The organism is Flavobacterium sp. KMS, assembly GCF_000813005.1.
GTDB lineage: Bacteria > Bacteroidota > Bacteroidia > Flavobacteriales > Flavobacteriaceae > Flavobacterium.
This window is the reverse complement of record NZ_JSYP01000018.1, coordinates 1-57,671: the sequence shown is the minus strand read 5'-3', so window position 1 is coordinate 57,671 and position 57,671 is coordinate 1. Positions and strand designations below refer to the sequence as shown.

The 57,671-nt window shown below is 32.9% G+C and carries 54 protein-coding genes and 2 tRNA genes (1 of these 56 running past the window's edge); 31 read left to right on the top strand and 25 right to left on the bottom strand.

Annotation, left to right across the window (positions count from 1 at the left end):
- Nucleotides 1-1,802, top strand: partial view of a TonB-dependent receptor gene (locus OA93_RS17320; protein ID WP_240474751.1) — the 3' portion only. It extends 394 nt beyond the left edge of the window; only the last 1,802 of its 2,196 coding nucleotides appear in the window; its start codon lies off the left edge, out of view; its stop codon occupies nucleotides 1,800-1,802.
- Between the two features lie 3 nt (nucleotides 1,803-1,805).
- On the top strand, nucleotides 1,806-2,660 hold the full coding sequence (locus OA93_RS17315; RefSeq protein ID WP_039114819.1) for a DUF4249 domain-containing protein: 855 nt from the start codon (nucleotides 1,806-1,808) through the stop codon (nucleotides 2,658-2,660).
- A 54-nt stretch (nucleotides 2,661-2,714) separates the two neighbouring features.
- On the opposite strand, the gene OA93_RS17310 is transcribed toward OA93_RS17315, so the two are convergent.
- On the bottom strand, nucleotides 2,715-4,130 hold the full coding sequence (locus OA93_RS17310; RefSeq protein ID WP_039114818.1) for a hypothetical protein: 1,416 nt from the start codon (nucleotides 4,128-4,130) through the stop codon (nucleotides 2,715-2,717).
- 219 nt (nucleotides 4,131-4,349) lie between these two features.
- Between OA93_RS17310 and OA93_RS17305 the strand changes: the two genes are divergently transcribed.
- The 5 genes from OA93_RS17305 to clpX all read left to right on the top strand — a co-directional run bounded on the left by OA93_RS17305 (nucleotide 4,350) and on the right by clpX (nucleotide 9,198).
- On the top strand, nucleotides 4,350-5,114 hold the full coding sequence (locus OA93_RS17305; protein ID WP_039114817.1) for an alpha/beta fold hydrolase: 765 nt from the start codon (nucleotides 4,350-4,352) through the stop codon (nucleotides 5,112-5,114).
- Nucleotides 5,115-5,169: 55 nt separating this feature from the next.
- Nucleotides 5,170-5,514, top strand: a complete 345-nt coding sequence (locus OA93_RS17300) for a phage holin family protein (RefSeq protein WP_039114816.1) — start codon at nucleotides 5,170-5,172, stop codon at nucleotides 5,512-5,514.
- A gap of 119 nt (nucleotides 5,515-5,633) precedes the next feature.
- Nucleotides 5,634-6,959: a trigger factor gene (locus tag OA93_RS17295; RefSeq protein WP_039114815.1), complete on the top strand. Its 1,326-nt coding sequence runs from the start codon at nucleotides 5,634-5,636 to the stop codon at nucleotides 6,957-6,959.
- A 172-nt stretch (nucleotides 6,960-7,131) separates the two neighbouring features.
- Complete coding sequence (gene clpP / locus OA93_RS17290) at nucleotides 7,132-7,806, top strand: ATP-dependent Clp endopeptidase proteolytic subunit ClpP (protein ID WP_039114814.1); 675 nt, start codon at nucleotides 7,132-7,134, stop codon at nucleotides 7,804-7,806.
- Nucleotides 7,807-7,965: 159 nt separating this feature from the next.
- The gene (gene clpX / locus OA93_RS17285) at nucleotides 7,966-9,198 is read left to right on the top strand and encodes an ATP-dependent Clp protease ATP-binding subunit ClpX (RefSeq protein WP_039114812.1); all 1,233 of its coding nucleotides are present in this window, start codon (nucleotides 7,966-7,968) and stop codon (nucleotides 9,196-9,198) included.
- An 80-nt stretch (nucleotides 9,199-9,278) separates the two neighbouring features.
- Here clpX and OA93_RS17280 read toward each other — a convergent pair whose 3' ends face one another.
- Entirely contained in the window at nucleotides 9,279-10,244 is a 966-nt protein-coding gene (locus tag OA93_RS17280) for a helix-turn-helix domain-containing protein (RefSeq protein ID WP_039114810.1), read from the bottom strand.
- A gap of 141 nt (nucleotides 10,245-10,385) precedes the next feature.
- Here OA93_RS17280 and OA93_RS17275 point away from each other — a divergent pair, with 141 nt between their 5' ends.
- The 6 genes from OA93_RS17275 (at nucleotide 10,386) to serB (ending at nucleotide 14,163) form a co-directional block, all read left to right on the top strand.
- Entirely contained in the window at nucleotides 10,386-10,793 is a 408-nt protein-coding gene (locus tag OA93_RS17275; RefSeq protein ID WP_039114809.1) for a VOC family protein, read from the top strand.
- A gap of 37 nt (nucleotides 10,794-10,830) precedes the next feature.
- Nucleotides 10,831-11,235 carry an SRPBCC family protein gene (locus OA93_RS17270; protein WP_039114899.1) on the top strand — a complete coding sequence of 135 codons (405 nt, stop codon included), beginning with the start codon at nucleotides 10,831-10,833 and terminating at the stop codon, nucleotides 11,233-11,235.
- A gap of 93 nt (nucleotides 11,236-11,328) precedes the next feature.
- Nucleotides 11,329-11,739 carry a VOC family protein gene (locus OA93_RS17265; RefSeq protein WP_039114807.1) on the top strand — a complete coding sequence of 137 codons (411 nt, stop codon included), beginning with the start codon at nucleotides 11,329-11,331 and terminating at the stop codon, nucleotides 11,737-11,739.
- A 6-nt stretch (nucleotides 11,740-11,745) separates the two neighbouring features.
- Nucleotides 11,746-12,186, top strand: coding sequence for an ATPase (locus tag OA93_RS17260; RefSeq protein ID WP_039114805.1), 441 nt, complete (start codon nucleotides 11,746-11,748; stop codon nucleotides 12,184-12,186).
- Between the two features lie 30 nt (nucleotides 12,187-12,216).
- On the top strand, nucleotides 12,217-12,660 hold the full coding sequence (locus OA93_RS17255) for a VOC family protein (protein WP_039114804.1): 444 nt from the start codon (nucleotides 12,217-12,219) through the stop codon (nucleotides 12,658-12,660).
- A 270-nt stretch (nucleotides 12,661-12,930) separates the two neighbouring features.
- Entirely contained in the window at nucleotides 12,931-14,163 is a 1,233-nt protein-coding gene (gene serB / locus OA93_RS17250; protein WP_039114802.1) for a phosphoserine phosphatase SerB, read from the top strand.
- A 204-nt stretch (nucleotides 14,164-14,367) separates the two neighbouring features.
- Here serB and OA93_RS17245 read toward each other — a convergent pair whose 3' ends face one another.
- Genes OA93_RS17245 through OA93_RS17235 form a run of 3 tightly spaced genes read right to left on the bottom strand, consistent with a single transcriptional unit; the run spans nucleotide 14,368 to nucleotide 16,860 of the window.
- Nucleotides 14,368-14,583 carry a hypothetical protein gene (locus tag OA93_RS17245; protein ID WP_131474500.1) on the bottom strand — a complete coding sequence of 72 codons (216 nt, stop codon included), beginning with the start codon at nucleotides 14,581-14,583 and terminating at the stop codon, nucleotides 14,368-14,370.
- Nucleotides 14,584-14,626: 43 nt separating this feature from the next.
- The gene (locus OA93_RS25275; protein WP_205625788.1) at nucleotides 14,627-15,352 is read right to left on the bottom strand and encodes a hypothetical protein; all 726 of its coding nucleotides are present in this window, start codon (nucleotides 15,350-15,352) and stop codon (nucleotides 14,627-14,629) included.
- Nucleotides 15,352-16,860: a GH3 auxin-responsive promoter family protein gene (locus OA93_RS17235; protein WP_039114800.1), complete on the bottom strand. Its 1,509-nt coding sequence runs from the start codon at nucleotides 16,858-16,860 to the stop codon at nucleotides 15,352-15,354. The genes OA93_RS25275 and OA93_RS17235 overlap by 1 nt, the downstream gene beginning before the upstream one ends.
- Nucleotides 16,861-17,159: 299 nt before the next feature.
- Here OA93_RS17235 and OA93_RS17230 point away from each other — a divergent pair, with 299 nt between their 5' ends.
- A complete protein-coding gene (locus OA93_RS17230) occupies nucleotides 17,160-17,954 on the top strand; it encodes a DUF2797 domain-containing protein (RefSeq protein ID WP_039114799.1) in 795 nt (264 codons plus the stop codon).
- Between the two features lie 178 nt (nucleotides 17,955-18,132).
- On the opposite strand, the gene OA93_RS17225 is transcribed toward OA93_RS17230, so the two are convergent.
- Nucleotides 18,133-19,161: a LacI family DNA-binding transcriptional regulator gene (locus OA93_RS17225; protein WP_039114797.1), complete on the bottom strand. Its 1,029-nt coding sequence runs from the start codon at nucleotides 19,159-19,161 to the stop codon at nucleotides 18,133-18,135.
- A 157-nt stretch (nucleotides 19,162-19,318) separates the two neighbouring features.
- Between OA93_RS17225 and OA93_RS17220 the strand changes: the two genes are divergently transcribed.
- The 3 genes from OA93_RS17220 (at nucleotide 19,319) to OA93_RS17210 (ending at nucleotide 25,127) form a co-directional block, all read left to right on the top strand.
- Nucleotides 19,319-21,964, top strand: a complete 2,646-nt coding sequence (locus OA93_RS17220; RefSeq protein ID WP_052259506.1) for a TonB-dependent receptor — start codon at nucleotides 19,319-19,321, stop codon at nucleotides 21,962-21,964.
- Between the two features lie 87 nt (nucleotides 21,965-22,051).
- Nucleotides 22,052-23,272 carry an MFS transporter gene (locus OA93_RS17215; protein ID WP_039114794.1) on the top strand — a complete coding sequence of 407 codons (1,221 nt, stop codon included), beginning with the start codon at nucleotides 22,052-22,054 and terminating at the stop codon, nucleotides 23,270-23,272.
- The gene (locus tag OA93_RS17210) at nucleotides 23,262-25,127 is read left to right on the top strand and encodes an alpha,alpha-trehalase (protein WP_039114793.1); all 1,866 of its coding nucleotides are present in this window, start codon (nucleotides 23,262-23,264) and stop codon (nucleotides 25,125-25,127) included. Before OA93_RS17215 ends, OA93_RS17210 begins: the two co-directional genes overlap by 11 nt.
- A 300-nt stretch (nucleotides 25,128-25,427) precedes the next feature.
- Here OA93_RS17210 and OA93_RS17205 read toward each other — a convergent pair whose 3' ends face one another.
- Nucleotides 25,428-28,067 carry an AsmA-like C-terminal region-containing protein gene (locus tag OA93_RS17205; protein ID WP_039114791.1) on the bottom strand — a complete coding sequence of 880 codons (2,640 nt, stop codon included), beginning with the start codon at nucleotides 28,065-28,067 and terminating at the stop codon, nucleotides 25,428-25,430.
- 419 nt (nucleotides 28,068-28,486) lie between these two features.
- A complete protein-coding gene (gene sppA / locus OA93_RS17200; protein WP_039114790.1) occupies nucleotides 28,487-30,250 on the bottom strand; it encodes a signal peptide peptidase SppA in 1,764 nt (587 codons plus the stop codon).
- Between the two features lie 136 nt (nucleotides 30,251-30,386).
- Between sppA and folK the strand changes: the two genes are divergently transcribed.
- On the top strand, nucleotides 30,387-31,520 hold the full coding sequence (folK, locus tag OA93_RS17195) for a 2-amino-4-hydroxy-6-hydroxymethyldihydropteridine diphosphokinase (RefSeq protein ID WP_039114789.1): 1,134 nt from the start codon (nucleotides 30,387-30,389) through the stop codon (nucleotides 31,518-31,520).
- Here folK and OA93_RS17190 read toward each other — a convergent pair whose 3' ends face one another.
- From OA93_RS17190 to OA93_RS17180, 3 genes are all read right to left on the bottom strand, one after another.
- Complete coding sequence (locus tag OA93_RS17190; RefSeq protein ID WP_039114788.1) at nucleotides 31,521-32,114, bottom strand: CHAP domain-containing protein; 594 nt, start codon at nucleotides 32,112-32,114, stop codon at nucleotides 31,521-31,523.
- Between the two features lie 22 nt (nucleotides 32,115-32,136).
- A complete protein-coding gene (locus OA93_RS17185) occupies nucleotides 32,137-32,673 on the bottom strand; it encodes an RNA methyltransferase (RefSeq protein WP_039114787.1) in 537 nt (178 codons plus the stop codon).
- Nucleotides 32,674-32,752: 79 nt separating this feature from the next.
- Nucleotides 32,753-33,172, bottom strand: a complete 420-nt coding sequence (locus OA93_RS17180; protein WP_039114786.1) for a DUF1573 domain-containing protein — start codon at nucleotides 33,170-33,172, stop codon at nucleotides 32,753-32,755.
- A 158-nt stretch (nucleotides 33,173-33,330) separates the two neighbouring features.
- Between OA93_RS17180 and mutS the strand changes: the two genes are divergently transcribed.
- From mutS to OA93_RS17160, 4 genes are all read left to right on the top strand, one after another.
- Nucleotides 33,331-35,940: a DNA mismatch repair protein MutS gene (gene mutS, locus OA93_RS17175; RefSeq protein WP_039114785.1), complete on the top strand. Its 2,610-nt coding sequence runs from the start codon at nucleotides 33,331-33,333 to the stop codon at nucleotides 35,938-35,940.
- A 150-nt stretch (nucleotides 35,941-36,090) separates the two neighbouring features.
- Nucleotides 36,091-36,163, top strand: a tRNA-Gly gene (locus tag OA93_RS17170).
- Between the two features lie 14 nt (nucleotides 36,164-36,177).
- Nucleotides 36,178-36,263: transfer RNA gene (locus OA93_RS17165), tRNA-Leu, on the top strand.
- Between the two features lie 173 nt (nucleotides 36,264-36,436).
- Nucleotides 36,437-36,811 carry a hypothetical protein gene (locus OA93_RS17160; RefSeq protein ID WP_039114784.1) on the top strand — a complete coding sequence of 125 codons (375 nt, stop codon included), beginning with the start codon at nucleotides 36,437-36,439 and terminating at the stop codon, nucleotides 36,809-36,811.
- A gap of 222 nt (nucleotides 36,812-37,033) precedes the next feature.
- Here OA93_RS17160 and OA93_RS17155 read toward each other — a convergent pair whose 3' ends face one another.
- Together OA93_RS17155 and OA93_RS17150 are read right to left on the bottom strand one after the other, a co-directional pair.
- Nucleotides 37,034-37,261, bottom strand: a complete 228-nt coding sequence (locus tag OA93_RS17155) for a hypothetical protein (RefSeq protein WP_035617948.1) — start codon at nucleotides 37,259-37,261, stop codon at nucleotides 37,034-37,036.
- Nucleotides 37,262-37,631: 370 nt separating this feature from the next.
- Nucleotides 37,632-38,858, bottom strand: a complete 1,227-nt coding sequence (locus OA93_RS17150; protein WP_039114783.1) for a glycosyltransferase N-terminal domain-containing protein — start codon at nucleotides 38,856-38,858, stop codon at nucleotides 37,632-37,634.
- A gap of 165 nt (nucleotides 38,859-39,023) precedes the next feature.
- Between OA93_RS17150 and OA93_RS17145 the strand changes: the two genes are divergently transcribed.
- The 6 genes from OA93_RS17145 to OA93_RS17120 all read left to right on the top strand — a co-directional run bounded on the left by OA93_RS17145 (nucleotide 39,024) and on the right by OA93_RS17120 (nucleotide 44,109).
- Entirely contained in the window at nucleotides 39,024-40,154 is a 1,131-nt protein-coding gene (locus tag OA93_RS17145; protein ID WP_039114782.1) for a DegT/DnrJ/EryC1/StrS family aminotransferase, read from the top strand.
- A gap of 36 nt (nucleotides 40,155-40,190) precedes the next feature.
- Nucleotides 40,191-41,213, top strand: coding sequence for a UDP-glucose 4-epimerase GalE (gene galE / locus OA93_RS17140; protein ID WP_039114781.1), 1,023 nt, complete (start codon nucleotides 40,191-40,193; stop codon nucleotides 41,211-41,213).
- Nucleotides 41,214-41,296: 83 nt separating this feature from the next.
- Nucleotides 41,297-42,202, top strand: coding sequence for an EamA family transporter (locus tag OA93_RS17135; protein ID WP_039114780.1), 906 nt, complete (start codon nucleotides 41,297-41,299; stop codon nucleotides 42,200-42,202).
- Between the two features lie 107 nt (nucleotides 42,203-42,309).
- Nucleotides 42,310-42,504, top strand: a complete 195-nt coding sequence (locus OA93_RS17130) for a hypothetical protein (protein ID WP_039114779.1) — start codon at nucleotides 42,310-42,312, stop codon at nucleotides 42,502-42,504.
- Complete coding sequence (locus tag OA93_RS17125; protein WP_131474499.1) at nucleotides 42,489-42,815, top strand: hypothetical protein; 327 nt, start codon at nucleotides 42,489-42,491, stop codon at nucleotides 42,813-42,815. Before OA93_RS17130 ends, OA93_RS17125 begins: the two co-directional genes overlap by 16 nt.
- A 94-nt stretch (nucleotides 42,816-42,909) precedes the next feature.
- Nucleotides 42,910-44,109, top strand: a complete 1,200-nt coding sequence (locus OA93_RS17120) for a glycerophosphodiester phosphodiesterase (RefSeq protein WP_039114776.1) — start codon at nucleotides 42,910-42,912, stop codon at nucleotides 44,107-44,109.
- 120 nt (nucleotides 44,110-44,229) lie between these two features.
- On the opposite strand, the gene OA93_RS17115 is transcribed toward OA93_RS17120, so the two are convergent.
- From OA93_RS17115 to OA93_RS17100, 4 genes are all read right to left on the bottom strand, one after another.
- Nucleotides 44,230-44,751: a hypothetical protein gene (locus OA93_RS17115; RefSeq protein WP_240474750.1), complete on the bottom strand. Its 522-nt coding sequence runs from the start codon at nucleotides 44,749-44,751 to the stop codon at nucleotides 44,230-44,232.
- Nucleotides 44,752-44,864: 113 nt separating this feature from the next.
- The gene (locus tag OA93_RS17110) at nucleotides 44,865-45,191 is read right to left on the bottom strand and encodes a LytTR family DNA-binding domain-containing protein (protein ID WP_039114775.1); all 327 of its coding nucleotides are present in this window, start codon (nucleotides 45,189-45,191) and stop codon (nucleotides 44,865-44,867) included.
- A 160-nt stretch (nucleotides 45,192-45,351) separates the two neighbouring features.
- Entirely contained in the window at nucleotides 45,352-46,227 is an 876-nt protein-coding gene (gene fabD / locus OA93_RS17105) for an ACP S-malonyltransferase (RefSeq protein ID WP_039114774.1), read from the bottom strand.
- Between the two features lie 75 nt (nucleotides 46,228-46,302).
- A complete protein-coding gene (locus OA93_RS17100) occupies nucleotides 46,303-46,665 on the bottom strand; it encodes a DUF983 domain-containing protein (protein WP_039114773.1) in 363 nt (120 codons plus the stop codon).
- 98 nt (nucleotides 46,666-46,763) lie between these two features.
- Here OA93_RS17100 and OA93_RS17095 point away from each other — a divergent pair, with 98 nt between their 5' ends.
- The gene (locus tag OA93_RS17095; RefSeq protein WP_039114772.1) at nucleotides 46,764-47,627 is read left to right on the top strand and encodes an AraC family transcriptional regulator; all 864 of its coding nucleotides are present in this window, start codon (nucleotides 46,764-46,766) and stop codon (nucleotides 47,625-47,627) included.
- Nucleotides 47,628-47,840: 213 nt separating this feature from the next.
- Here the strand turns inward: OA93_RS17095 and OA93_RS17090 are convergent, their stop codons facing one another.
- The 3 genes from OA93_RS17090 to OA93_RS17080 form a co-directional block, all read right to left on the bottom strand.
- On the bottom strand, nucleotides 47,841-48,371 hold the full coding sequence (locus OA93_RS17090; protein ID WP_039114771.1) for a YceI family protein: 531 nt from the start codon (nucleotides 48,369-48,371) through the stop codon (nucleotides 47,841-47,843).
- Between the two features lie 47 nt (nucleotides 48,372-48,418).
- Nucleotides 48,419-49,141: a pirin family protein gene (locus OA93_RS17085; protein WP_039114769.1), complete on the bottom strand. Its 723-nt coding sequence runs from the start codon at nucleotides 49,139-49,141 to the stop codon at nucleotides 48,419-48,421.
- A gap of 491 nt (nucleotides 49,142-49,632) precedes the next feature.
- Nucleotides 49,633-51,114, bottom strand: coding sequence for an XRE family transcriptional regulator (locus OA93_RS17080; RefSeq protein WP_039114767.1), 1,482 nt, complete (start codon nucleotides 51,112-51,114; stop codon nucleotides 49,633-49,635).
- 118 nt (nucleotides 51,115-51,232) lie between these two features.
- Between OA93_RS17080 and aceB the strand changes: the two genes are divergently transcribed.
- Nucleotides 51,233-52,834 (top strand): malate synthase A, encoded by a 1,602-nt coding sequence (gene aceB, locus OA93_RS17075; RefSeq protein ID WP_039114765.1) that lies wholly within the window; start codon nucleotides 51,233-51,235, stop codon nucleotides 52,832-52,834.
- A gap of 198 nt (nucleotides 52,835-53,032) precedes the next feature.
- Entirely contained in the window at nucleotides 53,033-54,313 is a 1,281-nt protein-coding gene (gene aceA, locus OA93_RS17070) for an isocitrate lyase (protein WP_039114763.1), read from the top strand.
- Nucleotides 54,314-54,431: 118 nt separating this feature from the next.
- On the opposite strand, the gene OA93_RS17065 is transcribed toward aceA, so the two are convergent.
- From OA93_RS17065 to OA93_RS17045, 5 genes are read right to left on the bottom strand one after another with little or no spacing between them, the layout of a single operon-like run.
- Nucleotides 54,432-55,007 (bottom strand): Crp/Fnr family transcriptional regulator, encoded by a 576-nt coding sequence (locus OA93_RS17065; RefSeq protein WP_039114761.1) that lies wholly within the window; start codon nucleotides 55,005-55,007, stop codon nucleotides 54,432-54,434.
- A complete protein-coding gene (locus OA93_RS17060) occupies nucleotides 55,007-55,324 on the bottom strand; it encodes a DUF6370 family protein (RefSeq protein ID WP_039114760.1) in 318 nt (105 codons plus the stop codon). Before OA93_RS17060 ends, OA93_RS17065 begins: the two co-directional genes overlap by 1 nt.
- Before the next feature lie 3 nt (nucleotides 55,325-55,327).
- Nucleotides 55,328-56,515 (bottom strand): formate-dependent phosphoribosylglycinamide formyltransferase, encoded by a 1,188-nt coding sequence (gene purT, locus OA93_RS17055; protein ID WP_276203409.1) that lies wholly within the window; start codon nucleotides 56,513-56,515, stop codon nucleotides 55,328-55,330.
- A gap of 50 nt (nucleotides 56,516-56,565) precedes the next feature.
- Nucleotides 56,566-57,069 carry a hypothetical protein gene (locus OA93_RS17050; RefSeq protein WP_131474498.1) on the bottom strand — a complete coding sequence of 168 codons (504 nt, stop codon included), beginning with the start codon at nucleotides 57,067-57,069 and terminating at the stop codon, nucleotides 56,566-56,568.
- Nucleotide 57,070: 1 nt separating this feature from the next.
- Nucleotides 57,071-57,541: a hypothetical protein gene (locus tag OA93_RS17045; RefSeq protein ID WP_039114755.1), complete on the bottom strand. Its 471-nt coding sequence runs from the start codon at nucleotides 57,539-57,541 to the stop codon at nucleotides 57,071-57,073.
- Nucleotides 57,542-57,671: the final 130 nt, after the last annotated feature.

The following is a 57,671-nucleotide window of genomic DNA, read 5'->3' as shown; positions in this document are numbered from 1 at the left end:
ATGCAAATGGATATTTGTATGTAAGAGGAGGAGATCCTGGGCATAACTCTATGTTGTATGATGGAACGCCGATTTATGGAATGTCACATTTATTAGGTGTTTTTCCGTTTTATAATACAGATCATATACAAGAAGTTGAATTTGATAAATCAAGTTCAAACTCAAAATATGGAGGACGTTTAAGTTCAACAACTTTATTAATTCCTAATAAAAAAATTCCTTCAGAGTTTACAGTTCAAGGAAATGTTGGTTTGCTGGCATCACAAATTACATTAGGTATTCCGATTAGCGAAAAAACCGGAATTACAATCTCAGGAAGAAAAACATATATCGACGAAATAATTGCTCCGCTGGTTAGTTCAAATTCTAAGGATGAAGATGTTCAGGATATGAAATACGGATTTTCGGATGCTAACTTAACTTTTGTTACCGAGATTTCTAAAAACAACTTATTAACTGTCTCAGCTTTTACAAGTGCTGACAAATTACGAATAAATGACTCTAATCTGGCTTTGGATGCGAGTTTAAAATGGAGTAATTTTAATATATCGCCTACTTTAGTTTCTAAGTTATCTTCTGATGTAACAATGTCTAATGCTATTTATTATACGCGATATACAAACGAGTTAGATATGGAGCAATCGACGATACAAATGGGGATTTCATCATTTGTAGAAGATTTTGGATTTACCAATTCGGTTGATTATTCGATAAAAGGAATTCCTTTTGAATCAGGTTTACAATATGTTCATCATAATTTGCAGCCACAAAAAATTGAGATAGAAAATTTAAGCACTGCGAATAATGCCAATCAAAACAATCTAATTAAAGCTAATGAACTGGCGGTTTTTACGACAGCAAAACCAAAGTTATTAGATAATTTAATTGCAGAATTAGGTTTAAGAATTAACTATTATAATTCGGGATCAAAATCGTATTTGCATTTTCAACCACGTGCTGTCCTTAATTATTATATGAATAAGAATCTCTCGTTTTATGCTTCTTATAATAGACAAAATCAATATTTAAATTTAATAACAACTTCGAGTGTAGGGATTCCTACTGATTTTTGGGTTGCGAGTACCGATGGAATTCCTGCACAATCTTCAAACGAATTTGCTTTAGGTTCAAATCAAACAATTTCGAAAAGTTTTAGTTCTTCGTTTGGGGCATTTTATCGCTCGATGAAGCATTTGCTTGAATATCCTTATGGAGTTACACAGTTCAATCAAATTTCGACACTAAAAAATGATTTGTTAGAAGGGAATGGAAAAGCATACGGATTAGAGTTTATGCTCAAAAAAAGTAGTGGTAGGTTTAAAGGATGGATAAGTTATACCTTGAGTTGGTCTGATAGAAATTTTGATAAGCTTAATAATGGGAATACTTATTATGCAAAATATGACAGACGCCATAATTTGGCATTGGTAGGAACGTATGATTTAAGCACAAAATGGAATTTTGGAGTTACTCAAATTTTTAGTTCAGGTAATCGTTTTACTATGCCAACATCTTGGTACTTTATAAATAATAATCCGGTAAAGGAATATTCTGAGTATAATAATGCACAAATGCCAAATTATATTCGAACAGATTTTTCGGTTAATTATTATTTTACAAAAACTGCTAGAAAGGAAAGTGCTCTTAATTTTTCTGTATATAATACATTTAGTGTTGAGAATCCTGTTTATGTGGTGTTAAGTGTGATTATGAATGAAGATAAAAATAGTGTAATTGTTAAGCCAGAGAAAAAGGTTTTGTATCGAATACTTCCTTCTATAAGTTGGAGATTTAAATTTTAAACGATGAAAAAATGCATTTTATTTCTTTTGATGATTATAGCGTGTAGCTGTAATAATGATACTTTTAGTGATGGAATTAAATTAGAATCGAAACTGGCTGTTGAAGGATGGATTGAAGAAGGAGATGGGCCACAGGTAATATTATCGAGAACGATACCAATAAATGATGTTATTGATTCTACCAATGTTTTAGATCATGTAATACGTTCGGCTAAGATAACAGTATCGGATGGAGAAACCACAGAGGTTTTAAGAGTTAAGAATGATGATGACAGAGTTCCACCATTTGTATATTTTGGTAGCGATATAATTGGGAAAGCAGGGAAGACCTATACATTAAAAGTGGAGTATTTAAATAGAGTATTAGAAGCTACTACAAGTATTCCTAAAACAGTACCAATTATAAGTGCAACATACGAAAAGAAGAATGTGAGTGATACTACAGGATATGCTTTTATAAAGTTTGATGATCCTGTAAACGAAAAGAATTATTATCAAATTGCTACAAAAATAGATAAGAAAGAACCAATTTTTGTTCCTGCTTTTTATGGGAATCTGGATGATGAAAAATTTGAAACTCATTCTGTTTCTATGCAAATAAACAGAGGGATTTTACTTTTTCCTAAAACTAAATTCACGCCGTATTTTACCGATGGAGATTTAATTTTTGTAAAACTAAGAACGATGAACAAAGAGGCATTTGATTTCTGGAACAGTTGGCAAAACGAAATAGTAAACAGTAAAAATCCAATTTATCCTTCTAATACAAGTTTAAAATCGAATATAAAAGGTGGAGTAGGTATTTGGGCTGGTTACGGACAAAGTACCGTTCAGGTTAAAACGGTTTCAAAAAAATAAAGCCGATTTGAATTGTTTTCAAATCGGCTTTAGATTAATTATTTTAAAGGTAAATTATCTTTTAAAACTTCCTAAAAATTTATCGAAATCAGCTTTTATTTTTTCAAATCCTTCTGAGAAATAAACGCTCATTGCTACTTGAGTATTGTCATTGAATTTTAAATAAGATACTTCTTCGTATTCTTGATTAGTAAATATCTCTGGATTGTTTTCCCAGAATGACCAATATCCACCTTCAGGATAAGAATTGCCTGTACGAGCTACCCAAACAGGTAATTCTGAGGTGTAGCTATACCCTTTTTCAGAACGTTGAATAATGTCTGCAATCTTAGTTCCGTCTTTTTTAGATACTAAAATTAGTTTGGTGTTTTTATTTGAATTATTTACATTGCCTTCAGATAGCTTTTGACGGTATGTATTTCTTGCTGTATAATATGCTTTGTAATCACTATTACGTTTATAGCTGTCATTAGGATAGTCAGGATAAACTAAGCTTTTCTCTAAAGCTTCATCATCTTTTGCTTCTCCTTCATTGTCTGTATTAGCAACAATAAGAAAGTTATCCATTATTTTTGCTAATCCATTCGCTTTACCTCTGTATTGCGCAAGTGGTTCTTCTTTTAATAAACCATCAATATCTGCAGTACTTCCTGCAGTAAATTCTACTAAATTCTTTCCGTTATATGTAAATGAACCTTTACCAGTGTTGTCAGTAGCTTTTTTGTTACCAGTTACTTCAAGAGTATATCCATCGTTTAATACCATTTTGTAGCTAGCTTGGTCTGGAGCTACGATTCCGTTAGTGTATTTTGCATTAGTTACAAAAGTTGCAGCTTGAGCGCCACCAATTGTTAAAATTGCATCTGCAGATGTAGGTAAAAAGAAGTAATCATTTATTGTTGGAGTTTGAATCATTTCTTCTTTTATTGGGTCATATGACCAGCTTCCGTAAGTGTCTGTAAACGCTACTTTTATGTCAGAAGAAACACTTTTAGCAGAAAATATTGCGTTGTTTTCTGTTCCATTTGCTTTAGCAGGGAAAACAAATTTTAACTCTGTACTTGAAGATGCTTTAGTCCAAATTTTGTCAGTGTTGTTCCAAGTATAAATACCGTAAACATCAGCTACTTTTAAAATGTCTTCTACTTCATTTCCATTTTTTCCTCCAAAAATATCAGCTGGGCTAAGACTTAGTAAATTTCCTAAATTTTGGATAGCTTCGATTGCACCAGAAGTTTTCGTTTTCTCCATTTGTACAAGCATTTCATTTGCTTCAACCTCAAGTTTTACTTTTTGGTCAGCAGGAGCTAAAGAAGAGTAAGGTAATTTGCTAATTCTAGCAATTTGTTCTTGTAATGTTTCTTCTTTTGTAATAGGATCTGGATCGGTAATAGTTTCGTCGTCATTACTTGAACACGAAATAGTAAGCTGCGAAAGAATCACAGAGGCTAAAAATAATTTTTTAATCATGGTAAAGGGTTTAAGTTAAGGGTGTCTAATTTGTTAATTCTTAATAATCGACTTGGTAGAATTTAAAATTCAAACTTTTTGTTAAAAGAAATAAATTTCGTGCAAAATTACACTTATATAACGATGTCGCAATACCTGATTTTAGTGATTTTCGCTAGGTTAAATTAGTTTTTTACCTTTGTAGTATGATTTAGTTAATTAAAAATAAAATTATATTAAATGTTATACTCAAAAATAGAAGGCGAAGGCAAGCCATTATTGATTCTTCATGGATTTTTAGGAATGTCTGATAATTGGAAAACGTTAGGGACACAATTTGCTGCCGATGGTTTTCAGGTTCATATTTTAGATTTACGTAACCACGGGCGTAGCTTTCATTCGGATGTATTTACTTATGAGGCGATGGTGCAAGATGTTTTAGAATATTGTGAAGCTAATAATTTAGATGAAGTCGATATCATTGGACATTCGATGGGAGGTAAAACGGCTATGTTTTTTGCAGCAACACATCCTGAAAAAGTTAATGAATTAATTGTTGCCGATATTGCTCCTAAATATTATCCGCAACACCATCAGGATATTTTGGCGGGATTAAATGCAGTCGATTTTTCGATAAAGCCAAGTCGTAACGATGTCGAAGCTATTTTGGCAGAGTATATTTCTGATTTTGGAACAAGACAATTCTTAATGAAAAATTTGTATTGGCTTGAACCGGGACAATTAGCATTCCGATTTAATTTACCAGTTTTTAATACAAACTTAGAAGCTATTGGTAAAGAATTAGATGCTAATTTAGTTTTTAATAATCCTACATTGTTTATTAGAGGAGGAGCTTCGAGATATATTTTAGATTCGGATTTTGAGAATATCAAACAGCATTTTCCAGACGCTAACATCGAGACAATTCCTAACGTTGGACATTGGCTACATGCCGAAAATCCTAAGATGTTTTACGAACTATCCATTGAGTTTTTGAAGAAATAATTATTCTTTTGATGAAAATTTTATTACTTTTAAATGAATTTTAAAACGAAAAAATATGAAATTACTACTCAGAATATTGATTACCGCAGGTTTAGTATTGCTAATTGCTCATTTTATGCCAGGCGTTCACGTAGCTAGTTTTACTATTGCTTTAATTGTTGCTGTGGTATTAGGATTGCTTAACATTTTTATAAAACCATTGTTGGTATTGTTCACATTACCAGTTACTTTACTTACGTTTGGCTTGTTTTTATTAGTTATCAATGCGCTAATTATTTTGTTGTGTACTAAAATTGTTGGCGGGTTTACAGTCGACTCATTTTGGACAGCATTAATTTTTAGTATCGTACTATCTATACTACAGTCGATTACATATAAAGTGTTAGGAGAGGATAAATAAATGAGTAATAAGAAAGTGTATTAAAAAGCACTTCTTATCAATATATTAAAAAGCTTGGTTGGGTTGCAAAAATTTTATAATTTTGCAACCCAATTTTATTATGTAAATTAAAGAAGAAGATGGATATTAAAAGAGTCGCAATAAACGCAGTAAATGAGACAATTGTATTGAACGTTGTTCATATGGATTACAAAGGTCAAGTAGCAAAAAGAATAAACGAAAAAATGCCTTTGGCAACTGTAAAAGGTTTTAGAAAAGGTCAGGTACCAAAAGACCTTGTTGAAAAACAATACGGGAAATCTATTAAACAAGAAGAAGTTAAAAAAGTAGTTGATTTGGCTTTGGAGCGTTATATTCAATCTGAAAGATTAAATCTTCTTGGAACTCCACTTGCTAAAGAAAATGAAAATTTTGATTGGGATGCTGAAGAATTAGTATTCGAATACGAAATTGGTTTAGTACCAAACTTTGAAATTAATCTTGAAGCTAAAAATGATATCGTAAAATATATCGTTACTGCAGATGATAAATTAATTGATGGTCAAGTAGAGCGTATCCAAAAACAATTTGGAAAAGCAATTCCTCAAGACGTAGTTGTAGCAGATTCTGATATTACAGGAACTTTTACAAACGAAGAAAAAGGAATCAACAATACTACAACAATCTCACTTTCTATCTTTAAAGATAAAAAAACTGCTGATAAATTCATCGGGAAAAAAGTTGGAGATGTTGTAACTGTAAACACTAAAGGTTTATTTGAAGACGATCACCAATTAATGGATTACTTAAAAGTAAGTCATGATGATGTTCATGGTCTAGAAGTAGATGTTAACTTTACTATCGAAGCTATCAACGGTGCAGAATTGGCAGAATTAAACCAAGAATTGTTTGATAAACTTTTTGGTGAAGGTAAAGTAGCTTCATTAGAAGATTTGAAAGCAAAAATTAAAGAAGATGCAGAGCTTCAATTTGCACAACAAGCAGATCAAAAATTATTATTAGATGTTCAGGATTTCTTAATCGAGAGCACTAAATTTGAATTGCCAGCTGAATTCCTTAAAAAATGGTTGCAAACTGTAGGTGAGAAAAAATTATCTCCAGAAGAAGCAGAAGTTGAATACACAAGATCTGAAAAAGGATTGCGTTTTCAATTAATTGAAGGAAAAGCAATGGCTCAAAGTAATATCCAAATTACATTTGAAGACTTGAAAGCATTTACAACAAACGCTATCAAACAACAAATGGCTCAATTTGGACAAACAAATCCAACTGACGAAGAAGTTCAGGCAATTGTAGCAAGAGTATTATCAAACCAAGAAGAAGTAAAAAGACTTTCTGAGCAAGTTGTTGCAGAGAAGTTATTGGTATTGTTTAAAGAAAAAGCAAACCCAACAACTAAAGAAGTAACTTACGAAGAATTTATTGCAGCTTCTTACGGAGAATAATTTCTAAAAAAAATAAGTATATTTGAGCGTCAAAAGAATATTTTTCTTTGACGCTCTCTTTTTTTAGATTTCAAATTTAAAATAAGACATATTGGCATTGTTTATAAAGAGGTATGACCTTTGATGAAATAAAATATACAATATAGTAACGTACAACTTAGAACAAAAAAATATGAACTACGGTAAAGAATTTAAAAAATTTGCTACAAAGCACCAAGGAGTGAATGCTATGTATTACGATAAAATCGTAAGTGCAATGAATCCAACTAATATGACTCCATATATTATCGAAGAACGTCAGTTGAATATTTCACAGTTAGACGTTTTTTCAAGATTAATGATGGATAGAATCATTTTCCTGGGAACAGGAATTGATGATCAAATTGCAAATATCGTTCAGGCACAATTGTTATTTTTAGAAAGTGCAGATGCGTCTAAAGATATTCAGATTTACCTAAACTCTCCAGGAGGAAGCGTTTATGCAGGATTAGGAATTTATGACACAATGCAATACATCAAGCCAGATGTAGCTACAATTTGTACAGGAATGGCTGCTTCTATGGGAGCTGTTTTATTATGTGCAGGAGCAGCAGGAAAACGTTCGGCTTTACCACATTCAAGAGTAATGATTCACCAACCATCAGGAGGAGCTCAAGGAGTTGCTACCGATATGGAAATCAATTTACGTGAAATGTTGAAACTGAAAGATGAATTATACAACATCATTTCTCAGCATTCAGGACAAACTTTTGATAAAGTACATAAAGATAGCGAGCGCGATTACTGGATGATTGCTGATGAAGCTAAAGAGTACGGAATGATTGATGAAGTTTTGAGAAGAGGATAAATTTTTAAAGGTTCAAAGTTGCAAAGGCACTAAGTTACAAAGTGCATTATTTTGTGAATTTGAAGATAAAAATTTAGGTTAAATAAAATCAGTTTGCAGTTTTACAGTCGCAGTTTTCAAAACTGAGAACTGAGAACTGATACTGAAAACTAAATATAGATGGCAAAAGTAGTATTAGAGTGTTCGTTTTGTGGGAGAAAAAAGCCAGAGACCAATTTATTAATTGCTGGTATAAATGCACATATTTGTGATAAGTGTATCGAACAAGCACACGGAATTGTTTTAGAAGAATTAAAATCAAGCGGAAGCGCTAAACTAGTTGGTGATTTAATATTAAAGAAACCAAAAGAAATTAGAGCATTCTTAGATCAATATGTAATAGGTCAGGATCAAACCAAAAAAGTAATGTCTGTTGCGGTTTACAATCACTACAAACGTTTAATGCAACAACAGTTGGATGACGAAGTAGAGATAGAAAAAAGTAATATCATTATGGTTGGTCAAACAGGAACAGGAAAAACATTAGTGGCAAAAACCATTGCAAAAATGTTAGATGTTCCTTTGGCAATTGTTGATGCTACCGTTTTAACCGAAGCAGGATATGTTGGAGAAGACGTAGAGAGTATTTTGACACGTTTGCTTCAAGCTGCCGATTATGATGTGGCTAAAGCCGAAAGAGGAATCGTTTTTATTGATGAAATAGATAAAATTGCTCGTAAGAGCGATAATCCATCAATAACACGTGATGTTTCGGGCGAAGGAGTTCAACAAGCATTATTGAAACTTTTAGAAGGAACAGTTGTAAACGTACCACCAAAAGGAGGACGTAAGCACCCAGACCAGAAATTTGTTGAGGTAAACACACAAAACATTTTGTTTATAGCTGGAGGAGCTTTTGATGGAGTAGAACGTATTATTTCAAAACGTTTAAACCGTCAGGCAGTTGGTTATAGTACATCAAAAAATGTGGATAATATCGACAAAGACAATTTATTGCAATACATCATTCCAAAAGATATAAAAGACTTTGGATTGATTCCTGAAATCATTGGTCGTTTACCAGTTTTAACGCATATGGATCCTTTAGACAGAGAAACATTGCGTGCAATTCTTACTCAGCCTAAAAATGCATTAATTAAACAATATCAAAAATTGTTTTTAATGGATGAGGTAGAGTTTACAATTACCGATGAAGCTTTAGATTTTATTGTTGATAAAGCTTTAGAGTATAAATTAGGAGCACGTGGATTGCGTTCGTTATGCGAAGCAATCTTAACCGATGCGATGTATGATTTACCAAGTTCTGATGTTAAAACATTAGAAATTGATCAAGATTACGCTAAAGAAACATTGAATAAAAATTTATTGAAACGATTAGAAATTGCTTCGTAATGTTTTAAAATAAATTTGTCAAAGTCTAAGATCCAGACAAAGATTAAAAATTAAAAATCCCGGCATTGCTGGGATTTTTTTTATCTCACTCTAAACTTCTCCCGATATTCTATCGGTTTCATTCCGACCATTTTATAAAAAACTTTTCTAAAAGATTTAGGGTCATTATAGCCAGTTTTTTCGATAATCTCCGATATAGAAAGCTGTGTTTGCTCGAGATACTTCTTCGAACTTTCTACACGAATGTTCTGCAAATACTCTATAGGAGGAATTCCAACTACTTGTTTAAATCTTCGAGTCATATTACGGTTACTAGTTGGGATATCTTTAGTGACCTCTTCGAGTTTTTCTATTGTACTGTATTCGTTTTCTATCTTGTGTTGCAATTGGGCAACAAGAGTATCATTGTGTAAATGATTAGGTCTAAAAGTGCTAAAATAACTTTGTTTGTGACGGTTTAAATCAATAGCAAATATCTTAGCAATTTGCACGGCAACTTCATTTCCGCAATATTTCTGAACCAAAAGAATCAGTAAATGAAAAGACGAAGTAGATCCGCCACTAGTATAAAGTGTTCCATCTGCGGTAAGTGTTTCTTCGGGTTTTAAATTGACCAATGGAAAGGATTGATTAAAAGCACTACAAGCATCAACATGAGTTGTTGCCAGCTTTTCATCTAATAATCCCGAAGCACCAAGTAAGAAAGCACCAGTACAGAAACTAGCTATTTCAGCTCCAAGCAAATGTTGTTTTTTTAGCCAAGGAATAAAATTGCTGTTTTTTGCAATCATTCCCTTCATATCATCTGTGGTAAATGCAGGAATTAAAATCAATCCAAGTTTTTCTTCAGAAGATTGGATAGAATTAACTTTATAATTAAATAATTTTTCTTGCTCCATTTGTTCAGATGATTGAAAAACGAATATTTCAAATGGTTTTTCACCTTCAGGATGCAATTTATTAGCAGTTTCAAAAACTTCAAGAATAGCTGCAATACTCAATAATTTATAGTCATGCGGAACGATTAACCCAACTTTTTTGCTCATTATTTCTCTTTTTTAATGAAAATGACTTATACAAAAATAGTTTTTTTGTCTTAAATGACCCCAAAAATGACTTTTATTGTGGTCTAAAGGCTAGACGATTACTTTAAATTTGCTTTAAATAATTTGTAAATTTATATAAAAATGAAAACAGAAATTTTCTTAAATCTTCCAGTAAAAGATTTAAATCGCAGTATGGCTTTTTTTACAGCATTAGGTTTTACATTCAATTTAAATTTCACAGATGATAAAGCAGCTTGCTTAGAAATCGGAGAAAATATATATGCAATGCTTTTGTTAGAAGAGTTTTTTAAAACATTCACACAAAAACAAATTTGTAATACAGCAACAACAACCGAAATCTTAATGGCGTTATCTGTTGATAGCCGGGAAAAAGTAGATGAATTAATTACAGCAGTAGTAAAAGCAGGCGGAACTGAATATATGGAAGCCAAAGATTACGGTTGGATGTATCAAAAAGCTTTTTTAGATATAGACGGACACCATTGGGAAATTTTTTTCATGGATGAAAGTCAAGCACCAAAAAAATAAAAATCAATTTATAAAGTATAATTTTAATCAATTGAATATGATAACAGTTCAAAGTACAGTAAAAGCTCCAATAGCAAAAGTTTGGGAAATATGGACAACACCAAAACATATACAAGAATGGAATAATGCTTCTCCAGATTGGCATACACCATATGCCGAAAATGATTTAAAAGCAGGAGGTAAATTTAAATCGACAATGGCAGCCAGAGACGGAAGTATGAGTTTTGATTTTGAAGGAGAATACACCTTGGTAAAAGAAAATGAAGCTATTAAATACGCAATGGCCGATGGAAGAAAGGTTGAAATTAGTTTTAAAGAAACACCAAACGGAGTAGAGGTAATAGAAAGTTTTGATCCTGAAACACAAAATCCAGAAAATTTCCAACAACAAGGATGGCAAGCAATTTTAGATAATTTCAAAAGTTATGTAGAGAGTAATTAAAGGAAGGTTCAAAGGCGCAAAGGTTCAGAGAGGTAAAGGTTCAAAGGTTTTTCTAAAAGATGGTTAAAAAATAATAACTTAAAAATATTAAAAATGACAAGACAAATATGGCTTAATCTGCCAGTAAAAGATGTAGCAAAATCGAAAGCCTTTTTCTCAAAAATTGGATTTTCATTTAATGAAGAACACGACACACCAAACTCAACTTGCATGCTTGTTGGCGATGGTAAATTTGTAATAATGCTTTTTGAAGAGAATATCTTTACAGACTTCTCTCAAAATAAATTAACAGATACAAAAACAAGTTCAGAGGTTTTAATTTCTATAGATGCCGAAAGTAAAGAAGAAGTAGATGCACTTGCTCAAAAAGTTCAGGAAGCTGGAGGAAATGTTTTTGCAGCTCCTGCAGAAAGTCGTGATTGGATGTATGGTTGTGCTTTTGCAGATTTAGATGGACACCGTTGGAATTCTTTATTTATGGATTTTAGTAAAATACCAAAATAAAATCTCATGGAAACTTTAGAGTTTGCAATCAGAATTAAAGCTACTGTCGAAACAATCTGGTCAGTTTTATGGGATGACGAAACTTACAAAAAATGGACAAGTGTTTTTTGCGAAGGTTCACACACTATAAGTGATTGGAATGAAGGCGATAAAATACATTTCATGTCGCCTAACGGAGAAGGAATGTATAGTGTTATCGAAACTAAAATTCCAAATGAATATATGGCTTTTAAGCATTTGGGTGAAATAAAAGACTTTAAAGAATTACCCATCGATGAAGCAACAAAAAAGTGGAGTGGAGCAATGGAAACCTATCGATTGACCGAAGAAGATGGCTTTACAGTTCTCGAAGCTAAAGTTGATACGCTCGAGAAATATATAGATTATTTTAAAGAAGTTTTTCCGAAAGGATTAGAAATGGTAAAAGAATTATCAGAAGAAAAATAATAAAAACACTAACAATAAAAATAAAATATCATGGCAGCAGTAAATCCCTATTTAATATTTAATGGAAATTGCGAAGAAGCATTTCTATTTTATAAATCAGTTTTTGGAGGTGAATTTGCATTTATTGGAAAATTCAAAGATATGCCTGCAGACGAGAACTGTTCTCAAGTATCAAAAGATAGTGAAGAAGCAGAAAAAATTATGCACGTTAGTTTACCAATTGGACAAACCATTTTAATGGGAAGCGATAGTACCGAACAATCAGGAAAGGTAACTTTTGGAGGGAATTTTTCGGTTTCAATTAATGTCGAAAGTGCACAAGAAGGTGACAGAATCTTTAACGGACTCTCAGCAGGAGGAAATCCATTTATGCCAATGGGTAAAACTTTTTGGGGAGCTTATTTCGGAATGTTTACCGATAAATTTGGAGTAAACTGGATGGTGAATTTTGATGAAAATATGCCAAGTAGCTAAATTAAATTATTACCTCGAGGTAATTAATTTCAGGAGATTATTTAGAATAATTTTAGAACAAGACTTGCTTGTTTTTTCAGTTGTTCTAAATAATCTTTTTTTATTAAAAGTTACTTCTATATAAGTTATTTTAAGCATTAGAACGGAACATTAAATTATTTAAATAAATCATATTGATTTGTGTTTTTTCTTTACAAGAAAACAAAGCATATTCTTTTTTATCAACAATAGATTGCCGATTTTTGTCACTTCTAAATCAATAAAGATAAAATGACAACAGAAGATAAAGAGATTATTTTATTAAAAGTTTCAGGTCATGATAAACCAGGAGTTACAGCAGGATTAACAGCAGTATTGGCAACTTACGATGCCGTTATTCTAGACATAGGTCAAGCCGATATTCATGATACACTTTCTCTGGGGATTTTGTTCGAAATCCAAGCTGGCTCAACCTCAGGACCAGTTCTAAAAGATTTGTTGTTTAAAGCTTATGAATTAGAAGTTAAGGTAAAGTTTATCCCAATCTCTATCGAAGATTATGAAAAGTGGGTAAAAACACAATCTAAGCAACGTTATATTGTTAATATTCTAGGAGAGGAATTAGCTGCTTCGCAGTTGGCAGCAGTAGCCAAATTATTATCGGATCAAAATTTAAATATAGTTTCTATAATAAGATTAACTGGTAGAACATCAGTAGTCGAAAAAGAAGAATATCCTCGCTCATGCATACAATTATCACTAACGGGAGATGTTGTAGATAAGATTGCCATGACGGCAAGTTTCATGGAAATTTCCAGAACCTTAAATGTAGATATCTCATTTCAGGAAGACAATATTTATAGAAGAAACCGACGTTTAGTTTGTTTCGATATGGATTCAACATTAATCCAAACCGAAGTAATTGACGAATTGGCTGAGCTTAATGGAGTAGGAGAGCAAGTAAGAGCAATTACAGAGTCGGCTATGAATGGCGAGATAGATTTTAACGAAAGCTTTAAGCAACGCATGGCATTGTTAGAAGGTTTGAGTGAAGACGTTTTACAATCCGTTGCCGAAAAATTACCAATCACCAAAGGAGCACATCGCTTAATGAAAGCCCTAAAATATTACGGATATAAAACTGCTATATTATCAGGGGGATTCACCTATTTTGGAGATTATTTACAAAAAGAATTAGGTATCGACTATGTTCATGCCAACCGATTAGAGATTAAAGACGGTAAATTAACTGGTAAATATTTAGGCGAAATTGTAGATGGCCAAAAGAAAGCCGAATACCTAAGAGCCATAGCCGAAAAAGAAGGAATCCACATCAATCAAACCATAGCGGTAGGAGATGGAGCCAACGACTTACCAATGCTAAATTTAGCAGGTCTGGGAATCGCCTTTCATGCAAAACCAACCGTAAAAGAAAGTGCATCAACTTCTATTTCCAGCCTAGGACTCGATGGAGTTTTGTATCTATTAGGATACCATGACCGCTATATCGATATGATTGTTTAGATTATTTACAATAATGTCATCCTGAGCGAAGTCGAAGGCTTATGAGTAGGAATGGGCTTCGACTCCGCTCAGGATGACAAAAAAAACAAACCTTAGTTTTAATTTAAGCTGAGGTTTTTTTATGGGCATGCCCGTAGAAAAAGCGGGTCGGGCTATACATGATTGTGTTCACGAGCGAGACGCTCGCGATAGCTGTGAGGATAATTATGGTTTAGTTTCTATTTCAAAGTTTTTGTTATACCTAATCGTACCTTCATTCTCATTTATTTCTAGCATATTAAGTTCAATTAACTTCTGTAATATGTCTTTTAAGAAATCATTGTATTTGTTTTCTGTCCATTGAATCCACAAGTATCCAGGGAAGTTGTCAGTTTCAAATAAACTTAATTCAACGGCAATGTGATGAATAGCTATATCCATATCCGTCCATTTATTTAGTTTCTCTTTTAAATTCATTTTAATTTTATCTTTGAACTATAATTTGTCCAGTTAAAAAAAATGAATGCCAAGTTGCAAACGATAAAACGAATTTGTCAGTTTGTGATTGATTTTTATTGTGGTTAAAACTTGTGTTCATTTCAATTTTATAAAGTTGATTTGAATTTGTTAATTTAGTTTTCCAACATTCAATAATTTTATACGCTACTTCTCTTGGTTGTAAATCTTTGTTAATGAGTTTGCATTTTATCAACATCATGCACTCTAAATTTCCAGTCATTTCAAACTCAATGTTTTTAATTATTTCTGTTTTGATTAACCAATTTTCAAGGTCCATGCGAAATTTAAGGAAATCATTAGCGTCAGAATATGGCTCAATACTTTTATCAAGTGATTTTAGAAAGGTAGAGCCATCCCAGTAATTAAAGTCTGGTCTTATTATACGGGTGATTTTTCCTTTGCCAACTATTTTGGCACCTTCTCTCGTCTCAAATTCCTGTCCAACAAAAAATTGACCAATATGAAAATCAGTACTTAATGTTTGTAAATAAACTTTAACGGTCTCACCTAGATTACAAGTTTCTTTGTCTATGAATTGTTGTGGAGCATCCCAGTCTTTTCCGTTATAGTAGAATTGACCACGATATCCATTGTTAACAGCAGTTTTGCGTCCACCCTCTTGTTCAGTTAAGTAGTAAATCTCGGCTTCAAGTTGAGGTTCTCTAAGTTCGTATTTATTGATGTTGCTCATCACATCCCTTTCAACTGCTCCAAATAATCTCTTTGATTCGAAAGTCTCGGAATTTTATGTTGTCCGCCTAATTTGTCTTTTTCTTTTAACCAATCGTAGAATAAATTTTCTCTTGCAACATTAATCACCAAAGGATTTAGTGTCATATTATTGTAACGTTTGGCTTCGTAATCGGAGTTTAGGGATTGTAAGGTTTCGTCAAGAGCTTTTTGAAATTGCGAAATATCAGCAGGTTTTTTCTTAAACTCAATCATCCATTCGTGTGCACCTTTTTCTTTGTCTTGCATAAATATTGGAGCTACAGTATAATCTATAACTTCAGTATTTGTTAACTGGCACGCTTTGGCGATAGCCTGATCGGTATTTTCGACCATAAGTTCTTCACCAAAAACATTAATATGATGTTTGGTTCTTCCTGTAACACGAATTCTATAAGGATCTAATGAAGTAAAACGAACCGTATCACCAATTAAATAACGCCATAAGCCTGAATTGGTAGTAATTACGATTGCATAATTTTTATTCAATTCGACATCTGCCAATCGAATAACTTTTTGCTCTGGTTTCCCAAAAGTCTCCATCGGGATAAATTCATAGAAGATTCCGTAATCTAGCATTAGCAATAAATCACTGGAATTATTTAAATCCTGAATGGCAAAGAAACCTTCAGAAGCATTGTATATTTCGTAGTATTTAAAATCTTTTTTAGGTAATATGTTTTTATATTGTTCTCTGTAAGGAGAAAAACTTACACCTCCATGAAAGTAGACTTCCAGATTAGGCCAGATTTCAAATAAATTTCCTTTTCCAGAATCTTCTAGAACACGATTCATTAAAACCAACATCCATGAAGGAACACCAGCAAAACTGGTTACATTTTCATTTTTAGTTTCATTTATAATAGCAGCAATTTTGGTTTCCCATTCGCTCATAAGCGAAGTTTTATTGCTAGGTGTGCTGCTAAATTCTGCCCAAATAGGCATATTCTCAATTAGGATAGCCGATAAATCTCCGAAGAAAGTATTGTTGTTTTCATAAATCTGAGAACTTCCGCCTAAGCGAAGACTTTTGCCCAGAAACAATTCTGAATCTTCATTATTATTCAAATACAAACATAATAAATCCTTACTTCCTTTATAATGACAATCCTCCAGAGCTTCATTACTTACAGGGATAAATTTGCTTTTAGCATTTGTAGTTCCGCTAGATTTTGCAAACCATTTTATTGGAGTCTCCCAAAAAACATTTTGCTCACCTTGACGAGTGCGTTCAATTAAAGGTTGTAATTCTTCGTAAGTTGCAATAGGTAATCTTTCAGAAAAAGTTTTGTATGAGTTTATCGAGGCAAAATCATATTGTTTTCCAACAATGGTATTTTCGGCAGCCAGTAATAAATTATGAAGGAGTTCTTCCTGAACTTCATTTGGATATTTAAGAAAAAGTTCTATTTGATGAATTCTTTGTTTAAGAACCCAAGAGGCAAATGAATTGATTATTGATAGAGGCATGGAGAAATCTTAGATTTTAATTTTTAGATTGTTGTCCCGAAGCTTCGGGATTAGATCTTAAATTTCAGATAGTACAATGGGTGTAAAATCAAGAAATTTAAAATTTGAATATCGACGCACAAATATTAACTTTGTCGTTGTATCAAAAATAGTGTTTTTTTGTAAATGACAATTCTATTTATGGCAAAGATTCCACTTCAAAAATGGAGTTTTAACAGTATCGAGATTTAAATTCTTATGAACGAATCTAAAATCTAAAATCAACTTCCGATAGCTTCGGGACTAAAAATTAAAATCTAATGCAATATCAGGGCGTACTTACAAAGATGCAAACCGAAATGGGGAATCCAATTCAATATTATTTGGTTTTTGAGGACAGTTTTATCAACGTTAATCAATTATTGAATAAAGAAATTGAGATCAGTTTTGTAGGCTTTCAATGTTTGAATTGTGGTAAGAAGAAAAAAATATTCCGTCAGGGATTTTGCTATGATTGTTTTTACTCAAGTCCAGCTGTTGGAGATTGGATTATGAAACCAGAATTAAGTACGGCACATTTAGGAATTCAGGATCGTGATTTGGTATACGAAGAAAAAGTACAATTACAACCACATATTGTATACCTGGCTTTATCTAGCGAAGTAAAAGTTGGAGTGACCAGAAAGACACAAGTACCTACACGTTGGATAGATCAGGGAGCGACACAAGCCTTATCGATTGTAGAAGTTCCGAATCGTTACTTAGCAGGAATTACCGAGGTAGCGTTAAAGAATCATTATGCTGATAAAACAAATTGGAGAAAAATGCTTCAGAATAATATCGAAACTGTTGATTTGATTCTTGAAAAATCTAAAGTAGAAAGTTTGATTCCTGACGAAGTTCGCGAATATTTTTATCCAGAGAAAAATGATTTGTACGAACTACATTATCCTGTTCTTGAATATCCAAAAAAAGTAGCAAGTTTAAGTCTGGATAAAACACCAACTTTTCAAGGAAAACTTACTGGAATAAAAGGACAGTATTTATTGTTTGAAGACGGAACAGTTTTTAATATCCGTGGATCCGAAGGATATGTAGTGACAATAAATGTATAATTCTAAAATTGATATTTAACATATAGAAACATAGATTTAAAATTTAAAGAATTTCTAGAAAATCATGATTTTTTCACATAGTGCTATGTGGTTTATTTTGAGTGAAACGTCTTTTTTATACTTCGAAAGTTAAGCTATGTTTCTATGTGTTGGAATAATTGAGATTAATGGGTAATCATTAGTTTCTTATTGTCGATTCCCTCTCTATAATGAGTGTTGGGAGTTCGATAGTTTGATGAATAACAGGAAGATGTTCTTTAATTTGAGCAATTTCATTTATTAATATAGCAGCTGCACGTTGACCAATATCATAACCAGGTTGGTCAATCGTGGTAAGTTTTGGCGAAATTACGGTAGACATAAACCAATTGCTAAAACCAAAAACGGCAATTTGCTCCGGAATCTTAATATGCATATCGTTGAGGTATTTTATAATACCAATAGCTACTAAATCGGTGATGGCAAAAACGGCATCAACATCTTTGTGTTCCTCAACTAGTTTTTGAGCATTGGCATAACCATCTTCAAAATCGGAGTTGTGATCACATAAATAAACCAGCGTAGGGTCATAAGGAATATTATGGTCTTCGAGTGCTTTTTTATATCCAAGAAAACGGTCAATAGAATTTTGAGGAGTATAAGAACCTCTAAAATGAGCAATTTTTTTATATCCCTTATTTATTAGATACGTTACTGCATCATAAGCAGCTTTTCGGTCATTGATAATCACTTTTGAGCAATCGACCAATTTGGCTATTTTATCAAATAAAACTACAGGAGTATTCTTTTTTATAGCATCATTTATGTGAGAGAAATCATCAGTTTCATTTGATAGTGAAATCAAAATTCCATCAACTCTTTTTTGCTGCAACAAAGCAATCTGTTTTTTTTCAAGCTCATACTTTTCATTAGATTGCAAAATAATCACAAGATAACCTCTGTTTTCGGCCTCGTCTATAATACCATTTAAAACACTCGAAAAGAAATGATGTACCATCGTAGGGATAACAACACCAAGAGTTTTGGTTTCGTTAGTTCTAAGGTTTACCGCATTGGCATTGGGTTTGTAATTCATTGTTTCTACCATTTCAAGAACCCTTGCTCTGGTATTTTCGCTAATATCAGTGTACCCTTTTAATGCTTTTGAAACTGTTGTAACAGAAATTCCTAAAGCAGCTGCAATGTCTATAAGTCTGGTATCATTCATTGAATAAATGTAATAAAACTAATTGATAATTAATTAAATTTAATTAATCGAAAACGTTTTCGGTAAAATCGAAAACGTTTTCGGCGAAAATCTTCATTGATATAAATAAATAGGCAATAGTTTTACCCTAACTAATAACCTAACCAAATAATAAATCATGAAAAAGTTTAATTCTAGCTCAATAATGTCGTTCTGGATGTTATTGCTATTTATTCTTCCAGCAATGGTTTTTTCACAAGAAAAAAGCAGTATTTCTGGACAAGTATTCGATGAAAACGGACAAACAGCACCGGGAGCAAATGTTGTTATTCAAGGCACTTCACAAGGAGTGAGCACAGATGTAGATGGAGGATATACATTCCCGAATCTTATTGCAGGAAGTTACATTATTCTAGTTACAAACGTAGGATATAAATCAACTCAAAAGAGCATTACAATTAAGGACGGAGAAAATTCAAAAGCCGACTTTCATTTAGAGGCGGAATCACAAAGTTTGAAAGAAGTAGTCGTTACAGGATCATCAAACCCAAGGTCAAAACTAGAATCGAGTATTGCAATTACGACTTTAGGAGCAAAAGCAATCGAGAGCAGAGCGCCAATAAGTACAGCAGATATTCTCCAGACTATTCCGGGATTTGTTGTAGAAACATCGGGAGGAGAAGTAGGGAATAACCTTTTTGCAAGAGGAATTCCATCGGCAGGAGCCTATGAATATGTGCAAATACAGGAAGATGGTTTAGCCGTTTTTGAAGATGGAGCTTTGCAATTTGCAAATGCAGATAACTGGTACAGACTAGACGAAACAGTAAGCAAAATGGAAGCAGTTCGAGGAGGTTCAGCATCAATTTTTGCATCGAATGCACCAGGAGGAATTGTCAATTTTATTTCGAAAACAGGACAAAATGAGTTTCAGGGAAAAGCAAAACTTACCGTTGGAGATTACGGATTATTCCGTACCGATCTTAATTTAGGAGGAGCATTGGTTAAAGATAAACTGTTTTTTAATGTAGGAGGATTTTATAGAGCCGATGACGGAATAAGAAAAACTGGTTTCACTGCAAACAAAGGAGGACAAGTAAAAATGAACCTTACTTATAAGTTTGATGACGGAGGATATTTGAGATTAAATTACAAAAAACTAGATGACAGGAATACATTCTATTTACCAATTCCATTAAAAAGCAATAACGGAAAAGTAGAAGGAGTAGCTGGGTTTAATCCAAATTATGGAACGCTAACTTCTGCCAACTTTTCTCATCTAAGTGTACCACAATATGGAGGTGGAACTTTTAATGCCGATTTAGAAGATGGAGTTCACCCAGTTGTAGATGCTATTGGAGCCGAATTTAAAAAGAAAGTAGCCGATAAAGTTACCATAAAAAACGCATTCAGAAATACTAAAATAGACTTGAATTACAATGCAATTTATAGTAGTGGCGGACCATGGACACAAGATGGTTATGCAACAGATATACAAAAATTAGCTCCAGCAAACACAGGAGATTTAAGTTATACTTATGTAGATAATAATACAGCATTAGATCCAAATGCATTAATAATGAGAGCAGATCATTGGTATATTCACAAGCAAATGGAAAATTTTGCTAATAATTTGTCTTTTAATTTCGATTTAAAACCTGTTAATCTTACTGTTGGGTATTATTACTCTAACTGGAAATCAAAACAATACTGGAACTGGAGTAACTACCTGGTAGATGTTACCGATAGTCCAAGATTAGTAAATGTAAATAATACGGCAAGCGGAATTGCACATACCTGGAACGGAATAGAAAGAATTACCTGGCTTGAAAGAGATGCAGAGACAAAAGGAAAATTAAATGATTTTTATGTTGATGCCGAAATCCAAGCTACAGATAATCTAACGTTTAACGCTGGTGTGAGATACGATAAAAATGTATATTCAGGGTATAGAGATAATGCACGTTTTGGTGCAGAGAATCTAGGAGTTCTGGATAATAATACAGCCGATGATGCGGTAACTACAATACAAGGAAATCCTTATACATACTGGAAATATGATGTAAGTGAGTTTTCATATACAGCAGCAGGGAATTATAAGTTTAATGAAAACATGGCATCTTACATAAGATATAGTCACGGTTTTAGATCACCAATCGAAGAGTCATTTTATGACAATGCTAAAGATTTGAGTAAACTAGAAAATACGTTTGTAAACCAATTAGAATTGGGGTATAAATATGCTAATTCATTCCTTTCGGTAAATGCCAATTTGTTTCACATGAATTTAAAAAACGTTGCCTTTACAGATATATTGGCAGACGGAACTTCTGAAAATAAATTTGCCGATGTAAACAATTTAGGGTTAGAAGTAGAAACTAATCTGAGATATAGTATTGCTAGATTGAACTTTAATTTTACAGTTCAAAATCCAGAGTATGATAATTTTACAGGTCAAAATGCCGATGGAAGTACGTTTAATTTTAACGGAAACACGGCTCGTAGAATCCCTAAATTCTTTTGTGTAATAAGACCAGAAGTTGATATAACCAAAAGATTATCAGGATATGTTCAGTATTCTTATTTTGATAAAAAATATACAAATCAGGATAACGAACAAGTTTTACCAGCTTTTAAAGAAGTTGGAGCAGGTTTAAGCTACATCGTTAACAATTTAAGATTTGCTGTTGATGGAACTAATTTATTCAATGAAATTGGTTTAACAGAAGGAAATCCAAGACAATCAACATCAGATACAGATGTGTTTTTGGCAAGACCTATTTTAGGACGCGCTTTCAGATTTTCTGTAGCAATCAACTTTTAGTTTATATATTAATTAGTTCAGCCAAATGCTGTTTTAATAACGGCATTTGGTTTTTTGTTACATTCGTTAGTAAATCAATATGTTAAGATGAAAAAAGCAGGAATAACAGCAGTATTATATCTCAATTACTTTGTATTTGCAATATTACTAAACAGCGTTGGGATAGTAATTTTAAAAGCGCAAAAAAATTATGGCGTAAATGAATTACAAGCTAGTATTCTAGAAGCTTTTAAGGATTTGCCTATTGCAATTGTATCGTTTTTAATAGCTTCATTTTTACCAAGAATAGGCTATAAAAAAGCAATGCTTATCGGGTTAGGATTGGTAACTTTTGCCTGTATTGCCATGTATTATGGCAACTCTTTTAATTATGCTAAATTGCTTTTTGCAACCGTAGGAGTTTCTTTTGCTTTGATAAAAGTATCCGTTTATTCGCTTATTGGTACAGTAACCAATAATCAGAAAGAGCACAACGCTTTAATGAGTAGTGTCGAAGGTGTTTTTATGATAGGAATTGCGCTGGCATATTTTTTATTTCCAGCTTTTAATAATGATACTAATCCCGATTCCTGGCTTAATGTGTATTGGTTTTTAGCTTTATTGACATTACTATCATTTGGCTTTTTATTCTTTATAAAAATAGAAAAACCTGTAGAAATTCCTGGGGCTAATCTTGCCGATGATTTTGTACAAATGATAAAACTAATGGCAAAATCATTAGTTATAGTTTTTGTAGTAAGTGCTTTTTTATTCGTAATGATTGAGCAGGGAATCATGTCTTGGTTGCCAACATTTAATGATAAAGTGCTTCACCTATCAGAGAATAATAGTATAATGATGGCAAGTATTCTGGCTATTTCACTGGCAATAGGAAGAATCTTGGCGGGAGAAATCACCAAAAAAATAAACTGGATCTGGGTATTGAGTTTCTGTATTATATGCGCTATGCTCATTGTGATTTTTGTATTGCCAAAAGCAGTAGGACTAGAGGTAAAAACGATTCATTCTTTTAGCGAAATTCCATTAATAGGTTTTGCATTTCCGCTCGTAGGATTATTTATTGCACCTATTTATCCATTGCTCAATTCAGTTATATTAAGTGCTCTGCCTAAAAAGTTGCATAGCTCCATGACCGGATTAATTGTAGTGTTTTCTGCATTGGGCGGAACGATAGGTTCAAGGATAATAGGATGGCTATTCCAAAATCAAGGACCACAAAATGCATTTTATTACACATTGATTCCGATGTCATTATTATTGGTCTCATTCTTTATATTAAAAAAAATAACTACTAAAAATGAAATTTAAACTAAACATAAATCAGACGCTTCAGAGATTATTAGCACAAGAAGACACGGATGGTGATAAAAAAATTACGATTGACGATAATGGACCAAAGAGTTTTTTATTGGAAGACGAAAATGGAAATTCTCTAAATGTTGAAGGAACTTATTATCTGTCTAATTTATTACAGGAATTGGCATTGGCTAAAAAAAGCAATTCAGAATTCGCAGAAATAGATAGTGCCGAAATAATAGAGAATCCTGTAGGCCGTATTTCCAGAAAAATAAAGGATTTATATTGGAACGGATTAACCAGAACTATCGATGCAAAAGGTGTTGCAAAAATTGTAGAAGATGAAAAGATAGAAAATGTAATTTCTTATTTATATGTTCCCGCAACAGATGCTGTCGCTTTTGAGTATTTTAAAAATTTAGAAGCATCCATTCCGAAGTTAAAAGTGGTTCAGCTAGCCGAAGATATTTCATCAGAATATGTTTTGACTTTAAATAAAAAACCTGGGATTTTGGCTTTGGCATTGCAACAAGATAATAAGGAGATAAAAGGTATTCCATTTGTAGTTCCGGGAGGCAGGTTTAACGAAATGTATGGTTGGGATAGTTATTTTATAGCTATTGGACTTTTGCTAGACAATAAACCAGAACTTGCGGTAGGAATTGCCGAGAATTTTAAATATCAAATAGACCATTATGGTAAGATTCTTAATGCCAATAGAAGTTATTATTTAACGAGAACACAACCTCCATTATACACTTCTTTAATTGTTGCGATTACAGAAAATTCTAAGCCAGAAAAAGACTGGATTGCAAGACATCTTCATACTGCAATAAAAGAATATCAAACCGTTTGGATGCAAGAGGGGAAGAGGCTTACGCCAAATGGACTAAACCGATATAAAGCAGAAGGAATTGGACTTCCGTTTGAAGTTGAGGTAGGACATTTTGATGATGTTCTGGAAAAATACGCATTGTTATATAATTTGCCATTAAGAGAATTTGAAAAGAAATATCTTGATAGAGAAATTACCGATACGAGTCTGGATGCTTATTTTGTTCACGATCGCAGCATGCGAGAAAGTGGTCATGATACAACCAATCGATTTGTAAATGTTTGTGCCGATTTAAACACGATAGATCTAAATAGTTTGCTTTATAAATATGAAACGGATATTGCTTTATTGATTGAAACAGAGTTTGATAATCAATTTACAGATGAGAAACACACAACATATTCTAGTGAATATTGGAAAGAAAAAGCAGCTTTAAGAAAAGAGAAAATTAATGAATTGCTTTGGGATAAGAATGCAGGGATTTATTACGATTATAATTTTATAAAGAATGAACCACATCCATTTGATGCAGCAGCAACATTTTATCCGCTTTGGGCAAAATTATGCAGCAAAGAGCAAGCGGAAGTTTTAGTAAAAAAGGTGTTGCCTAAATTTAAATTAAAAGGAGGAATCGCAGGAAGTACCAAAGAAGCAATTGATGATCTTGATGTAAACTCTCCACAAAGACAATGGGATTATCCTTTTGGGTGGGCGCCACATCAAATGTTTTTATGGGAAGGATTACTGAACTATAATTATATAGATGAAGCTCAGGAAATGGTTTATAGATGGTTATGGCTTATTACTCGCAATGCGGTAGATTATAACGGAACTATTCCTGAGAAATTTAATTTAGAAACCAGTTCCCTTAAAATATTTGCCGAATATGGAAATGTAGGTACAGCATTCGATTATATTACCGAAGAAGGTTTCGGTTGGATGAATGCTTCATATCAGCTTGGATTAAGTATTTTAAAAACAGAATTAAAAGGGGAGTTAGATAAACTAACAGATCCAGATACATTGTTTTAGAACAAATAACAAAGAGGCTGTCCGAAAAATAATTTTCAGATAGTCTCTTTGTTTATTGAGATAATGCCTATTTTTTTTAAATCATTGATGAAGAAAGTCCCAGCGGGACGTTATATTTATAGTAATTTTAATTGTAATCAAAAGAAACCCCATCGGGGTGACATATATAGCAATCTAAAGGAAAATCAAAATATCGCTCCGCTGTAGCAATTATCTATCATATCTTCTGAAAATTTCAAAAAAATAAAAGAGCCTAAGAATTAATATTCTTAGGCTCTTTTTTAATGTAATAATGAAATTTTATGGAGTCGTTGCTGGCTCTTCTTTTTTCTTTTTCTTAAACAAACCGTTTAATAAATCACTCGCTTTATTAGTTACTTCTTGAGTGGTTTTTTCTTTATTTGCTGCACCCGCTTTTGTTGTATCTTTTGATTTGGTGTTTTTATTAATCAAATCAGTTAAAGCACTTGTTCCCTGTTTTGTAAGTTTTTCTTTTTGCTGATTTACCAATTGAGTGGTTAAACTCGTAACGGCACTTTTCATATCAGTAGAAACTTTCGGGTTAGAAAAATTCCCAGTCAATAATGCGTTAATCGGAATGTTTTGCAATTTAGCAGCATCGGCAGGAGACATTTTAGCAATAAAAGCATTTGCCTCAGATCCAAGATATTTTGCAGGAACATCTAATTTGATATTATAGTTCATCGTTTGGTCAAAACCATGAGTTCCGCCAACAGTGATTTTAATATCTTGATATTTAATGTCAAATGGTTTTACATTTACTTTTCCATTGTCAAAAGTTAGGGCTGCTTTAATATCATTCAAATTCACTTTATTCATATCAATGAATTTAATATTTGAAGTTAAAGCATTTAATACAGTTGAATTTTTAGAGTTTATAGTAGTTGAAAGTAATTGTCCTAATAAATCTCCTGAAATCGAATTTAAGTCGGGAGTTAATTCCTTCGCATCTAGATTTCCGTTAAGTTTAATAGTCGAATTTAATTTACCATTGATGATTCCTGCTATAGGAGCAATTTTTTTCATCATATCTAGTTGCGTAAAAGTCTGTGCAATATCAACCTGATTGAAACCTAAATTCATATCAAAAGTAGGAACTTTCGCTTTTGTAGAAACAGTTCCGTTTACCCCAATTGTACCCCCGAAAATAGATGTTTTAAAGTTCTCCAAAGTTGCTTTTTCATCCTTTACAATTATCTTTCCAGATACATCTTTTAGTTTCAAATTATCATACACAACAGTATTTGCTTTAGCAGATAATGTACAATTTAAGAAAGCTGGGATTTTCATTGCTTCAGCTGGTTTTGCCTTAGCTTTAGTATCAGTTTCTGTTTTAGCTGGAGCAGGTTCTCCTGTAGTCATAAAATCATCAACAACCAATTGGTTTGAACTCATGTTGAAGTTTCCTCTTAACTCTTGTTTCTTAAACATAAAACCGTAGAAGTTTTCAAGAACACCATTAATGCTAATATCACTTTTTCCAGTTGTAGCATCAAATTGTTTTAAGTTAATCGTACTAGGATTAAACTGAACCAATGCAGTACTAATATTCATCGATTTGTTGTTCTCATCTGTATATTTAAAACCAGATAAGCTCATTGTACCCGCATTTTTTATGTTTTGGTATTGACTTTTTTCAACCGAAGCCATATCAAAATTAGTAGTAACATCAGCTTTTAAAATTCCAGCCAATGGTTTATCCATTTTTATAGGATACGCTTTAGAAAGGTTGGCTAAGTTAATAGTTCCTTTTAATGCCGCATCTACAATAGGATTTACAGTAATGTTTTTGATATTTGCTTTAGCGTTAAAAACATCCTGATCAATCTTGAACGAAAGTTTATCTAAATTTACATAAGTATCATTTAAAATCCCCGTTTCGTTTATAATCTTAGTATCGATTACAATGTTTTGAACTGATTTTGGTAAGTTCGGATATTTAAACGAAGCATTGTTGGATGCAATTGCAACATTAAATTTAGGAACCGTAGTGTCAGATAATAATCCTTTAGCAAATCCTGCAACAGTAAAATCTCCTGTAGTTTTTACACCATCTAATCCAGATGCATACGCAGAAGGGATTAAACCTAAGAAGTTTGTAAACGATGAGGTTGGAGTTTTAAACTTCAAATCATATTGTTGACCTTCTTTAACCATTTGGATAAAACCATCAAATTCTAATGGTAATTGATTAATTAAAGCTTTGTTCTCTTTAAAGGTATATTTACTTTTTTCTAAATCGATACCTAAAACCGCATCAAGAGTTAATGATACATTTTTCATGTAATTTATCTTGTCCATATCCAAAGATACTTTTGCAGTCGATTTTGTAGTTAAGTCCAATTGCGAAGCTGTGAAATCTCCTTTTCCTTCGTGGTTTAAACTATCGATAACCATTTTAATTTTAGAACCCTGATCAAAATATCTAAAAGTGAAATTTTCGATTTTATAGCCTTTTATTTTTAAAGAAAGAGGCTTGCTATCTGTTTTGTCTTCCTTTTTAGAGTTGTCTTTTATAGCAATGTCAAAATTTCCAACACCATTTTTGTCGAATATAATATTCACTAATCCGTTTTTGGTATCAATTCCTTGAATGCTCAAAGGTTCGTCTTTTCCTTTGAAAAGTTCTTTGATGCTCATTTTTAAATTCAACTCACCTAAAGAAATAAGTGTATCTCCCTCAAAAGGAGCTTTATTTATAATCACTAATTTTTCGATAGATACGTTAGCATTCGGGAAGTTTTTAAATAAACTCAAATCGGCATCAACAAAACTAACCTTAGCGTCAACACTCTCATTGATAGCTTCGGATATTTTGGCTTTTATCTGATCTTTAAAAAAATACGGAATGGCAAATAGTGTTGCAATCAGTAAAACAATTACTATTCCTGCGATTTTTAGAATTTTCTTTACATTCATATACTGAGTTATTTGGATTCAATTATTGCAAGCAAATTTTATGCCTGCTTCTTGCAAAAATAGACTTTTATGCGTAATCCTCTTTGTAATTTTTTCATAAAATGGATTTTCCGCATAATTATTTGTGGGATTTATCTGTTTTTTAACTGCAAAAAAAATAGCCTACTGCATATCGAGGGGCGACTATGAGTAAGCTATTCAAAAAAATAAACAGGTTATATTCGTTAAGAACTTTACCTGCGTAAAGTGTCTTAAATACTTGTATAAGTATACTTCTAATATTTTGCTAAAGTAGCTACAACATATACTTAGATGTGTTACCAGTAAATTAAACCTGAGTTAACTTTAAGCGGTTTATGTAAAATAAAAAAACCGTTTAAGTTAGACTCAAACGGATTGTAATTATAATGAAGTTGTAATTATTGAATGGTAATTTGAAACGGAATCATGGCTTGAACGCCTTTCTTGTTTTGTAACCTTTTTATTTGTTCAATAATAACATAATTGTCTTCGCCTATTTCTTCTTTAAGGAAAGCTTCTTTAGATTTTGCAAAAGGTAAATTTTGCAACATATCATTAAATTTCTTATCGTATTCTGGATAGTTTTGTGTACTGAAACTTTTTATTTTAGCCAGACTCGCAGCTTCGGCGATAGCATCATTTAAACCACCAATTTTATCTACAAGACCAATTTTTACAGCCTCAGAACCAGACCAAACTCTTCCTTGTGCAATAGCATCTACTTGCTCAAAAGTCATTTTTCTTCCTTCGGCAACATGAGATACAAATGTTTTGTAAATATGTTCAACGCTTTCTAGTGTTACGGCTTTAAAGTTTTCATCCATAGGTACAAACGGACTATATCTGGCTGAGTTTTCGTGAGTTTTTACTTGTTCAGTATTAATTCCTAGTTTAGTTGCTAGAGGAGTAAAGTTTGGTAACACACCAAAAACTCCGATAGAACCTGTTATTGTATTGCTTTCGGCAAATATTTTATTAGCGTTACATGCAATATAATATCCTCCTGATGCAGCATAATTACCCATAGAAACAACTACAGGTTTTACTTTTTTGGTTAATTCTATTTCTCTCCAAATCAAATCAGAAGTTAAGGCACTTCCTCCCGGACTGTCGATTCTTAATACAATTGCTTTCACATCTTCATTTTTGCGAGCTTCTTGCAAAGAACGACGCATAGATCCTTCGCCAATAACGGTAACATCACCTTCGCCACTTTGTATTTCTCCTTGTGCATAAATAATCGCTATTTGGTCGCCAGAAGTATCTGAACTCATTGCAGTAGTAATAATATTTTGAGTATAATCAGAAATAGAGATTTTATTATAATCATCATCACCAGTTACTTTTAATGCTTTTTTGATGGCATTATGATACACATCTTCGTAAGCGATAACATCTATAAGACGTTCTGCTTTTGCCATTTCTGGAGTTCTGGCCAAAAGACCATTTGCGATTTCATTTAATCGCGTAACTGGAATGTTTCGGCTTTTAGAAATATCAGCAACTACAGAACTCCATATTGAGTTTAATAAAGCGCCAGTTTGTTCTCTGTTGGCATCACTCATTTTATTTTCAAGAAATGGTTCAACAGCACTTTTATATTTTCCATGACGAATTACTTCCATATGGATACCTGATTTATCCTGAAAATCTTTAAAGAACATAATTTCTGATGATAGTCCTTTAAAATCTAAATCTCCAACAGGATTTAAATAAATAGTATTCGCAACCGAGTTTAAATAATATTCTTTTTGCGAATAAGCATTAGAATAAGCCATTACAAATTTTCCTGATTTTTTAAAACTTTCAAGAGCATTACGTAATTCTTTACTTTGTGCCATTCCTAAAGAAGATACATCATTAAGGATAGAGATTCCTTTTATGTTTTCATCTGTTTTTGCAACTTCTATAGCATTAATAATATCTGTTAAGCCAATGCTTTTTTGCTCTGAAAAAATAGTAACCCAAGGGTCTTTATATTTCCCTGCATAATCATTTTGTATTTTTCTTAAATCGAGCTCAATTACAGAGTCACTTTTTATTGTAACAGCATTACTGTCGCCACCAAAAACTGCGGCTAATAACATTATTCCGAAAAAGGATAGCATGAAAAAAACAAAAATACCGATTACGGTAGCTAGTACATTTCCTAAAAATTTCATAATTACATTTTTTTAATAAGTAGCAAAAAAGCTAAAATGTTACAAATCGCGACTTTATATTTTTTTATTTTGTTATAAGTCGTTACACAAATATATTGCTATTTCTAAAATACTTTTAGTTAATTTGCATCTAATTATGAAATCACAGCATCAGGTCGTTTTATCACTAGGAAGTAACCAAGGGAACAGGTTAGAAAATATCGAAAACTGCATTAATTTGATACATCAGGAAATAGGAACTGTTGTTCAGGTTTCGAGATTATATGAAACACCTGCTTGGGGTTTTGAGAGTGATGCGTTCTATAATTGCGCTTTGGTTTTACATACAAATACATCGGCACAAAAAATATTAAATCAGGTTTTAAAAGTCGAAAAGCAATTAGGGCGTATTCGTTCAGAACAACAAGGATATCAATCCAGGCTTATAGATATTGATGTGATTATTTTTGAAGATGAAGTTATTGATACTGATAAACTTCAGATTCCACATCCTTTGATGCAAAACCGAAATTTTGTTTTGTTGCCTATTCAGGATTTAAACTTAAACTGGAAACATCCGATTCTTCAAAAAACAATTCCAGAATTAATTGCAATAACACCCGACGATAGTGTTTGTACGGTTGTTCAGAATCTGAAAAATCCATTGCAGGAAATTCCGATGCAGCGATTTAATTATATTGCTTTTGAAGGGAATATTGGTGCAGGAAAGACAACTTTGGTTCATAAAATAGCCGACGATTTTAATGCCAAAACAGTATTAGAACGTTTTGCAGATAATCCCTTTTTACCTAAATTCTATAAAGATCAAAACCGATATGCTTTTCCGCTCGAAATGTCTTTTCTTGCAGATCGTTATCAGCAATTATCAGATGATTTAGCTCAGTTTGATTTGTTTAAAGATTTTATCGTAGCCGATTATCATATTTTTAAATCATTGATTTTTGCCAAAATTACACTTGCAGAAGATGAATATCGCTTGTATCGCAACTTGTTTGATATTATCTATAAGGAAATGCCAAAACCAGATTTGTATGTTTATTTATATCAAAATACAGAGCGGTTACTGCACAATATAAAAAAACGTGGCAGAAGTTACGAGCAAAATATTTCGGCAGATTATTTAGATAAAATCAATAATGGATATTTAGAATATATTAAATCACAACCAGATTTAAATGTACTGATTATTGATGTTTCAGATCGTGATTTTGTAAAAAGACATGAAGACTATCTTTTTGTTTTGGAAGAAATTAAGAAGAAAATAGGGTAGTTATTCTTTTCTTAACCAACCCAAAATTCGATCATTGTCAATTATCCATTTGCCTTCTTTTTCAATTAAAGAAAAAACTTCTCTCGATTTGCTAAACGGACCTGGATTTTGCTGTATTATTTCAATCTCATTATCAGTAACATTCGAAACAATTGCAACGTGTCCAAATCGATTAAAGATGGTTCCGCTATAAATTAAAAGATCATCTGCTTTTGGTTTGCTCACACTCGGATTAGTGTATTGTACCAAATCTCTATTTTCGTTTCTTTGGCCATCTTTAAGATTTGCGTTAAAAAAGTCTTTGGCATGACCATAACTATCAGGCATTTTATGATTAAAATGTTCGTAATAATATCTTTTTACAAATTCTACACATTGGTATTTTAAGCCAAGATTGTAATTGTCTGTAGTAAGATTTCTATCAGTAACATTATTTACTCCACCATTGTAATATACGCGAACACCATTTAAGCTGTCCAGAGGTTGACCTATGGTATGTTCTGTATTAAAATTGAATTTTTTAAAAGCCCATATTCCTGAGAAAAGAAATATCGATACTCCAATTAAGATATAAGTCCTGCGTTTAAGTTTCATTGTAATAGTAATGTCGTTGTTCTTATTTTGGCCAATTCATTTTTTGGAATAAATCCCAAACAACGATCCCTGCACTTACAGATATATTAAGGGAATGTTTAGTTCCTAATTGCGGAATTTCGATACAACCATCGCAAATGGCAACGGCTTCCTGAGCTACGCCATATACTTCGTTTCCAAAGACCAAAGCGTATTTTTTACCCTTTTCAACTTCAAAATCTTGTAGAAAAATGGCACTTTCTACTTGTTCGATTGCCAGAGTTGTAACGTTTTCTTTTTTTAGATTTTCAATTACTTCCAATACATTTTCATGATGTTCCCAAGTAACAGTTTCGGTTGCTCCAAGTGCCGTTTTATGAATTTCTTTGTTAGGTGGAGTAGCAGTAATACCGCACAAGATTATTTTTTCTATCAAAAAAGCATCAGCAGTACGAAAAACAGAACCTATGTTGTGTAAACTACGAATGTCGTCTAATACTAATATAAGAGGTGTTTTGTCTGAATTTTTAAAGTCGGCAATGGTTTTTCTTTCGAGTTCGCTGTTTTCGAGTTTTCTCATAATTGTTTTAAATTCTAGTAATAAAAAAAGCTTCCAAATATTAAGGAAGCTTTTCGTTTATTTTGTGTTGTTTTACGATTTAGCTTTTTGGAGCTTCATCTGCTAAAACTGTACCTTTAATAGTAAGTATTTTAGTTGGCTGTCCAGCTGCATTAGATGTAACTGTTACAGTTTTTGTAAATGCACCAACTCTGTCAGTAGCATATTTTACACCAATAATACCTTTAGCTCCTGGAGCGATAGGCTCTTTTGGAGAAGTTGGTACTGTACAACCACAAGAACCTTGTGTGTTAGTGATGATTAATGGTTTGTTACCGTTGTTAGTAAAAACAAATTCACGTTTTCCATCTGCATTGTGTGCAATTGTACCGTAATCTATAACTTCATTAACGAAAACCATTCCAGCACCATCAACTTTAGCAGCTTTAGCTTTAGCTTGAGCGTTAGATGTAGCAACACTTAACACTGTAAACATTGCAAGTAAAATTATTTTTTTCATTTTTAGTTTTATTTTTTAATTATTAACAAATTTATATAAAATAATGAAAACGAAACTTAAAATTGCCTTAAAAATATTTTAATTTTTTCAGGGATTCTTTATTCGCTTTAAAATTTATAAATTCGCTGTCATAAAATTTCATTTAAAAACATAGTAATTTGGCAGCGAAAGAGAAAGTGGTGAAAGAAACACCTTTAATGAAACAGTACAACGAAATCAAGAGAAAATATCCTGATGCATGTCTGCTTTTTAGAGTTGGCGATTTTTACGAAACCTTTGGGGAAGACGCTATTAGAGCTTCTAAAATTCTAGGAATAACATTAACGAAACGTGGTGCGGGTTCAGAAACCGAAACGGCTTTGGCTGGTTTTCCGCATCATTCTATTAATACATATTTACCAAAATTGGTAAAAGCAGGACTTCGTGTAGCGATTTGTGATCAGCTGGAAGATCCTAAAATGACCAAAACAATCGTAAAAAGAGGGGTTACAGAACTGGTTACTCCGGGAGTTTCTCTTAACGATGAAGTATTACAGTCGAAAACTAATAATTTTTTGGCATCGGTTTATTTTACTAATAAAAATATCGGTGTTTCATTTCTGGATGTTTCTACAGGAGAATTTCTTACTGCGCAAGGAAATGCGGAGTACATAGATAAGTTATTGCAAAATTTTAATCCAAGTGAAGTTTTAGTTCCAAAGCATAATAAGAGTGATTTTAAAGATGCCTTTGGAGAAGATTTTCATAGTTTTTATTTAGAAGATTGGATTTATAAGGAAGATTACGCTTTTGAGATTTTGACGAAACATTTCCAGACCGTTTCCTTAAAAGGTTTTGGAATAGAAGAATTAAAAGAAGGAATCATTGCTTCGGGAGCAATCTTGTATTATTTATCCGAAACACAACATAATAGAGTACAACATATAACTGCAATTCAGCGTATCGCCGAAGATGCTTATGTATGGATGGATCGTTTTACGATTCGTAATCTAGAATTGTATCATAGTTATAACCCAAATGCAGTTACGCTTTTGGATGTTATCGATAGAACGCTTTCGCCAATGGGTGGGCGTTTGCTAAAACGATGGTTGGCATTGCCTCTTAAAGATAGTAATAAGATAAAAAGCCGTCATGAAGTAGTAACGTATCTAAAGGAGAATCAAGAAGTATTACACGATATTCAGTATCAAATTAAGCAAATATCCGATTTAGAACGTTTGATTTCTAAAATTGCAGCGGGGAAAGTTTCTCCTCGTGAGATTGTTTATTTAAAGGAATCTCTGGATGCTATAATTCCGATAAAAGAACTTGCACTTAAAAGCCCGCAAGAAGCGGTAAAAGTTATAGGAGATAGTTTGCATAGTTGTGAATTATTGCGTGAGAAAATTAAAACGACCTTAAATCAGGAATCAGCACCAGTATCTATTAATAAAGGAAACGCTATTGCAAAAGGGATCAGTGAAGAACTGGATGATTTACGAGCAATATCGACTTCAGGAAAAGAATATTTAGAAGGGATTGAAACCAGAGAATCGCAAAGAACAGGGATTACTTCTTTGAAGATATCATTCAATAATGTTTTTGGATATTATATCGAGGTTCGAAATACGCATAAAGACAAAGTACCTGCAGAATGGATTCGTAAACAAACGTTGGTAAATGCAGAGCGTTATATTACTGAGGAATTAAAAGAATACGAAACTAAAATTCTAGGAGCCGAAGAGAAAATTCATAAAATAGAGTTGGAGCTTTTTGAGCAATTAGTTTCTTGGATTACAACATATATCAAGCCCGTGCAAATGAATGCAAGCTTGGTAGCACAATTAGATTGCTTGTGTTCGTTTACGCAACTAGCAATCGAGAATAAATATGTTTGTCCGGAAATAGATGAAACTTTCGAATTAGAAATTAAAAACGGAAGACATCCTGTTATCGAAAAACAATTACCGGTTGGAGTACCTTATATCGCTAATGATGTTTTCTTAGATAGAGAAACACAACAAATAATAATGATTACTGGACCCAACATGTCTGGTAAGTCTGCTATTTTGCGTCAAACAGCTTTAATTGTGTTGCTGGCTCAAATGGGAAGTTTTGTTCCTGCGGACAGTGTTAGGATGGGAATGGTTGATAAGATATTTACCAGAGTAGGAGCTTCGGATAATATTTCGATGGGAGAATCGACTTTTATGGTCGAGATGAACGAAACAGCTTCTATCCTGAATAATATCTCAGATAGAAGTTTGGTATTGTTAGATGAGATAGGAAGAGGAACTAGTACTTATGATGGAATTTCGATTGCGTGGGCAATTGCAGAGTTTTTACATGAGCATCCGTCAAGACCTAAGACTTTATTTGCTACGCATTATCATGAGTTAAATGAAATGACTGATTCGTTACCAAGAATCCAGAATTATAATGTTGCTGTAAAAGAATTAAAAGATACTGTTCTTTTTATTCGAAAACTGGTAAAAGGAGGTAGCGCACATAGTTTTGGTATTCATGTGGCAAAAATGGCTGGAATGCCTCAAATTGTAATCTTGAAAGCACAGAAGCTTTTAAAGAAACTAGAGAAGGATCATTCGAGCGATGCGCTAAACGGAGTTAAATCAGATAGTGATGAAATGCAAATGAGTTTCTTTAATCTGGATGATCCATTATTAGAAGAGATAAAAGAAGAGATCTTAAATCTTGATATAAATGCGATAACCCCAGTAGAAGCGCTGATGAAGCTTAATGAGATAAAAAGAATGATTACGAGGAAATAATTTCAATTTTTAAAGAATACGTTATCAGAATGTTATGTTTTTTGTGTAATTTTTTTTCAAAAAAGGCTTGTTTAATTCAATAAATGTCCTAAATTTGCACTCGCAATACAGAACAATTCAAGTGTTGTAGTTCTTAAATAAAAATGAAATGCGAAAATAGCTCAGTTGGTAGAGCGCGACCTTGCCAAGGTCGAGGTCGCGGGTTCGAGCCCCGTTTTTCGCTCAACATCACATAATGCTCGGATGGTGAAATTGGTAGACACGCTGGACTTAAAATCCAGTGAACAGCAATGTTCGTGCGGGTTCAAGTCCCGCTCTGAGTACTAAAACCTCTTCTTTTTGAAGGGGTTTTTTTATTTTATAAAAGTTTGTAATCTTAAAAGTAAACTCAATAATACTTGATTATGAGCTTTGAGTAAATCTTCGTTGGTTTTGAAATCAGTAATCTAGAAGTCTTGGGGTTTTGTAATCAACAATCTAAAAATTTAAAATATAAATGGGTGCTTTCGTAATAAGTAAGAGGTTTAATGATGAGTATAAATTTGTGTTTACTTCCAGAAAAGGCAAAGTGATATTTACAAGTTTGAGTTACGAGTTGAAGTTTGAGGGTGAAGAGGATATTGAGAGGTTTAAGGCAAATATTGATCAGGCTAGGTTTTTGAAATTTAAAGGTTCTGGTGGTAAGTATTTTTTTAAATTGATGTTGGGTGAGGTTCATTTTGCTACAAGTCGAAAATACACTACAGAATTGCTTTTGCAGAAAGGAGTTAAGGAAATAGTAACTTATGCTGCGAGGTCTGAAACTTTAGATTTTTCATCAAGTGAATCTATTTTTGAAGATGAAGTTGTTGAGGAGGAGATGGAAGATTAGGAAAGTGATAAATTTCAATAAAAAGAAATCCCAAATTCCAATACTGTAAAAGGTTGGGATTTGGGGTTTTTTTTTACTTTTTAAATTCTATTGCTTGAATTTGGACCCGAGCGATAGTGAACAGGCGAAGCAATTTTAAAATATTAGAATTTCAAAAAATATAAGCGCAAAAAAAAAACCATCTCAAGGATGGTTTTAAAAATTTTAGAATCTAGGTTCTAATTATTTTTTTGCAGCTTCAGTTGCAGTTTTAGCAGCATCAGTAGCAGTAGCAGCAGCAGAATCAACTACAACAGCAGCAGAATCAACTACAGCAGCAGCAGAATCAACAACAACAGCAGCAGAATCAACTACAGCAGCAGCGTCGTCAGCAGGAGCAGCGTCAGCTTTTTTACAAGATACAACAGTTAAAACAGCAACAACAGCTAAACTTAAAAATACTTTTTTCATCTTACTTTATTATAAAAGGTTAATTATTAATTCGTGGCAAAGATATAAATTTTTTAATATGTAAAATATTTTTTTATTTTTTTTTTAAAATATTCTTCGTTGCCTACGTTTATCTTATTATCAATTAACGTGCCAAAAACGTTAAAAAGCTTTTAGAGGTAATGAATTAATGTTTAAAGGGGTGTTTTTTAGTAAAAGGTACTCGGCAAGACTAGTAAATACGGTATTTTTTTATTTTTTATTGGATTAATCTCTGTAGAAATGGATTGATATTGGTTGTGAAAATTTGAAATTCTAATTTATTTTATCTGGAAACAGTCGAAAAATTATGATTTGAATAACATGTTTTATGATAATTTAGGGAGAGAGATTAAATAGTACTCATAATTTTATCGGTAGCTCCCTTCTTGTTTTGAACGTAAGACTTACAAATTAATCCTTTCTCGTTAAGGTGGTTTTTATCTGTAATAAGGTTGTTAAATTCTTTTTTCAGTTCTTCCGTAGTAGTAATAGATATGCAGCCTCCTAATTGTACAAGTTCTGTGGCTTCGGCAAAATGGGAATAATTTGGTCCAATTATAATAGGAAGACCAAAAGTTGCAGGCTCGAGAATATTATGAACACCCGGATTTCCGAAACCACCGCCTACATAAGCAATCGTTGCGTAGCTATATATCTTGGTTAATATTCCGATAGTGTCAATTATAAATACATCATAATCTGCTAGGTTCTTGCCTTCTTTTTCAGAAAACAGAATTGTCTTCTTAGTAATAGATTGTTGCAGACTTGTAATTTGTTCTGGTTTGATATTATGTGGAGCGATAATAAATTTTACACGCTCTTGGGTAGTATTGATATATTCTGTTAGTAAAACTTCGTCCTTAGGCCATGAACTGCCAATAACAATAGTAGTTGTATTGTTTTTAAACTCAGCAATAAAATCTAAAGTATTATCACGTTCCAAAATAGCAACAACACGATCAAATCGGGTATCACCCGAAATAATTACGTTCTTATATCCGATAGATTCGATTTTGTTTTTGGAGTTTTCGTTTTGAACAAAAAAATAAGTAAAGGCATCAAGCGCTTTTTTATAAAAACCACCATACCATTTAAAGAATATCTGATTGTCTCTAAAAATTCCCGAAACTAAATAAGTAGGGATATTGTTTTTCTTTAGTTCATTAAGGTAGTTTAGCCAGAATTCATATTTGATAAAGAATACCATTTCTGGGTGAGCAAGTTTTAGAAATTGCTTAGCATTATATTTAGTGTCCAATGGTAAATAAAGCGTTACATCGGCAACAGTATTATTCTTTCTTACTTCATAACCTGAAGGGGAAAAAAAAGTAACAATGATTTTATGGGAAGGGTATTTTTCTTTTACTTTTTCAATAACGGGTAATCCTTGCTCGTATTCGCCTAGTGAAGCAGCGTGAAACCAAATCGTTTTGTCTGAAGGTTTTATCTTTTCTTTAAGGATAGTAAAAACATCTTTTCTTCCGTTTACAAAAAGTCTGATTTTTGGACTAAAAAGGGCTACTATTTTTAATAAAAAGGCTACAACAAAAACGATTATATTGTATAGAAAAAGCATAGTTAAATATTTGGGGCTAAAATACGTTTCTTTCAATTATTTTCATTGGTTTAAACTCATTAAATAACTATTTTTGTTGCTCGTTTTCGGAAGTATTATTTTGAAGGTCAATAGAAATGTGGCTTTCTTTATTCGGGAACGCAAACTTTAAATTAGAATATCGAAATGAAAAAAATTCAAATGGTTGACTTAAAAAGTCAATATGATAAAATAAAAGTAGCTGTAAATGCTTCAATTCAAGACGTTTTAGATACAAATACATATATTAATGGACCATTAGTTCATGAATTCCAAAAAAATCTTGAAGCCTATTTAGGAGTAAAACATGTTATTCCTTGTGCAAACGGTACAGATGCATTGCAAATCGCAATGATGGGGTTGGATTTAAAACCAGGAGATGAAGTTATTACTGCCGATTTTACTTTTGCAGCAACTGTAGAGGTGATTGCTTTGTTGCAATTAACTCCAGTTTTAGTAGATGTTGAGATGGATAGTATGAACATTTCTATCGATGCAATTAAAAAAGCAATTACTCCAAAAACTAAAGCAATCGTTCCGGTACATTTGTTCGGACGTGCTGCTAATATGGATGCAATTATGGATCTTGCCAAGGAACATAATTTGTATGTAATCGAAGATAATGCACAAGCAATAGGAGCTGATTATGTTTCTAAATCTGGTGTTAAAACTAAAGTAGGAGTTATGGGGCATGTAGCTGCAACTTCTTTCTTTCCATCTAAAAATTTAGGTTGTTATGGAGATGGTGGAGCAATTTTTACAAATGATGATGCTTTGGCACACATTATTCGTGGAATTGTAAATCACGGAATGTATGAGCGTTACCATCATGATGTAGTGGGTGTAAATTCACGTTTAGATAGTATTCAGGCAGGAGTTTTAAACGTAAAACTTCCATTATTAGATGAATATAATAAAGCACGTCGTGAAGCAGCAACAAAGTATAATGCTGCATTAGCAGGTCATGCTAACATTATTACGCCTTCATTTAATGCTAACGAAAATGACCATGTTTTTCATCAATATACTTTGCGAATTATAAATGCAGACAGAAACGGATTGTTGCAACATTTACAGGATAAAGGAATTCCTTGTGCAATTTATTATCCAATTCCGTTGCATTCACAAAAAGCATATGTAGATGTTCGTTATAAAGAAGAATATTTCCCAGTAACTAATCAATTGGTGCAAGAAGTATTGTCGTTGCCAATGCATACTGAGCTTGACGATGAGCAAATTAAATTCATTACCGATAGTGTAATTGAGTTTTTAAAATAAACCAGACTAAATAAATAGCCAAAAAATAACCAAGAAATGAAAGTATTAGTAACAGGGGGATTAGGATTTATCGGTTCACATACCGTAGTCGAATTGCAAAATGAAGGCTTTGAAGTTGTAATAATTGATAATCTTTCTAATTCTTCAGAAGATGTTTTAAAAGGTATTGTAGCCATTACAGGTAAAACGCCTTTATTCGAAAAATTAGATTTAAGAGAAAAGACTGCAGTGCAAAACTTCTTTAAGAAATATAATGATGTTACTGGGGTAATTCATTTTGCGGCATCAAAAGCGGTTGGAGAAAGTGTTGAAAATCCACTTTTGTACTACGAAAACAATATTAGTAGTTTGGTGTATCTTTTACAAGAGTTACAGCAAAAACCTGAAGCTAGTTTTATATTTAGTTCTTCTTGTACGGTTTACGGTCAAGCCGAAAAAATGCCAATTACAGAAGATGCTCCTGTGCAACAACCAATATCTCCTTATGGAAATACCAAGAAAATTGGCGAAGAAATTATTAGAGATACTGCAAAAGCAACTAATATCAATGCTATTTTATTGCGTTATTTTAACCCGATTGGAGCGCATCCATCAACAGAAATAGGAGAGTTACCAATTGGAGTTCCTCAAAATTTAGTTCCTTTTATTACACAAACCGGAATCGGATTGCGTCAGGAATTATCAGTTTATGGAGATGATTATCCTACAACTGATGGTACTTGTGTTCGTGATTATATTCATGTCGTTGATTTAGCAAAAGCGCATGTTGTGGCTCTGCAAAGATTGTTGAATAAAAAGAATCTGGATAAAGTAGAAACATTTAATCTGGGTACAGGAAAAGGAAGTTCTGTTCTTGAGGTGATTACAAGCTTTGAAAAAGTAAGTGATAAAAAATTACCATACAAAATTGTAGCGCGAAGAGAAGGTGATATTACCGAGGCCTATGCAAATACAGCAAAAGCTAATGATGTGCTGGGGTGGAAAGCTCAATCAACGCTTGATGAAGCGATGAAGAGCGCTTGGAAATGGGAAGAAAAGATAAGAAATAAAGTTTCTTAATTTAAAATAGATAGTATTTTAAAAGTCCCAAATTATAGCATTATAATTTGGGACTTTTTTATTTAAAAGACATAGTATTAGCGATGCAACAAAAGCCAGATTATAAATTATATCTCTGTATGGCAACAGTAGGGATTGTGTGGGGAACAACTTTTTTAGGAATCAGGGTTGCGGTAGAAACAATTCCGCCATGGTTTGTAACTTCTATTCGTCAGGGGTTAGCAGGATTAATAGCGATGACTATTTTACTGTTTAAAAAAGAATTAAAATGGATTGGTTGGGAGAATTTTAAGCACCAATTAATTCCAGCTTTATTAATGATTGTAATTGCAAATGGTTTTACTACAGTTGCGGAACAAACTTTACCGAGTGGGTTAGCATCTATAATGAGTGCTTTATCACCAGTACTTATTTTTATAGGAAGTGTTTTATTCGGATTGCAAAAACCAAGCTTAAAAGGTGTTATAGGAGTAATAATTGGTTTTACAGGAGTTGTTTTTATTTTTAAAGATGGACTTGGTTCATTTTTAGATTCTAATTACCAACACGGACTTATATTTATGAGTTTAGCAATTTTAGGTTGGGCGGCAGGTACAATTTATACAAAGACTCACGCTCATAAATCGAATAATATTACGCTGAATTTATTTTATCAGTTTACAATTGCTACTTTGGTTCAGTTGGTTTTGGCATTTATTTTTTCTCCAAATCCAGATGTGAGCTTATGGAGTACGAGAAGTATTTTGGCAGCTTTGTATTTGTCTGTTTTTGGGTCTATACTTGCTTTTTTCTCCTATCATTATGCTTTAAAACGAGTAACGGCTATTCAGGTTTCTATTTTGTCTTACTTTAATACTATAATTGCAGTTTTTCTGGGGTGGTTGTTGTTGGATGAAGTAATCACTGTCGATTTTATTATTGCTACGGCACTTATTATATCAGGCGTTTTTATTATCAATTATAAAAAGAAAGAAAAAAAGATTGTATAAAAATCTTGTTTCTAATTAAATAGGAATCCCAAATTATTATTTATGATAGTTTGGGATTTTTTGTTTGGTGTAAAATGTTGTAAATTTGACTGTTAAATAAATTTATCATGAATGCTAAAAAAGAAAACTCCAAAATAAATAAAGTCGAAGAACCTTCGGTTGAATATGAGGTTTCTAAAGTTAAATTTAAGGGAATCGACAGGGCTACTTTTGATTTTGATGAAGAGATGAAAAAAGGATATACGCCCGAAGAAGCAAAAGCAGAATCTATTAAACGAATACGTGAGTGGTGGGGAAAATAATGCTTGCTTACACATCACATGTAATTAGTTATTTAGATGATTTGGTTCGTGTTTTATATAAAAATGACTATTTTGGTTTTATAGAAACAGCTGAAGAGTATGTTTTGAATATTTATGATTTTGTTTCTGGAAATATTAAATCAAGTCAGCATAGAATAACTCCTAAAAGAATACAATATTTAGGTTCAAATTACATTTTCTATAAAGTAAATAAAAGAACTACATGGTTTATTTTCTTCGAAAAGCAGAATGAAAACTTCTTGATTACGGGAATTTTAAATAATCATTGCGAAGAAGCAAATGTTTTGTAAATCTATTTTTATTGTAAAATTATATAACTGATACTTAACTCAGTGCTAACGTTTGTTGAGTGAAAATGGCATTTATTTGCTAAAAATATAAACTATGAACTCATTTCAAATTTTAAAAAGTACAATTTTCTTAAGTGCTGTAATTTTGTTATTGGCTTGTGATATGAATGATGATAATCAAACGCCCGAAAATGGAAAATATCCAACTTTAACAGGGGCAAATCCTATTGTAGTAGCTCATCGTGGTGCATCGGGTTATTTGCCAGAGCATACAATCGAAGGATATACAAAAGCTATAGAAATGGGAGCCGATTTTATAGAGCCCGATTTAGTAATGACGAAAGATGGACAACTAGTAGTTCGTCATGAACCAATGTTATCCGGAACTACAAATGTGTCAGAAATTCCAGCTTTTGCTTCTAAAAAAACTACCAAAAATATTGATGGTGCAATGATAACCGATTGGTTTGTTTCTGATTTTACTTTGGCAGAAATAAAACAATTAAAAGCAAAACAAGCTTTTGCGGAGCGTTCTCAAGCGTATAATAATAAATATTCGATTCCAACATTTGCAGAAGTTATTGCTTTGGCAAAACAGAAATCAGCACAATCAGGACGTGTTATAGGGATTTATCCTGAAACAAAACACCCTTCTTTTCATGAAGCATTAGGTTTAAAAATCACAGATAAATTATTAGAGATGTTAACTGCGGAAGGTTGGAACAGTGCTTCATCTCCAGTTTATATTCAGTCGTTTGAAGTTTCTAATTTGCAATATATCAGAAGTAAATCAACAGTTAAAATTATCCAGTTGTTAAGTTGCTATGATGTGGCTTTAAATGGTGATTTGATTTTTACAGTTCCCGAAGGAGAGATTATTTCTGATGGAAAACCGTATGATTGGCATTTAAAAGGAGACACTAGAGATTACGGATTTTTTAGAACTCAGGAAGGTTTGGATTTTGTTAAAACATATGCAAATGGTATCGGTCCTTGGAAGCCTTTTATTATTCCTTATAAAGGAACAGATGTAAATAAAGATGGAAAGGCTGATGATATAAATGCCGACGGGAAAGTAGATGATGCTGATAAAGAAGCGTTGTCGCCAACAACTTTAATTTCAGATGCGCATAAAAAAGGATTGTTAGTACATGCTTATACGTTTAGAAATGAAGGGAAACGATTGTTGAGTAATTATAAGAATAACCCAACTTTAGAATATCAGGCTTTCTATAAATTAGGATTGGATGGTGTGTTTTCTGATTTTACAGATACAGCTGTTCAGGCGAGATAATTTGCTTTTTGATATGAACTCTAATTCTGCAAGGTGTTTTTTAAGTCTTGTAGGTATGATATAATGTATATTCTAATATCCTAACAGGTTTTTAAAACCTGTTAGGATAATGTAGAGTTGTTATTTCGGATCGAAAGTTTGCGGGATTTTTTGGTTTTCTTTTTCTTTATCAAAAATCCAGGATATAATCCACCATCTTCCTTCGTTATAATAAAGTTGTATACTGTTAATGCCTCTTCGGGCAACAGGACCGTTTTTTACTAATCGAGTTTCGTAAGTGCTCCAAACGTGCGCAATATTTCCAAACACACGAACTTCTCTGTTTATTTCATTTTCATAGAAAGCTGTTTTTGCAACCATATCATCCGTTTCTTTGTGAAACTCTTTAAGAGACATAGTAGTATGTTGTAGTTTTCCTGCGGCGTTTTCTAATGGAAAAGAATAGATAGCATTTGAATCATGAAGTGAAAGGTCGCGTTCCCATTGTCTTTTTTCGCCAGCTTCTCCAGAAACTGCCTCATAAGTAGCTTTCATAATTCCATTAATAGTAGCTACATCTTCCTTTAGAGGATATTTTTGTGCATTCGAAATTTGTGTAGTCATAATAATAGCTAGTGTGATTTTTAAAATTGCTTTAATCATTACTGAATTGTTTAATGTTCAGGCAAATGAAAACAAAGTATAAAGCACATGAAACTATTTTATACAGTAGTGTGTAAATACTACACATACTGCTTGTTTTTTTATATAGATGGTTATAACATAAATTTATCGAGAGCAGTATTTAGACATTCTTTGTAGGTTTTGCCAATGGTGATTTTGTTTCCCTTGGCAATAATATGGTTATCTTCTATGCTGTCGATATTAGTTAAATTGACTATTGATGAATTATGAACTCTCATAAATTCTTTGGGTAATACATCTATTAATTCTTTTAGAGATTTGTAATAGGTGTATTTTGTGTTATCTACAGTTATTATTTGTACATAATTCCCTAAACCAGTAATGACAGCGATAGTATCAAAGTATAGTTTAATTATCTTTTTATCGGTTTTTATGAAAGTAAATTCTTCGGACGTCATTATGGTTTTGTGATTTGTGTGGATTTTCAAAATTACATAAATACTATTGTATTGATGGTGTGGATAATAAAAAAATCCCCACAAACATATGCTTGTGAGGATTCTATTTGTATTGACAATTTTTAGACTGACTACTTAAAACTGTAACTACTACTTAAAATTATGCATTCGCCGTAACAGCTTCTTTATCAATTTTTCCAATTAATCCAGCTAAAACTTTTCCTGGACCTACTTCTGTAAATAAAGTAGCACCATCAGCAATCATTTGTTGTACAGATTGTGTCCATTTTACAGGAGCTGTAAGCTGAATGATTAAATTCTTTTTTATTTCGTTTGCATCAGAAACTGCACTTGCAGTTACGTTTTGATATACTGGGCAAATAGGAGTAGAGAAAGTTGTTGCTTCAATCGCAGCAGCTAATTCTTCTCTTGCAGGCTCCATCATTGGTGAGTGAAAAGCTCCACCAACAGGTAATATTAAAGCACGTTTTGCACCAGCAGCTTTCATTGCTTCACAAGCTTTTTCAACAGCAGTAGTTTCGCCAGAAATCACTAATTGTCCAGGACAGTTATAGTTTGCAGCAACTACAATTCCGTCTATCGAAGCACAAACTTCTTCCACTACGTTATCTGCTAATCCTAAAACTGCAGCCATTGTAGATGGAGTAATTTCGCATGCTTTTTGCATTGCCAAAGCACGTTGAGAAACTAATTTTAATCCGTCTTCAAAAGATAAAGTACCGTTTGCAACTAGAGCAGAAAATTCTCCTAAAGAATGACCTGCTACCATTTCTGGTTTAAAATCTTCTCCCAAAGTTTTGGCTAAAATAACCGAATGCAAGAATACAGCAGGCTGGGTTACTTTGGTTTCTTTTAGTTCTTCGGCAGTACCTTCGAACATGATATCTGTGATTCTGAAACCTAATATTTCATTAGCTCTTTCAAATAATTCTTTGGCTAAAGCCGAATTTTCATATAAGTCTTTGCCCATTCCTGTAAATTGTGCACCTTGACCTGGAAATACGTATGCTTTCATTTCTTTTAATTTAAAAATTTAGTGATTCTAAGATTGAAAAATTAGTTTCAATTGAAAGACAAAAATACTATTTTTTTAGCTTGAATAATTCTTAAACATGTAAATCCATAACAATCTCGAAAGTCGGATATTAAAGAAAGAAAAAGCAATAATCACTACGGCAATAATTGGAATGATTCTTAAATCGAAATTTTTTTCAAAGAAAAATTGAGCAATGCAATAAGTAGCAATGCCTTGTGCTACAGTTAGTCCATAGCTCATATACATGGCGCCAAAAAAGAAACCAGGTTCTTTCTCGAATTTAAAACCACATTCACTACAAGTTTTGTGCATTTTTGGAAATTTGAATGTGAAAAATATATTTTTCTCATCTAGAACTTTTCCTTTGTGACAATTAGGACATTCATTTCTTAAAACATGGGTGATCATATATGACATAATTGATTCATTTTTTATTATATACAAAGATACCGCGCTGGTTTTCAATTCTGTTTTTATATCTTCGCTTATTATAGCACAATAAAGACATTTATAGCATGAAAAAGTATCCAATTTATAGCGTTACCAATTTTAGTTGTAATGATACGAGGAGTGATTTTTATGTTAATTCGTTTACCGAACATTTAAAAACACACAGTTTTGTCGAGAAGCCACATCGTCATGATTCCTATTTAATGGTTTTGTTTACGGATGGTTCTGGAATTCATGAGATTGATTTTGATAGATTTGATATAAAAAAAGGAAGTTTGTTTTTGCTTCAGCCCGGACAAATCCATTTTTGGAGTTTAGCACAAGATATTGAAGGATATGTTGTAATCTTCTCTCAGGAAATGTACAACCTGTATTTTGGTCAAAAAAAAATCAATGATTATGCTTTTTACAGTTCGATAAATAATAAACCTCAAGTTTATTTTGATGCCGATTCTATAAAAGGAATTGCGCCTTATTTTGAGTTGTTAATGCGAGAAAGTAAGCAGAAGAATAAATACCAGTTGGATAAAATGCTTAATCTTTTAGATTCAATTCATATAGAAATTGCAAGGAAATATGATGATTCTGATGTTCATGAAGTACATCCTTATAACATAAAAATAAAGAAATTTGAAGAGCTTTTGGAACTTCATTTTAAGACTAATAAATCGCCTTCATTTTACGCCGAACAATTACATATTACCTTAAAGCATCTTAATAGAATATGTAATGATATTTTAAAAAAAACTGCGACAGAAGTAATTACAGACCGAGTTGTTTTGGAGATAAAAAGAATGCTAATTGATAAACAACTAGCAGTAAATGAAATTGCAGAAGAAGTTGGGTATGATGATTATTCGTATTTCTCTAGAGTCTTTAAAAAATATACCAACTTATCGCCAACCGAGTTTAGGAATTTGAAGAAGTAGCTTTTTTTTGAGAGGTGAGAGAAGCAAGATAAGAGAAGTAAGATGAGGGCTGAAAGAAGCAAGAAGCAAGATGAAAACGGTTGTCAGGCTGAGCGGAGGCGAAGCCCCGCAAACATTCGGTGTTGTTTAGAAAACACAAAAAACAAAACCCTATACTTCTTTCAAAGCATAGGGTTTTAACCAAATTAAATACTAAAATTTATGTAGGGGTAATTATTGTTTTGCAAATTGCAATTCGATATTCAAACGAACATCATCGCTTACTAAAACTCCACCAGCTTCTAATGCTGAGTTCCAGTTTAATCCCCAATCTTTACGGTTGATTTTTCCTGTAATATTCAAACCAACTTTTGTGTTTCCCCATGGGTCAGTCATGATTCCGCTAAATTCTACCGGAAGTTTAACTTGTTTTTCAACACCTCTGATGTCTAAATTACCAGTAAGTTCGTAATTACCATCGTCTATTTTTGTAAATGAACTAGATTTAAAAGTCATTTTTGGACTATTTTCTATATCAAAGAAATCAGCACTTCTTAAATGATTGTCTCTATCTGTGTTTCCAGTATCAATAGATTTGATGTCTGCAGAAAAAGTAATCGCTGCGTTCTCAAAGTTATTCTCATTGCTTGCAATAGTAGCTTCATAGTCATTAAACTTACCTGAAACATTAGTAAACATCATGTGTTTTACTTTAAAACCAATTTCTGAGTGTGTTGGGTCAATTGCCCATTTTGTAGTTGCCATAATTTTTTGTTTTTATTTATTAAATAATAGTTTTCTATAATGTTGAATTAATAATTTACTTGCATCGGAATTTCCATTAATAAAAATTCCGCATCGGTATTTGCTGTAATATTTGCTGTTTTAAAATCTTTGATTCCTATAGCATCACGAGTATTTAATTCTTGCCCGTTGATGGTTACGTTTCCTTTTAAAATAAAAGCATATAAACCGTTTCCTTCTTTTTTAACCGAATATTCTGTTGTGGTTCCAGCGTCAAAATTCCCCATATGAAACCAAGCGTCTTGATGAATCCAAACTCCAGCATCATCAGGATTCGGAGATAATACTTGTTGTAATTTATTATGTCTGTCTTCTGTTTTTAAAGAAATTTGTTGGTAACGAGGAGTTACATTGCGTTTGTTTGGGAACAACCAAATCTGTAATAATTTAGTTTGTTTATCTGCGTTTGGATTAAACTCACTATGCTGAATCCCTGTTCCGGCACTCATTACCTGGATATCTCCATGTTTAATGATTTCGGTATTTCCCATGCTGTCTTTATGAGCTAAATCTCCTTCTAGCGGAATGGTAATAATCTCCATATTATCGTGAGGATGCGTGCCAAAACCCATTCCTGCAGCAATAGTGTCATCGTTTAAAACTCGGAGTGCTCCAAATTGTATGCGCTCTGAATCGTAATAGGTTGCGAAACTAAAACTGTGATATGCATTTAACCAACCGTGGTTTGCATTTCCACGAGTTTCGGCTTTGTGTATTACTATATTTTCCATGATTGTTTGTGTTTGTTGTTATTTGATAGGGCAAATTTACAACCAAAGGAAAGGGAGAGCACTTAACCTAGATTAAGAAATGATTTTTTTGAGGTTCAAGGGTTTTTTTGAGGTTCAGAGGGGCAAAGGTTCAAAGAGACAAAGAGGCAAAGAGGCAATCCCGAAGTTTCGGGACTGAGTTGCTGAGGCTCTAAGGTTCTGAGTGATAAAGAAACAAAGACTTATTTTATCGTATAAAGCAGCATAAACTAGCCGCAATATTGTCGTCCTGAGCGAAGTCGAAGGGCCACAAAGTAATATTCCCAATCCTTGCCGAGCTACTTACGTTGGACGGTTTTTTATCCATTCTATGCTTGCAATATTGCTAATCTTTGTCGAGTTTCTCGCGGAGATCTCTCCTTCGTCGAGAAGACAAGATTGTGTGAAAACGAGAAGATAAGATTGTGTGAAAATCTAAGAAGTCTAATGTCTAAGAAGTCTAGAAATCTAATTTAACTATATTTCGCTATATACTGTTGTACAACTAAATCGGTGTTTTCATGGCGTTTCTTGTTTTCAAGTTGTGTTGGAGGCGAGGCTCTTTCTAAGCAATTTTTAACAGCACAAGTTTCGCAAGTAACCCCAACTATTTGTTTTACGACTGGTTTAGCTTCTATAAATTTGAATTTCTTTTTCATGGCTGGAGTAATCAAAATTCCAACCGAAATACTTCGGATACAGTTTTCTACAAAAGGATCTTTGGTAGCCGATGAAAAAACTAAATATTCGTTTCCGCTATTCTCATAACTCGAAATTTGAGCGTCAAAGAAATGCGCTTTGTTTTGTTTAATCGCTTCGTCAATTGTTTTAATAGAAACCCATCGGCGGCAATAATGCTCATTCATTTCATTAGCATGGGGTTCTTGCTGATTGGTAATATGAAGCTCTTTTTTTATTTGATACGTTCCCGAGCCTATATGATGGGACATTCTCAGGAAGAATAAATTCTTTAAATGAAAATCCTTTGGTAAAAGATTGGTTAATCTCTGGTAAAATGATTCAGGCGAAACATTAAATTTTTCGATTAAAGCAACAAACTCTTCAGGTCTTGGATGCTCTTTGGTTAAGAAAAGATTAATGTCGTCTATTAATAATTTCCTAGGCAGTAATAATGCTCCGGCAAAATAGGAAGCGTAAAAATTATGCAAGACCTGATCAAAATTATCAAACTTTATCCAGCTGAAGGTTAATAATCTGTCGGTTATCTCTAAGTAGTTATAAGCTATTTCTTTGGCTAATATAAAAGCCCTTTGGGGATCATCTATTTCTTTAGAGAGTAATAAAGTTTTGCTTTTAGGAACATAAATAGATCGTAAATCGCCCAAAGCTTCCTGATCTTTAAAGAAGAGTTCTTTAATTGTATAGCCGTATTCTTCTTTTAGAATGGCACTTAATTCCAAAGTTGAAATTTGATTCTCAAGATTAATCTGGAATGATTTTGAGAAAGCAACTACTTTATTTTCTAAATCTTCAAAGTAATTTGTGTGTGCTTCTTGGTAGGAACGCAATGATGCCAAGAAAAAACTTTCCCGACTTAAATTATAGTGTTGTGCAATTTCTATTATGGTGCTAATAAAGGCATTGACTTTTGCAGGAGCATTAGCAATAATATCAATCAAATCGTTTTCATGGATTCCAAAAAGCTCTAACGGAATTTCTTTTAAAATACCAGATTTTAAAATTTCGCCTATCGGTGCTAAGTTGTTATCTAGTTTCAAAGAAACCATTTGATCGTAACTTATGTCAAGATTTTCGCACAAGAGTAAAATCTTATCAGTCTTCGGATATTTCTTTCCTTTTTCTATTTCGTTCAAATAGGATTTAGAAAGGTTCGTGAGTTTGGCTAAGCCAAATAACGAAAGGTTTTTTTGCGTGCGAACCTGTTTTAATTTAAGTCCGAAAATAAGCTTGATATAGTCTTTTTCAATGTCCATAACTCAAAAATACGCATTATAAAAATAATCGCCAAAAAAATATTTTTAATATTTAGCGAACGTTCGCTTGTTTTGTATTAAACTTTTTTATAACATTGTCGTATAAAATGTATTAGCTATGAAAAACCAATTGGAAATTACAGAGACGGCAATGGAGTTTTTAGCCGAAAAAAACAATTCTTATACTGCTATCTGGACAGATGAAGCAGTAGCTTTTATAACAGAATTGCATCGAAAATTTGATTCTCAACGTAAACTATTACTGTTTCAGAGAGAGCAGAAACAAATTTTATTTGATCAAGGCGTCATGCCAACTTTTCCAGTTGAAACTAAATTAGTCAGAGAAGATAATTGGACAGCAGGATCCATTCCTGAAGATTTATTGGATAGGAGAGTAGAGATTACAGGGCCAGTTGATAGAAAAATGATTATCAATGCCCTTAATTCTGGTGCGAAAACATTCATGGCCGATTTTGAAGATAGTACTTCTCCAACATGGGGAAATTTAATGAGCGGACAAGTAAACTTAATCGATGCTGTAAATAAAACTATCAGTTTGACTGATGAGGTTAAAAACAAAACCTATCAGTTAAATGAAAATATCGCGACTTTAATTGTTCGACCTAGAGGAATACATCTTAATGAGAAACATGTTCTGGTAGAAGGTCAGGAAGTTTCGGGATCATTGGTAGATTTTGGTTTGTATGTTTTTCATAATCATAAAAAATTACTTGAAAACGGAACTGCTCCTTATTTCTATATCCCAAAATTAGAACATTATCTAGAAGCACGTTGGTGGAACAATGTTATTGAGTTTACTCAGAACTATTTAAGAATTCCTCAGGGAACGATTAAAGTAACTGTTCTTATAGAGACGATAACGGCAAGTTTTCAATTGGACGAAATTATTTTCGAATTAAAAAATCACATCGTTGGACTTAATTGTGGTCGTTGGGATTATATTTTTTCATACATAAAGAAATTCCATAAACATCCTTCGTTTTTGGTTCCAGATAGAGATCAGGTAAATATGACTTCGCCTTTCATGAAAGCGTATTCTAATTTGGTAATCCAGAGATGTCACAAAAGAGGAATCCACGCAATTGGGGGAATGGCAGCTCAAATTCCGATTAAGAATAATGATGAAGCCAATGCTATCGCTTTCGCGAAAGTAAAAGCCGATAAAGAGCGTGAGGTTCGTAACGGTCACGACGGAACATGGGTAGCACATCCAGATTTGGTTTCATTAGCAAAAGAGATATTTGATGCAGGAATGCCAACACCAAATCAGATTCATATAGCAAGACCGCATCTTACAATTACCGAGCAAGATTTGCTTGAAGTGCCAAATGGTACTATAACTGAAGAAGGAGTTCGAAAAAATATTAATGTAGGAGTTTTGTATCTGGCTTCCTGGCTTAACGGACAAGGTGCAGCGGCTATACATAATTTAATGGAAGATGCGGCAACAGCAGAGATTTCGAGATCGCAATTGTGGCAATGGTTATATAACAAAGTGGTTTTGGATAATGGAAAGCAGTTGAATCTTGCCTATTATCACAAATTAGCTTTAGATGAATTCAGTAAAATTAAAAAGGAATTGGGCGAAGAAAACTATGAAAAACGCTGGTTTCCTTTGGCTGAAAAAGTACTAGAAAGGTTGGTTGTAACTCTCGACTTTGAAAACTTTCTTACTATCCCATGTTACAAATATCTATAATGAATTAAAAATTGAGAATTAAAAATTAAAAATATTTTTTCACGCAGATTTAGCAGGTAACGCAGATTTTTAATTTAAAATCTATGGGTTTTAAAAAAATCAGAGTAGCAATAAAAAAAACTTTTTTGAGACTCTGTAGAAAACTGCAAACCGTAACTGCAAACTTTTTTACTTACTAACAACCCAAATAACTATACTATGAAAACAACAGAAGACAGAATTCAGGAATTGATCAACGATTGGTTAACAAACCCAAGATGGGCAGGAGTAGAACGACCTTACACAGCAACTGAAGTGGTTACTTTACAAGGGTCTTACGAAATAGAACATTCTATTGCCAAAATGGGCGCTCAAAAATTATGGAGAAAACTTAAAAGTCAAGATTTTGTAGCAGGATTAGGTGCCTTAACCGGTAATCAGGCGATACAAGAAGTTGATGCAGGTTTAGAAGCTATTTATTTGAGTGGATGGCAAGTCGCTGCAGATGCTAATTTGGCTGGCGAAATGTATCCTGATCAATCTCTTTATCCTGTAAATAGTGTGCCTATGGTGGTTAAGAAAATAAACAATGCTTTATTAAGAGCTGATCAAATTCAGGTTGTTAATGGAGTTCAGGATAAAAAAGATTATTTAGTGCCTATTGTTGCTGATGCCGAAGCTGGTTTTGGAGGAAACTTAAATGCATTCGAACTAATGAAATCTATGATTGAGTCTGGAGCTTCTGGAGTTCATTTTGAAGATCAATTGAGTTCTGCAAAAAAGTGTGGACATCTTGGAGGGAAAGTTTTAGTACCGACTCAGGAAGCTATTAATAAACTGGTAGCAGCAAGACTAGCAGCAGATGTTATGGGAACGCCAACTCTTATTGTAGCAAGAACAGATGCTGATGCGGCAAATTTATTAACGAGCGATGTAGATCCCAGAGATGCTCCGTTTATTACTGGCGAAAAAACTAATGAAGGTTTCTTTTATGTAAATAGCGGAATCGATCAAGGGATTGCAAGGGGATTAAGTTATGCGCCTTATGCTGATTTAATCTGGATGGAAACCAGTAATCCGGATTTGGTATATGCTAAAAAGTTTGCTGATGCTATGCGTGAACAATTTCCTGATAAAATGCTAGCTTATAACTGTTCTCCATCATTTAATTGGGCTGCTAAATTATCTGTTGCCGAGATGGAAACGTTTAGAGAAGACTTGGCTGCAATGGGATATAAATTCCAATTTATTACGTTGGCAGGATTCCATGCTTTAAATACAAGTATGTTCGAATTGTCTAAAGCATATAAAGAAAGAGGAATGGCGGGATATTCTGAATTACAGGAAAAAGAATTTGCTTTACAAAGTAGCGGATTTAGAGCTGTAAAACACCAAGCTTTCGTAGGAACTTCTTATTTTGATGCTGTACAAAATACAGTAACGATAGGTAAATCTACAACTACTGCAATGAAACATTCTACTGAAGTGGAGCAGTTTTAATTCAATAAAATTAGTTCAATATTAAGAGAATTTTAAAATTTTAACCATTAAGATATTAAGTTTCATTAAGGCCAAAGCTTAATTTTTCTTAATGTCTTAATGGTTAAATAAAAAAAAACTATTTCTTTAAAAGTCTTGCTTTCATTTTGCTAAAAAATTCGGGTGTAACGCCGATGAAAGAAGCAATTTGTTTTTGAGGTACTTTCTGGATTAGTGTTGGATATTTGGCGCAGAATTTTTCAAAACGTTCTTCGGCAGATAAACTTAGATTATCCATTAAGCGTTGCTGATTGGCAACCAATGAATTCTCGGTTAAAATCCTGAAAAAGCGTTCTAATTTTGGAATATCAAAATACAGTTGTTCTTGGTTTTCTTTGCTAAGAACGACAACTTCGGCATCTTCTACAACTTCAATAAATAGTTGTCCTGGTTTTTGAGTAATAAGGCTATACATATCGCTTATCCACCATCCTTGACAAGAAAAACTCAATACATGTTCTACAATATTGTCATTGATATTAAAACTTCGAATGATTCCTGAGTTTATAAAATAAGATTCTTTACAAACATTTCCTGCGTTTAATAAAATCGTTTTGGCTTTGTAGAAACGGGTTTCAGTTTTGGATAAAAAATGAGCTTGTTCTTCGGGAGTTAGCGAAACATGTTTGGCAATGTTTTCTAGAATTAATTCCATTAGTTGCTTTTTACCAATGTAAACGTAGTTACTTTATAACGGTTGTTTTCTATTTTTCCAGTTACTGCTGCTTTACGGATTGTATTACAAAAACCATCTTTTGCATGTGCATCGCCATGTTCGTCTATAGTAGTTCCATCTACGAAATAAGATTTTCCGTCTATGCGAACAGCTAAATCACAGCTATTTCCTTTCATCCCAAATTGACATTCTCCACAAGCTGTTTCTACAATTTGAGGTTTTTCGGTGGTTTTTTTGTCTTGTGCATTGATTGTGATACTTAAGAATAGAAATGCTAAGAATACTAATTTTTTCATCTTTTATAAAATTACAGTTATTAATTGTGCGGTTTTTTTTGCTCTTTCGACCACTTCTTCAATCGGTGTTTCCAGAATGTCGTTTGATAAAACAACTCCCATACGGCGGTAAGGCCTTGAAGTTGGTTTCCCAAAGATACGGAAGTCGGTTTTAGGTAATGCAGCAACTTTTTCGATTCCGATATAAGTTGGATTGTTTGATTCTCCAGAGGCTAGAATTACTGCGCTTGCTCCAGCTTTTTCTAAGGTTATTTCGAAAATTGGTAAACTTAAAATAGCACGTAAATGCAATTCAAACTCGTTGAAGTTTTGTGTTCCTGCTAAAGTTACCATTCCGGTATCGTGTGGGCGAGGTGAAAGTTCAGAGAAATAAACTCCTTCGTTGGTTAAGAAAAATTCTACTCCAAAAAGACCTGCGCCTCCCAAAGCTTCAGTTATTTTTTCGGCCATATCTTGGGCTTCATATAAATCTTTATCGGATACTCGGGCGGGTTGCCAACTTTCCTGATAATCGCCACGTTCTTGGCGGTGACCTATTGGTGCACAAAATAAGGTTGGATTATTATTTTGAGTAATTGTTAAAAGTGTAATCTCTGAATCGAAGTTTATAAACGCTTCTACAATTACCTCGATAACATCTCCGCGTGAACCTGCTACAGCATAATCCCAAGCTTTTAGGATGTCATCTTGGGTTTTTATAGTCGATTGCCCTTTTCCTGAAGAAGACATTAAAGGTTTTACAACGCATGGCATTCCTACTTCCTGAACCGCTTTTTGTAGTGCTGAAGCTGAGGTCGCATATTGATATTTGGCAGTTTTAAGTCCTAGTTCTTTGGCTGCTAAATCACGAATGGCTTTGCGATTCATGGTGTAGTTTGCCGCTTTCGCAGATGGAACTACTGTAATGCCTTGTTTCTCGTAATCGTAAAATCGCTCGGTACGAATGGCTTCTATCTCTGGAACTATAAAATCGGGTTTGTGTTTGGCTACGATTTTGTCAAGGGCCTCGCCATCGAGCATATTGATTACTTCAAAGCCGTGTGCAACTTGCATTGCCGGAGCATTTTCGTAACTATCTACAGCAATTATGGTTTGTCCGATTCGTTGTGCAGCGATGGTAAATTCTTTGCCTAATTCGCCTGAACCTAGGAGTAGTATTTTCATTTTGGAGTTTTGTGATGTTCTAAACAAAAATAGTCAATTTGATTAAATCTTGCTTGTTCATTACCAATTCAAAAATTCTAATGATCAAATCCTTTAAAAAGTTTACTTTTTTTTATGATTTTATGCATTATGAAAGTAATTAGAATGGAGAAAAGCCAAAAGAAAGGAATTGTTGCTTTTTGATAAAAGATTTTTCTTGCCGGAAGGGTTTTGTCTTCTTTTTTTGCCGGATAAGCAAAATCTATCCCTTTTCTATGCCATACATAAAGATGAGTTTTTCCTATTGAATCTGTTACACTTTCTTCATTTCTGGACTTATTGAGTAAAATAATTGTGTTATAATTATCAAGATCTTTAGAGTAACCATCAACTCTGGATTCAGGATCAGGTGCAAAATATGCTAAAGAATCCATTACAATGTGTTTCTTTTGATATTTATCGTAGTTAATATAAGTGTCGTTGTAATATAGAATAGTACAAATATCGCCTATAGCAGGAAAGAAACTTATCAAAGCAAAGAAAGTAGAAATGGCGCCTATTAACCGTATCCACCTTCTGTAATATATGTCGTTGCTGGTCAAATTATGAGTTTTTCTGATTAAGTTTCACAATTACTAAACTGCTAATAAAAGTGAATATCATTAATAGAAATGATAAAAATAATATCATTAGTATTGAAAAAACAATTTGATCATAAATTTGGGAATGTAATACAACAGAAATCCCATTAACAAACTGTCCAATTATATAAAGTATAAAAAGAGCTATTATGATTTTTATGCTTACTGCAAATGAGAATTGTGAGCAAGCCTGAAAATATGTTATTTGGTTTAATGAATGACTTATTTTTTTAGCTGTATTCCAAAATAGAAAAATGATGAATGATGGAAATAGAATTCCCCAGAAAATTGGATTCCAAAAAATACCAAAATCACATATTTTGACACAAAGGTCAATAAAATAACTTTCGGAGAAGATTAGCAACGGAAATATAGCACACACAAAAATTCCAGCAATAATCGAATGTTTTGTTATGCTATTATTTAGTGCCATTTGGGTTTAGTTTTGAGAGTAAAGATAAAAAAATGGAATTTATTCTCGCGGAGATTTTACAGATTTGACATATTTAATTGTTGGTTGTGTCGTAATACTGTGTGTAGACGCACTGCGGTGCGTCTCTACA

Bases quoted from the DNA above. Each gene is read 5' to 3' on its own strand.
- OA93_RS17245 (WP_131474500.1), bottom strand. From the start codon at position 14,583: ATGGATATAGCTATTCATCACATTGCCGTTGAATTAAGTTTATTTGAA.
- OA93_RS17220 (WP_052259506.1), top strand. From the start codon at position 19,319: ATGAAAAAGTTTAATTCTAGCTCAATAATGTCGTTCTGGATGTTATTG.
- OA93_RS17215 (WP_039114794.1), top strand. From the start codon at position 22,052: ATGAAAAAAGCAGGAATAACAGCAGTATTATATCTCAATTACTTTGTA.
- OA93_RS17235 (WP_039114800.1), bottom strand. From the start codon at position 16,860: ATGCCTCTATCAATAATCAATTCATTTGCCTCTTGGGTTCTTAAACAA.
- OA93_RS17145 (WP_039114782.1), top strand. From the start codon at position 39,024: ATGAAAAAAATTCAAATGGTTGACTTAAAAAGTCAATATGATAAAATA.
- galE (WP_039114781.1), top strand. From the start codon at position 40,191: ATGAAAGTATTAGTAACAGGGGGATTAGGATTTATCGGTTCACATACC.
- clpP (WP_039114814.1), top strand. From the start codon at position 7,132: ATGAACTACGGTAAAGAATTTAAAAAATTTGCTACAAAGCACCAAGGA.
- OA93_RS17270 (WP_039114899.1), top strand. From the start codon at position 10,831: ATGATAACAGTTCAAAGTACAGTAAAAGCTCCAATAGCAAAAGTTTGG.
- clpX (WP_039114812.1), top strand. From the start codon at position 7,966: ATGGCAAAAGTAGTATTAGAGTGTTCGTTTTGTGGGAGAAAAAAGCCA.
- OA93_RS17185 (WP_039114787.1), bottom strand. From the start codon at position 32,673: ATGAGAAAACTCGAAAACAGCGAACTCGAAAGAAAAACCATTGCCGAC.
- aceB (WP_039114765.1), top strand. From the start codon at position 51,233: ATGAAAAACCAATTGGAAATTACAGAGACGGCAATGGAGTTTTTAGCC.
- serB (WP_039114802.1), top strand. From the start codon at position 12,931: ATGACAACAGAAGATAAAGAGATTATTTTATTAAAAGTTTCAGGTCAT.
- aceA (WP_039114763.1), top strand. From the start codon at position 53,033: ATGAAAACAACAGAAGACAGAATTCAGGAATTGATCAACGATTGGTTA.
- OA93_RS17150 (WP_039114783.1), bottom strand. From the start codon at position 38,858: ATGCTTTTTCTATACAATATAATCGTTTTTGTTGTAGCCTTTTTATTA.
- OA93_RS17315 (WP_039114819.1), top strand. From the start codon at position 1,806: ATGAAAAAATGCATTTTATTTCTTTTGATGATTATAGCGTGTAGCTGT.
- OA93_RS25275 (WP_205625788.1), bottom strand. From the start codon at position 15,352: ATGAGCAACATCAATAAATACGAACTTAGAGAACCTCAACTTGAAGCC.
- OA93_RS17100 (WP_039114773.1), bottom strand. From the start codon at position 46,665: ATGTCATATATGATCACCCATGTTTTAAGAAATGAATGTCCTAATTGT.
- OA93_RS17255 (WP_039114804.1), top strand. From the start codon at position 12,217: ATGGCAGCAGTAAATCCCTATTTAATATTTAATGGAAATTGCGAAGAA.
- OA93_RS17280 (WP_039114810.1), bottom strand. From the start codon at position 10,244: ATGAGCAAAAAAGTTGGGTTAATCGTTCCGCATGACTATAAATTATTG.
- OA93_RS17225 (WP_039114797.1), bottom strand. From the start codon at position 19,161: ATGAATGATACCAGACTTATAGACATTGCAGCTGCTTTAGGAATTTCT.
- OA93_RS17110 (WP_039114775.1), bottom strand. From the start codon at position 45,191: ATGACGTCCGAAGAATTTACTTTCATAAAAACCGATAAAAAGATAATT.
- OA93_RS17120 (WP_039114776.1), top strand. From the start codon at position 42,910: ATGAACTCATTTCAAATTTTAAAAAGTACAATTTTCTTAAGTGCTGTA.
- OA93_RS17095 (WP_039114772.1), top strand. From the start codon at position 46,764: ATGAAAAAGTATCCAATTTATAGCGTTACCAATTTTAGTTGTAATGAT.
- OA93_RS17295 (WP_039114815.1), top strand. From the start codon at position 5,634: ATGGATATTAAAAGAGTCGCAATAAACGCAGTAAATGAGACAATTGTA.
- OA93_RS17300 (WP_039114816.1), top strand. From the start codon at position 5,170: ATGAAATTACTACTCAGAATATTGATTACCGCAGGTTTAGTATTGCTA.
- sppA (WP_039114790.1), bottom strand. From the start codon at position 30,250: ATGAAATTTTTAGGAAATGTACTAGCTACCGTAATCGGTATTTTTGTT.
- OA93_RS17260 (WP_039114805.1), top strand. From the start codon at position 11,746: ATGGAAACTTTAGAGTTTGCAATCAGAATTAAAGCTACTGTCGAAACA.
- OA93_RS17205 (WP_039114791.1), bottom strand. From the start codon at position 28,067: ATGAATGTAAAGAAAATTCTAAAAATCGCAGGAATAGTAATTGTTTTA.
- OA93_RS17045 (WP_039114755.1), bottom strand. From the start codon at position 57,541: ATGGCACTAAATAATAGCATAACAAAACATTCGATTATTGCTGGAATT.
- OA93_RS17155 (WP_035617948.1), bottom strand. From the start codon at position 37,261: ATGAAAAAAGTATTTTTAAGTTTAGCTGTTGTTGCTGTTTTAACTGTT.
- OA93_RS17210 (WP_039114793.1), top strand. From the start codon at position 23,262: ATGAAATTTAAACTAAACATAAATCAGACGCTTCAGAGATTATTAGCA.
- OA93_RS17180 (WP_039114786.1), bottom strand. From the start codon at position 33,172: ATGAAAAAAATAATTTTACTTGCAATGTTTACAGTGTTAAGTGTTGCT.
- OA93_RS17310 (WP_039114818.1), bottom strand. From the start codon at position 4,130: ATGATTAAAAAATTATTTTTAGCCTCTGTGATTCTTTCGCAGCTTACT.
- OA93_RS17085 (WP_039114769.1), bottom strand. From the start codon at position 49,141: ATGGAAAATATAGTAATACACAAAGCCGAAACTCGTGGAAATGCAAAC.
- OA93_RS17275 (WP_039114809.1), top strand. From the start codon at position 10,386: ATGAAAACAGAAATTTTCTTAAATCTTCCAGTAAAAGATTTAAATCGC.
- OA93_RS17065 (WP_039114761.1), bottom strand. From the start codon at position 55,007: ATGGAATTAATTCTAGAAAACATTGCCAAACATGTTTCGCTAACTCCC.
- fabD (WP_039114774.1), bottom strand. From the start codon at position 46,227: ATGAAAGCATACGTATTTCCAGGTCAAGGTGCACAATTTACAGGAATG.
- OA93_RS17190 (WP_039114788.1), bottom strand. From the start codon at position 32,114: ATGAAACTTAAACGCAGGACTTATATCTTAATTGGAGTATCGATATTT.
- OA93_RS17080 (WP_039114767.1), bottom strand. From the start codon at position 51,114: ATGGACATTGAAAAAGACTATATCAAGCTTATTTTCGGACTTAAATTA.
- OA93_RS17130 (WP_039114779.1), top strand. From the start codon at position 42,310: ATGAATGCTAAAAAAGAAAACTCCAAAATAAATAAAGTCGAAGAACCT.
- folK (WP_039114789.1), top strand. From the start codon at position 30,387: ATGAAATCACAGCATCAGGTCGTTTTATCACTAGGAAGTAACCAAGGG.
- OA93_RS17265 (WP_039114807.1), top strand. From the start codon at position 11,329: ATGACAAGACAAATATGGCTTAATCTGCCAGTAAAAGATGTAGCAAAA.
- OA93_RS17135 (WP_039114780.1), top strand. From the start codon at position 41,297: ATGCAACAAAAGCCAGATTATAAATTATATCTCTGTATGGCAACAGTA.
- OA93_RS17115 (WP_240474750.1), bottom strand. From the start codon at position 44,751: ATGATTAAAGCAATTTTAAAAATCACACTAGCTATTATTATGACTACA.
- OA93_RS17090 (WP_039114771.1), bottom strand. From the start codon at position 48,371: ATGGCAACTACAAAATGGGCAATTGACCCAACACACTCAGAAATTGGT.
- OA93_RS17060 (WP_039114760.1), bottom strand. From the start codon at position 55,324: ATGAAAAAATTAGTATTCTTAGCATTTCTATTCTTAAGTATCACAATC.
- OA93_RS17305 (WP_039114817.1), top strand. From the start codon at position 4,350: ATGTTATACTCAAAAATAGAAGGCGAAGGCAAGCCATTATTGATTCTT.
- OA93_RS17230 (WP_039114799.1), top strand. From the start codon at position 17,160: ATGCAATATCAGGGCGTACTTACAAAGATGCAAACCGAAATGGGGAAT.
- OA93_RS17160 (WP_039114784.1), top strand. From the start codon at position 36,437: ATGGGTGCTTTCGTAATAAGTAAGAGGTTTAATGATGAGTATAAATTT.